This is a genomic window from Actinoplanes sp. NPDC051388 (assembly GCF_055586225.1).
Genome location: NZ_JBVJIP010000007.1, coordinates 1 through 55,947 on the forward strand (window position 1 = coordinate 1; position 55,947 = coordinate 55,947).

Sequence of the window (55,947 nt, forward strand, 5' to 3'; positions counted from 1 at the left end):
CCTCTCCCGCCTAGGGGGGGGGGGCCTCTTTTGCTTTTTTTTCGCTTCTTTTTTTTTTTTTTTTGTGGGGCGTTTCTGCTTTTGGTGTGGTTGCCCGCCCCCCCCCCCCCCCCCCCCGCGACCACCCTGAAGTCGCTGGCCGACGCGCAGGGCCGAGACATCGGCTTCGCGCTCGACCCGAACCGCCTGTCCGAGGCGCCCTACCAGGCGATCGCGGACGGCGAGTTCAACCTCGTCGTGCCCGAGAACGCGATGAAGTGGGACGCCACCGAACCCACCCAGGGCAGCTTCCGGTTCACCTCCGCCGATGCGGTCGCGTCCTATGCCGCGTCCACCGGCAAGAAGCTCTACGGGCACACCCTGGTCTGGCACAGCCAGCTGCCGAGCTGGGTCTCCGCCCTGCCGGCCGACCAGCTGCGCGCGGCGATGACCAACCACATCACCCAGGTGGCCGGCCGCTACCGGGGACAGATCACCGCGTGGGACGTGGTGAACGAGGCGTTCGCGGACGGCGGCGCCGGCGCCCGGCGGGACTCGGTCTTCCAGCAGAAGCTCGGTGACGGCTACATCGCCGAGGCGTTCCGGGCGGCCCGCGCCGCGGACCCGGCCGCCAAGCTGTGCATCAACGACTACAGCACCGACGGCGTCAACGCGAAGAGCACCGCGATCTACAACCTGGTGCGGGACTTCAAGGCCCAGGGCGTGCCGATCGACTGCGTGGGCTTCCAGGGCCACCTGATCATCGGCCAGGTGCCCGGCGACCTGCAGCAGAACCTGCAGCGCTTCGCCGATCTGGGCGTCGACGTGCGGATCACCGAGCTGGACATCCGGATGGCCACGCCGTCCGACAGCGGCAAGCTCGCCCAGCAGGCGAGCGACTACCGCGCGGTGGTCCGGGCCTGTCTGGCGGTCACTCGATGCCGCGGGGTCACCGCCTGGGGCATCACCGACAAGTACTCGTGGATCCCTGGCGTCTTCCCCGGTCAGGGCGCGGCGCTGATCTGGGACGACAACTACGTGGCCAAGCCCGCATATCAAGCGGTGTCCGAGGCGCTGGGCGGCACTACCGTCCCGCCCAGCGATCCCCCGCCGTCCAGCGCGTCGTGCCGGGTCGCCTATGCGGTGCCGAGCCAGTGGAACACCGGCTTCACCGCCTCGGTGTCCATCACGAACACCGGCACCAGCCCGATCAACGGCTGGGCGCTGGCCTTCGGCTTCGCCGACGGACAGACGATCACCCAGGCCTGGAACGCGGTCGCGACCCAGTCCGGCGCCCAGGTGATGTTGCGCAACGCCGGTTACAACGCCGAGCTCGCTCCCGGCGCCACCGTCACCGCGGGTTTCAACGGGACGCACTCCGGCGTCAACCGCGTGCCGGGTTCCTTCGCCCTCAACGGTTCCGCCTGCACGGGAGGAAGCACCTCATGAAGTCCACAATGGTCCGGATCCTGGCGGTCCTGGCCGTGCTGATCGGCGGCGTCGCGATCGCCGCGCAGTCGGCACAGGCGGCGACCGGCATCAAGGTCAGCGGCGGCCGGATCCTGGAGGCCACCGGCGACCCGTTCGTGATGCGCGGGGTGAACCACGCGCACACCTGGTACACGAGTCAGACCACCGCGCTCGCGGACATCAAGTCGCTCGGCGCGAACACCGTGCGGGTCGTGCTGAGCAGCGGCAACCGGTGGACCCGCAACGACGCGGCCGACGTCGCCAACCAGATCGCCACATGCAAGGCCAACCGGCTGATCTGCGTGCTCGAGGTGCACGACACCACGGGGTACGGCGAGGACGCCGCCGCGGCGACCCTGGCGCAGGCCGTGGACTATTGGATCAGCATCAAGAGCGCGCTGGACGGCCAGGAGGCGTACGTCGTCCTGAACATCGGCAACGAGCCGTACGGCAACACGAACGCATCGGCGTGGACCAGTGCCACCACCACCGCGATCGGCCGGCTGCGCACCGCCGGATTCCAGCACGCGATCATGGTGGACGCCCCGAACTGGGGCCAGGACTGGCAGTTCGTGATGCGCGACAACGCCGCCGCGGTCTTCGCCTCCGACCCGCAGCGCAACACCATCTTCTCGATCCACATGTACGGCGTGTTCGACACCGCCGCCGAGATCACCGACTACCTGGGCCGGTTCCAGTCGGCCGGGCTGCCGATCGTGGTCGGCGAGTTCGGGCACAACCACTCCGACGGCAACCCGGACGAGGACACCATCCTGGCCACCGCCCAGTCCCGCGGGATCGGATATCTGGGCTGGTCGTGGAGCGGCAACGGCGGCGGGGTGGAGTACCTCGACCTGGTCACCGCGTTCGACAAGACCCGGCTGACCAGCTGGGGCGAGCGGCTCTTCAACGGCGCCAACGGCATCAAGGCGACCTCGCGGGAGGCGCGCATCTACGGCGGCGCCGTGCCGAGCGACCCGCCGCCCAGCGACCCCACCGACCCGCCCGAGCCGCCGGCCGGCGCCTGCACCGCGACCTACTCGCTCGGTGGCCAGTGGGGCGGCGGCTTCCAGGGCGCGGTCACCGTGACCGCCGGATCGGCCGCGATCACCTCGTGGACGGTCACCTGGACCTGGCCCTCCGGCCAGCGCTTCACCAACTACTGGAACGCGCAGGTGACCGGCTCCGACGCCGTCACCGCACGGAACATGCCCTACAACGGCTCTCTCGCCGCCGGCGCCTCCACCCAGTGGGGCTTCATCGCCAGTGGCAGCCCCGGCACGGCGCCCACCCCGGTCTGCACGGCCGCCTAGTTCCCTTCCCGGGCGCCCCATGCCCGCGAAGTCATCCGATCCGTCCTCGAGGAGCACCTCTGCGATGAATCCCCACCCCACAACCACCACCCGAAGGCGACCGTTGATCCGTGTCGCCACCGTGGCGGCGGCCGCCGTCCTCACCACCGGTCTCGGCCTGGTCGCCGCCCACCAGGCGAACGCCGCGGCAGGCTGCCGGGTCACCTACACCACCAACCAATGGGCCACCGGCTTCACCGCGAACGTGACGGTCACCAACCTGGGCGACCCGATCACCGGCGGCTGGCACCTGGACTGGGCCTTCGCCGGCAACCAGCGGATCACCCAGGGCTGGAGCGCCACGGTCACCCAAACCGGGCAGAACGTAGTCGCGCAGAACCCGTCCTGGGCGACCGGACTGGCCACCAACGCCTCGGCGAACTTCGGCTTCAACGCGGACTACTCGGGCACCAACGCCACGCCCGCGTCGTTCTCGCTGAACGGCACGGTCTGCACCGGCGGCACCACCACCCCGCCGACCACGCCCACCCCCAGCGATCCGCCCACCTCCAATCCCCCGCCGCCCGGAAACAAGGTCGACAACCCCTACGCCGGGGTGCAGGGCTACCGCAACCCGGAGTGGCAGGCCAAGGCCAACGCCGAGCCGGGCGGCAGCCGGGTCTCCAACAACCCGACAGCGGTCTGGCTGGACCGGATCGCGGCCATCGAGGGCACCTCGGGCAGCAGCTCGAACGGCAGCATGGGCGTCGAGGACCACCTGGACGCGGCGCTCGCCCAGGGCGCCGGCTACATCCAGTTCGTCATCTACAACCTGCCCGGCCGGGACTGCTCGGCGCTCGCCTCCAACGGCGAGCTCGGTGTCAACGACCTGCCGCGCTACAAGGCCGAGTACATCGACCCGATCGCCGCGATCATGTCGCAGTCCAAGTACGCGAACCTGCGCATCATCAACGTGATCGAGATCGACTCGCTGCCCAACCTGGTGACCAACACCAACGTGGCCACCTGCGCCACGATGAAGGCCAACGGCGGCTACGTGCAGGGTGTCGGCTACGCGCTGAACAAGCTCGGGGCGCTGCCGAACACGTACAACTACATCGACGCCGCGCACCACGGGTGGATCGGCTGGGACTCGAACTTCGGGCCCTCGGCGACCGTCATGAAGGAGGCCGCGGTGGCCTCCGGCAACATCAACAACGTGCACGGGTTCATCACCAACACGGCCAACTACTCGGCCCTGACCGAGCCGTACTTCACGGTCAACGGCACGGTGAACGGCCAGCAGATCCGGCAGTCGAAGTGGGTGGACTGGAACTACTACATCGACGAGCTGAGCTTCGCCCAGGCGTTCCGGACGCACCTGGTCTCGATCGGCTTCAACAGCGGGATCGGCATGCTGATCGACACCTCCCGCAACGGCTGGGGCGGTTCCGCCCGGCCGGCCGGCGCGAGCTCGTCGACCGACCTCAACACCTTTGTGAACGGGTCGCGGATCGACCGCCGCATCCACCCCGGCAACTGGTGCAACCAGTCCGGTGCGGGCCTCGGCGAGCGGCCGCGGGCCAACCCGGCCACGGGCATCGACGCGTACGTCTGGGTCAAGCCGCCGGGTGAGTCCGACGGCTCCAGCGAGCTGATCCCGAACGACGAGGGCAAGGGCTTCGACCGGATGTGCGACCCCACGTACACCGGCAACGAGCGCAACGGCAACAGCATGACCGGCGCACTGCCCAACGCGCCGATCTCGGGCGCCTGGTTCTCCGCTCAGTTCCAGCAACTGATGGCGAACGCGTACCCCGCCCTCTCCTGACCCCATCCCATCCCCAAGATCCCGGGGCCGGTTCTTTCCCACGAGGCCGGCCCCGGGTCCCCCCTTCCCCCGAAGGAGATCCCCATGTCCCGACTCGGACGGCTGTTGATGGCCGTCGCCCTGGGCGTGCTCGCGGTGGCGTTCGTCCCCGCCGGACCGGCCTCGGCACACGGCAACATCACCAGTCCGGCGTCCCGCAACTACGGCTGCTGGGAACGCTGGGGCAGCCGGTTCCAGGATCCGGTGATGGCCACCGAGGACCCCATGTGCTGGCAGGCCTGGCAGGCCGACACGAACGCGATGTGGAACTGGAACGGCCTCTACCGCGAGGGTGCGGCCGGCAACCACCAGGGCGTCATCCCGGACGGCCAGCTGTGCAGCGCGGGCCACACGTCGGCCGGGCGGTACAACGCGATGGACGCGGTCGGCAACTGGAAGGCCACGTCGGTCGGCAACAACTTCAACGTGCGGCTCTTCGACCAGGCCGGGCACGGCGCCGATTACGTGCGGGTGTACCTGACGAAAGCGTCCTACAACCCACTGACCACGCCGCTGAAGTGGTCCGACCTGGAGCTGGTGTCGCAGATCGGCAACAAGCCGGCGTCGCAGTGGACCCCGGTCACCGGCGGCCAGGTCGTCGACCTGCCGGTGTCGGCGAGCGGCCGCAGCGGCCGGGCGATGACCTACACGATCTGGCAGGCCAGCCACTCGGACCAGTCGTACTACTTCTGCAGCGACATCACCTTCGGCGGCACCAGCACGCCGCCGCCGTCCGAGGAGCCGACTGACCCGCCGACCACGCCGCCGACCACGCCGCCGGCGAGCGGGGCGTGCAGCGCGACGTACGCGGTGACGTCGTCCTGGCAGGGCGCCTTCCAGACCGAGGTGACCGTGCGGGCCGGCAGCGCGGCGATCCGGAACTGGACGGTGACCCTGAACTACCCGGGCGCCCAGTCCATTCAGCAGGGCTGGAACGCGGCGATGAGTGCCTCCGGCGCGACCGTGACGGCGGCCAACATGACCTACAACGGCGCCCTCAACGCGGGACAGGGCACATCCTTCGGGTTCATCGGCGGCGGCGCGAGCACCGCCCCGACGCTGAGCTGCTCGGCGACTCTCGCCTGAGCCGCACCCGATAAGCAGGGGCCGGGGCGCCGCGTGGGCCGCCCCGGCCCCTCTGTGCGCGGCGCATCTACCGATCGGTGGATGCGGGCATCTGCCGGGGCCGCACGAACGGTGGCAGCGCAGTGGATATGGCCCGGCCCGCCCCGGCGGCAGGCTGCCGGCATGGCAATCATCGAGGTGGACGACCTCCGCAAACGCTACGGCGACCACACCGCCGTCGACGGCGTCGGCTTCGCCGTCGAGCCCGGCGAGATCTTCGGCATCCTGGGGCCCAACGGGGCCGGCAAGACCACCACCGTCGAGTGCATCGAGGGTCTGCGCATCCCGGACGGCGGCACGATCCGGGTCTGCGGCCTCGACCCGCGGCGCGACGGCGACGAACTGCGGCAGCTGCTCGGCGCGCAACTCCAGCAGAGCGAGCTGCCGGACAAGCTCCGGGTCGGCGAGGCGATGGAGCTCTACAGCTCCTTCTATCGCGACCCGGCCGACTGGCGCGAGCTGATCGAGACGCTGCACCTCACCGACAAGCTCGGCACCCAGTTCCGGCGCCTCTCCGGCGGGCAGAAGCAGCGGCTCTCGGTCGCGCTGGCGCTGGTCGGCAACCCGCGGGTGGCGGTGCTCGACGAGGTCACCACCGGCCTCGACCCGCAGGCCCGCCGGGACGCCTGGGATCTGATCGAGCGGATCCGCGACCGGGGCGTGACGATCCTGCTGGTCACCCACTTCATGGCGGAGGCCGAGCGGCTCTGCGACCGGCTGGCCGTGATCGACGCCGGCCGCCTGGTCGCGCTGGACACCCCGGCCGGGCTGGTCGCCCGGGTCGACGACCGGCAGCGGATCCGCTTCCGCCCGTCCGCCCCGCTGGAGCCGGCCGTGCTGCTGGCGCTGCCCGAGGTCGAGTCCGTCGAGCCGGCCGGCGGCCAGGTCGTGGTGACCGGGCGCGGCGACCTGCTGCTCGCGGTGACCACCGTGCTGGCCCGCCTGCGGATCACCGCGGCCGGCCTGCGGGTCGACCAGACCACCCTCGATGACGCCTTCGTCGAGCTCACCGGCCGCCGCATCGACTCCTAGGAGAAGCCATGTCCGCCCTGTTCCGGCTCACCGCCACCGAGACCAAGCTGTTCCTCCGTGAGCCGATCGTGGTGTTCTTCGCGGTCGCGTTCGCCCCGATCCTGCTCGTCATCCTCGGCCTCGTCCCGTCGATGCGGGAACCGCTCGCGGAGCTCGGCGGCCTGCGGCTGATCGACGTCTACGTGCCGATCATCGTCGCGATGGGGATCGCCCTGTTCGCGCTCAGTGGGCTGTCCCAGCTGTTCGCCTCGTACCGCGAGAAGGGCGTGCTCCGCCGCCTGCGCACCACGCCGGTCAAGCCGATCCTGATGATCGGCGCGCAGCTCCTGATGGCCACCGTGATGTCCGCGGTCACGCTGCTGGTCATGTTGGTCATCGCCCGGGTCGCCTTCGACGTCCAGCTGCCCGGGCGGTTGCCCGCCTTCCTGATCAGCTATCTGCTCGTGGCCCTGGCGATGTTCGCGGTCGGGCTGCTCGTCGGCGCGCTCGCGCCCAGCGCCACGAGCGCCGGCGCGATCGGATCCCTGGTGTTCTTCCCGCTCATCTTCTTCGCCGGGCTTTGGGTGCCCCGCGACACCATGACCGGCGTGCTCCGGGCGATCAGCGACTTCACCCCGCTCGGGGCCGGCGTGCAATCCTTGCAGGACGCCTCGGCCGGGCACTGGCCGCAGCTGCTGCACCTGGGCGTCATGCTGGGCTGGACGATCGTGGCCGGTGCGCTGGCCGCGCGCTACTTCCGCTGGGAGTGAGGGTGGGCATCGAGGCAGAGCTGCGCGCCGAGTTCGACCGCTGGGAGCGCAAGGAGACCGCGGTGAACAGGGTTCTGCCCTATGTGTTGCTGGCGGTCAGCGCGGCCCTCACCGCGCTGCAACCGCTCTGGGGCCTGCCGGTGAACGTGCCGGCGGTCCTCGGCTTCACGGTCGCGGTCACCGCCTGGATCGTCTGGTTCCACACCCTCCACCCGCAGTGGCACGACAACCGCGCGCTGATGGGCGTGTATTACGCGGGCCTGCTGGTGCTCGTGGCCGGGCTCGTGGCGATCGCGCCCTTCTACGGTTTCTTCGCCTACATCGGATACCCGCAGGCGTTCACCTATCTGCGCGGCCGCTGGCGCTATGCCGGCGTGACCGCCACCGCCTTCATCGCGGCGATCGCGTTCCTCGGTGGGCTGGCCAACCTCCGGGCCGAGAGCCTGGAGTGGATCTGGCTGGCCGTCGGCGCGCTCTCCACCGTGCTCGCCGGGGCGATGTTCTACTTCGCCGAGATGAGCGAGCACCGCAACGACAAGCAGAAGCAGGCGCTCGTCGAGCTGGAGGCCGCGCTGGCCGAGAACGCGGGGCTGCACGCCCAGCTGGTGGTGCAGGCCCGCGAGGCCGGCGTGCAGGACGAGCGGCAGCGGATGGCCCGGGAGATTCACGACACGCTCGCCCAGGGCCTGACCGGCATCGTCACCCAGCTGCAGGCCGCCGAGGAGACCCTGGACGAGCGGCCGGTGATGCGCCGGCACCTGACGAACGCGATGACCCTGGCCCGGGAGAGCCTGACCGAGGCCCGCCGGTCGGTGCTCGCGGAGCGTCCGGCGGCGCTCGCCGAGGCGCGGCTGCCCGACGCGATCGGCGACGTCGCCCGCCGCTGGTCGGCGGTCAACGGCATCGACGCGGTGCTGACCACCACCGGCGCGGCCCGGCCGATGCACACCGACGTCGAGGTGGCGCTGCTGCGGACCGCGCAGGAGGCGCTGGCCAACGTGGCCAAGCACGCGGGGGCCGGCCGGGTCGGCCTGACCTTGTCCTACATGGAGGATCTGGTGACCCTGGACGTGGTCGACGACGGGGTGGGCTTCGAGCCGGCCGCGACCGGGCGCGGCTCGGCCGACGGCGGGTTCGGCCTGGCCGGCATGCGTCAGCGGGTGGAACTGCTGGACGGCAGGCTGGAGATCGAGTCGGAGCCGGGTGAGGGCACGGCCGTCACCGCGACCGTGCCGGCCGTCCCGGCGGGAGGTCGCGCGTGATCTCGCTGTTGATCGTCGACGACCACCCGGTGGTGCGCGACGGGCTGCGCGGCATGTTCAGCGCGGACCCGCGTTTCGAGGTATTGGGCGAGGCCGCGGACGGCGCCGAGGCGATCACCGCCGGCGAGCGGCTGAGCCCGGACGTGATCTTGATGGACCTGCGGATGCCGCGGACCGACGGCGTGACCGCCATCAAGGAGCTCGCGAAACGCGGGGTGCCGGCCCGGATCCTGGTGCTCACCACCTATGACACCGACGGCGACGTGCTGCACGCCATCGAGGCGGGCGCCACCGGATACCTGCTCAAGGACGCGCCGAAAGAGGAACTGTTCCGCGCCGTCGAGGCCGCCGCCCGGTCGCAGGCGGTGCTCTCCCCCTCGGTCGCGACCCGGTTGATGGGTCAGATGCGGCGGCCCGCGTCCGAGCCGCTGTCGCAGCGTGAGCTGGAGGTCCTCGAGCTGATCGCGCAGGGCTCGTCGAACCGTGAGGCGGCCCGGCGGCTGTTCATCAGCGAGGGCACGGTGAAGACCCACCTGCTGCACGTCTACGCCAAGCTCGGTGTCAACGACCGCGCGGCCGCCGTCGCCACCGCGTTCTCCCGGGGCTATCTCAAACCCCAGCGCCCGGGCCTCGACTGAGACCCGGGCGCCGTCAATGGAGGATCAGCCGTTCGGGAAGAGGTGTGCGTAGTCGGCGTAGGCCATCGCCACGTCCGACTGCGCCCAGAAGCGGTGGTAGTTGAAGATCGGGGCCGCTCCCCCGTCGAGATAGGCCTGCACCTTGGGCCAGTCCTTGTCCTGCTTGTAGAACGACCGGATGTCCAGGAAGCTCACCCCGGGCCGGATCGCGTCGCCGTTGGGCATCGTGCCGGTCCAGCCCGGCGGGATGTAGGTGCCCTGTCCGCTCGAGGCGTTGTAGACGTCGTCGAAGCGGGAGAAGTGCCCCTGCTCCTCCGGCACCGAGACGCCCTGGCTGTCCGCGTTCGCGTTCAGCGCGTCGATCAGACCCTTCGCGGCGGTCTTGGCGGGCTGGTTGCCCGCCCGGGCGGCATACCACATCAGGGTACGGGCGTACGCCGCCGTGACACCGACGTCCTTGGTCTGGTTGGCGACCGTGACGTGCAGGTTGGTGTTCGCCGCGGGTGCGCCCGGGTTCCAGGTGGCCGGCGCGCCCGACCAGGTGAGCGTGGACGGCACCGCGTAGTTGCCGCCGGTCCCGATCGTGGTGTTGCTCAGCGCCCACGGCACCCACTTGTCCAGCAGCGCCTTGGCCTGCGCGTTGCCGGTCTGGTTGTAGAGCTCCGCGATCCGCTGCATCGACCACACCTGCATGCCGAACCAGCTGTTGCTGCCCGGGTCGTGATAGACCGGGTGCTCGGTGTACGGCATGCCGTAGAACGTCGGCGTGCCGGACGGCGGCTGGCCGTAGGACCCGTCCCAGCTGTTCGTCGCGCCGCCGGCGATGGCGCCCTCGGACGACTGCAGCCAGGTGTAGAACTCGAGCTGCCGGGTCATGCTCGCGGTCCAGTCCGCGTTCGCGGTCGAGCCCTTCATCGCGCTCGACAGCTCGGGTGTGCTGGTCAGCGCCCACGCGGCGAAGGGGTTCTGATAGCCGAAGTGGGCGTGGCTGCTGCCGATCCGCCAGGACCAGCCGGCCGCCGGGTCGGTCGCGCCGCCCCAGGCGTAGTACCAGGACATCAGGTAGTGCATGGAGTTCTTGCCGGAGCCGGCCGCGCAGGTGGACGGTCCGACGCAGTTGCCGATCTTCTTGAAGTACTTGTCGAACATCGCGTAGCGCAGGTAGTCGCCCATCTTGGCGGCCTTCGCCACGGTGGCCGCCACGTCGGCCTGCTTGTTCTGCTGCTTGGCCCAGGTCAGCGCCCAGTAGGCGGCCTGCACCGCGCGGGCGTCGGCGTCCGGCGCGTTGGTGTACTTCCACTGCTTCGCCGGGGTGCCGCTGTCCTTGATGGAGATGTCCAGATAGCCGTACTGGCCACCGTGCGCGAAGGTGTCGCAGGACGGCTGCGGCACGGTCTCCCAGACCGACTCCTGCGGCCCGCGCTGGAAGGTGTTGATGTACGCCGGCCGGGTGGTCTCGTCACCGCAGCGGCCGAAGCCGTAGGTGTTGTCGACGTCGAGCAGCCAGTGCATGCCGTAGATGTCGCCGGTGCCGTAGGCCGACTGCAGCTCGCTGCGCAGCGGGTCCTGGCCGACCGGCACGTTCGGCTGCAGCGCCGACGGGTACTGGTCGGGCCGGTTGTACTCGGCGGCGTACTGCGGGGTGCCGGCCACGCCCGCGGTGGGCTGGTCCGCGTGCGACGGGATGATGTACTTCTCCATCGTCGTCCACGCGTTGTTGAACGGCGCCCAGTCCTGCGTGACCCGGCCGTATTGGGCCTCCAGCCAGATCCAGAAGCTGAACGCCTCGGACGTGGTCTCGTGGCCGTGGTCCGGCGCCTCCACGATCAGCGTCTCGATCGAGTGGTAGGGCACGCCCTCGATGCTGAAGTATCCGGAGCCCTTGATCTTCTGGTACTGGGCCAGGAACCTCGCGTTGTACTCCCCGCCGCCGGACGGCGCGTCGTCGTCCAGCTCGGTCGCGGTGACCGCGAGGGACGCGTAGCCGGTGGCCGACGCGGTGATCGTCGCGCTGCCGCTGACCGTGTCCGAGTCCTGCGCGGCGGCCACCGTGACGGTGACGCCGCTGTTCCAGTTGGCCGAGGTAAGCGTCGCGCTTGCCGGCGAGACGGTGACGTCGGTGTCGCCGGTGCGGGCCAGCGCGACCGCGACGTTCGAGCTGGGCGCGGCGCTCAGCTTGAGGTTGAACGTGCTGCTGCCGCCCTCCGCGACGCTCACCGACGACGGGGTGGCGACCAGCACCGGCCCGGAGGCCGCGCTTACCGTGTACGCCCGTTCGGCGGTCGCCGTGGCGTTGGCGTTGTCATAGGCCCGGGCCTGCACGGTGTAGCTGCCGGCCGGCTGATCCTCGAGCGTGTACGCGTACGGCGCGGTGGTGTCGGTGTTGATCAGCAGCCCGTTGCGGTAGAACTCGACCTTGCTGATCGTCCCGTCCGGGTCCGCCGCGGTGGCGGTCAGCGGGATGTCCGCGGGCGCCTCGAACGGCCCGGCGGGCACGCTCAGCGAGACCGTGGGCGGCTGGTTCGCGGACTGCCCGTTGCAGGCCGCGCCGTTCAGCGTGAACGCGGTCGGCGCCGGGTTGCTGCCGGTGTGCGCGCCGTTGAAGCCGAAGTTCACGGTGCCGCCGGTGGGCACGGCGCCGTTCCACCCGACGTTGGTGGCGGTGACCTGGCTGCCGCTCTGGGCGACGGTGGCCGACCAGGCCTGGGTGACGCGCTGACCCGAGTTGGCGAACGCCCAGCCCAGGTTCCAGGAGGTGAGCGGGTCGCCCAGGTTCTTGATGGTGACGTTGGCGGTGAAGCCGGTGTTCCAGTCGTTGGTGGCGTAGGTGACTTCGCAGGCGGTGGCGGCATATGCGGCCGTGGGGACGGCGGCCGCGCCGGCGATCACGAGCAGGCCGGCGGCGGCGAGCGCCGCCCGGCGTCTCGTCCGGACAGATGTCATGCGTGCTTTCTCCTCGCGGGAGGGGCGACCCGCGGCGCGCCGGAGGACGGGCGGCACGGGCTCGGCGGCGGTCTATCGAGGTCGGGTCGGCTCCCCATACGCGATATCGACACTCTTCCATGGGAGCGTTCCCACGACAAGAGATGACGTCTTGACCGTGTGTCCGAATGCGTTAGGCTGAGGCAATATTCATGGGAGCGCTCCCATGAAACGGGCGAAGCCTCACCAAACTCGCCCTGCTGCTGACCCTGACCCCAGCGATCGGAAGGAGGGCGACCGAAGCGCCGCGTGGCCGGCTCCCACGCGTGAGATATCTGAGATACGCGAGATAACGCATTTCCGCTGCAGAAACACAGCAATGCCCGCAGTCTTCGGGGGCGGAGCTTCGATGCCCCAATCTCCGCCCCCGGACCACGGGCCGCCTTTTCAAGTGCGGTTACGCCGCCTTCGGCACGAACCTGGCGATGATCACGCCGCTCTTCTGCACCTTGGTGTCCGCCAGGTCGAAGCTCGTCGAGACCGCACCCAGCGGCGCGGAGATCGACGGGCCGCCGACCAGCACCGGGTGGATCCAGAAGTGCACCTCGTCCACCAGCCCCGCCTTGATCAGAGTCTCGGTGACCTCGCCGTACCCGTACTGGACGATGTTCTTGCCGTCCTCCGCCTTGAGGGCGCGCACCGCGTCGACCAGGTCTCCCCGCAGCACCTCGCTGTTGCGCCACTCCGCGGCGTCGGTCCGGCTCCGCGAGGCGACCCACTTGCGGACGCTGTTGAAATAGGCCGCGCCGGTGCTCGGGTCGCTCTCGTCCCGGGTCGGCCAGGCGGCGGCCATCCCCTCGAAGGTCACGCGGCCCATCAGCAGCGCGTCCGCGCTCTCGGTCAGCGACCCGGCATAGGCCGCCGGCTCCTCGTCGAAGTACGGCATGGTCCACATCGGGTTGTCGATGACGCCGTCGAGGGTGATGTAGGTCGAGTTGATCAGCTTGCGCATCGGAATCTCCCGCTTTCCTGGATGTCGTCTCTCGGTGACACCCAGAACTCTGCCGGGACCCGCTTACGCTTCGCTTCAGGTTCGGTTCTTCCGCCTTACGGTCGTGGTCAAATCTCGCCGGCGCGGATCGCCGAGGCCACCGCGTGCCGGACGTTGCGCAGCCCGAGTCGACGCACCAGCTGGTCGAAGTCGGTCCGGACGGCACGCGGGGAACGGCCGACGATCAGGCCGATATCGGCCGTGGTGAGCCCCTCGGCGGTCAGCCGCAGCAGCCGCGTCTCGTGGTCGGAGAGCCGCCGGGCGCCGCGGTGCCGCTCCTCGAGGAAGCGGTAGAAGGCGACGATGTGGCCGGCGCCCGGGGTGGCCCAGGCCTGGCCGTTCGCCGCCGCCATCACCAGCTCGGCGAACCGCTCGCCGCCGGCCGCGCAGCGCGGCACGGCCATCACGGTGTTCACCCCGCAGGCGGCCAGCGCGTCCGGATCCGGCTCGCGCGGCAGGACCAGCACGCTGGGCCGGCCGGTCTGATCGATGCCGGTCGGCCAGGTGGCGTCCGGGTCGCGCTCGGGGATCGCCATCACGAGCACGTCGCCCGCCTCGCCGACCACGTCGATCCCCCGGTTCCGGAGCAGGCGAGTGAGGCCGGCCGCGTCGATCGGGTCGGCGGCCCGGACGGTGGCTCGGACGCGTACCTGGATCGGGGCCCGCTCGGTGATCATGGCCCGCAGCCTGACCGCCCGGGGTGACCGATTGCCAGGTCACCCGCTGCTCACCCCTAGCCGTTGACCGCCCGGCGCGCGGTGTAGTCACGGGAATCGCGGGTGCGGTGCGACGGGTACTGGATCAGGTTGTCCGGGGTGCCGTCGTTCCAGGAGCGGCGGGTGTCCAGCGGGTCCTCCTGATAGGGCGGCCGCACCTCCTCGTAGGCGGGCCGGGCACGGAACTGGTTGCCGTAGTCGACCATGCCGTCGATCAGCCGGTCGACGTCCCGCGCCGGGCGCACCACGAGGCGCATGAACTGGCTGGTCATGCCCAGCTTGTTGCCGCACTCGCGGGTGTAGACGCCGTGGTTGGCGACCAGGTAGTCGCGCAGGGCCACGCCGGACCACTCGGTCGGCAACTTGACCAGGATGAAGTTGCCCTGGGACGGGAAGACGGTCAGGCCGGGGATGCGCTGGAGCTCGCCGGCCATCAGGCGGCGGTCGCGGCTGAGCAGGCGCAGGCTGTCCTCGTACTCGTCGTCGTGCTCCTGGATCATGTAGACGACCTTCTCGGCCAGCGAGTTCAGGTTCCACTTCGGCAGCGCCTTGCCGATGCGCCCGGCGATCTGCGGGTTGGCCATCAGATAGCCGAACCGGATGCCGTGCAGGCCGAAGTTCTTGCCCAGGCTCTTGAGCACCACCGTGTTGGGCCGGATCACCGCGTCCGGTCCGACCGACGGATATTGCTCGGCGTCGGAGAAGTCGATGAACGACTCGTCGATGACCACCAGATCCAGGTCGCCGAGCGCGTCCATGAACCGGATCACGTCGCGGCGCGGCAGGTAGCAACCGTCCGGGTTGTTCACGTTGCAGATCACGGCGACCCGCGAGCCGCGGTCCCGGATGAACCGGACGTAGTCCTCGAGGTTGAGCCGGAAGCCGTCGCGCTCCTGCAGCGGGAACATGTCGACCCGCTTGCCGGTCTCCAGCGGCTGGTCGGTCCACCGCCCGAAGGTCGGGATCGGGATCGCCAGCGACTCCTTGATCATCAGGTGGTCGATCCAGGTGATCAGCTCGGTGGAGCCGTTCGCCATGGCGACCGTCTGCGGGTGCAGCCCGAGGACGCTGGCCAGCTTGTTGGTGATGGTCTGCGAGTCGCTCGGGTAGTACTTGAGGATGTTCTTCAGATCCCTGGACAGCTCGTCGAACATTTCCGGGGTGGGAAAGTACGGGTTGCAGGGGATGCAGAAGTCCACGATCTCGGCACCCTCGCCCATGCTGCGGGAAAGGTCGAAGTAGGACGCGCTGTGCGCACCTTTGTGCAGGATCGAGGTATCGATTCCGGTCGCAGCCATCGCGACTCCTTCTGCTGAGGGCGGGGGGAGCGCCCGGCAGTACGGCTGCCAGCCTGGAATCGTTCAGATTCGATCGCCTTCGCATGCCACTTGAGCTGTCAAGCAATGCACAGGAACCGGTTCACCTGCGCTTTTCGACCGCGTACCCGTGATTTGAATTCACCGCCTACAGTCTGTGCATGGAACTGCACTGGTGGTCGATCGAGGTCCTGGACGGACCCGCCGGCTCCGCGCGGGCCTGGCGGGACGGCATCGGTGCCGCGCTGACCGAAGCGGCGGTCACGCACGGCGCGTACGAATGGCAGTGGCACACGCACAGCTGGGGTGTGCTCTTCGAGATCGGCTTCGCCTCGGACGAGCGCTGGGCGGCGTTCCGCGCGCTGCCGGTGGTCACCGCGGCGCTCGACGCGGTGCCCGACCCGGCCCGCGGTCTGTTCATCCACCCGGGCCGCGGTGGCAGCACCGGCCGGTCGCAGCCGCGACGCCCGCGCCCGATCGCCGGCGCCGGCGCGGCCCCGCTGCCGGAGACCACGGAGCCGCCGGTGCACGCCCGAGCCATCGCCGACGTCGCGTAACACCGCGGTCATGGCCGGTCGGCCGGTCGGCTGACGCCCGGAGGCGCGAGCTCAGAACGCCCGGACCTGGGCGAGCCGCTCGACCGCGTGGTCGTCGTCCCAGCAGACGGCGGCCTCCCAGGCGGCCGACGCCTGCGCGGCGACGTCGTGCGCGGCGTCGTCGAGGCCGGCCGCGTTGCCCGGCAGCACGAGGTCGAGGTCGGGCACGTCGACGTGCGACTCGTCCCAATCGATCAGCGCCACCCGGTCAGCGGTCATCCGGATGTTGCCGGGGTTGTTCGGGTTGCCGTGCACGACGCAGGTCGGCCGTCCGGTCAGCCGGGCCCACGCCGCCCGGCAGCGGGCGACGCCTTCCGCTGGCATCGCGCCGAGGTCGACCTTCGTGCCGGTCTCGGCGTGCAGCAGGTCGGTCGACGACCGCCAGCCCGGACGCTGCGGCCAGTCCCGCGTCAGCCGATGCACCTCGCGCAGCGTTTCGGCCACGCGACGCCAGTCGTCCGGCGTCTCCGGCGGTCCGCCCCCCAGATAGGTCATCACCACCAGACCGTCGGCGAACAGCCGGCCGTCCGCGGTCGGGATCGGCGCCGGCACGATCAGGCCGGCCCGGTCGAGATGCCGCATGAGCGCCGTCCCCCAGGCGAGATCGGCGTCGCTGCGGCGGCCGAGGCGACCGACCGCGAGGCGCCCGCCGAGGCGCACACGCCACACGTCGTTGGCGACCCCGCCGGCGAGCGGTGCGACCCGCGCGACGTCGTCACCCCACTGCCCGAGCGCCTCCCACCCCACGGGCGAGATCTTAATCCGGGGACCCGCGGCCGCGGTGGGCTAGCTCGGCTTGATCCAGTCGAAGGTGCGCTCGACCGCGCGCTTCCAGTTGGCGTACTCGGCATCCCGGACCGACGACTCCATGGCCGGCAGCCACTGGCCCGCACGGTGCCAGTTGTGCCGCAGATCCTCCAGATCGGGCCAGTGGCCGACGGCCAGCCCGGCGGCGTAGGCCGCGCCCAGCGACACCGTCTCGGCCGCCATCGGCCGGACCACCGGCACGTCCAGCACGTCGGCGATGGTCTGCATCAGCAGGTTGTCCGCGGTCATCCCGCCGTCCACCTTGAGGGTCTTCAGGGTCAGGCCGGAGTCGGCGTTCATCGCGTCCACCACCTCGCGGGTCTGCCAGGCGGTCGCCTCCAGCACCGCCCGGGCCAGGTGACCCTTCGTGATGTACGAGGTCAGCCCCACGATCACGCCGCGCGCCTCGCTGCGCCAGTGCGGGGCGTAGAGCCCGGAGAACGCCGGGACGATGTAGCACCCGCCGTTGTCCGCGACCGTGCGGGCGAGCGTCTCGATCTCCGGCGCGCTGGCGATCAGCTCCAACTGGTCGCGGAACCACTGCACCAGCGACCCGGTGATCGCGATCGACCCCTCCAAGGCATAGGCCGCGGGCTGCCCGGCGATCTGGTAGGCCACCGTGCTCAGCAGCCCGTGGCTGGAGCGCACCAGTTCGGTTCCGGTGTTCAGCAGCAGGAAACTGCCGGTGCCGTACGTGCACTTGGCCTCGCCCGGGGTGAAGCAGGTCTGCCCGAACAACGCCGCCTGCTGATCGCCGAGCGCCGCGCCGATGCGTACGCCGGGGAAGGCCGACGCGGCCTTGCCGAAGACCCCGATCGACGGCCGCACCTCGGGCAGCATGGCCCGCGGGATGCCGAAGAAGGCCAGCGCGTCCGCCGACCAGTCCAGCGTGCGCACGTCCATCAGCATCGTGCGGCTGGCGTTGGTCACGTCGGTGACGTGCAGCCCGCCGGTCAGGTTCCAGATCAGCCAGGTCTCCATCGTGCCGAACAGCACCTCGCCCCGTTCGGCGCGGTCCTGCAGGCCGGGCGTGTGGTCGAGCATCCAGCGCAGGCGCGGCGCGGAGAAGTACGTGGCCAGCGGCAGCCCGCAGCGCTTCTCGAGCGCGGCGGCGCCGGGCCGGGCGGCCATCCGCTGCACCAGCCCGTCGGTGCGGGTGTCCTGCCAGACCAGGGCCCGCCCGATCGGCACGCCGGTGGCCTTGTCCCAGATCACCGTCGTCTCGCGCTGGTTGGCGATGCCGACCGCGGCGACCTGGTCGAGCCGGATGCCGGCCCGGCTCAGCACCCGCGGGGCGAGCCGTTCCAGGTTGCGCCAGATCTCCATCGCGTCGTGCTCGACCCAGCCGGGCTTCGGGAAGTGCTGCTTGTGCTCCTGCTGGGCCAGGGAGACGAGTTGGCCGCGACGGTCGAACACGATGCACCGCGTCGAGGTGGTGCCCTGATCGATCGCGACTACGTAGCGCTCAGTCACCAGGAGGCCTCCAGATCACGCGAGACCGCACGCGCGGCGTCCCGGACATAGGCGACCAGGTGCCGGTGCGGGCGGTAGTGGCTGTCACAGATGCGATCGACCTGTCCGGAGACGCCGATCGCGCCGACCACCAGGCCGCCGTACCCCCGGATCGGCGCGGCCACCGCGGCCTGGCCCAGGGTGAGCTCCTCGATCTCGTCGGCCCACCCGACCTCGCGGACGCCCTCGAGCACGGCGCCCAGTTCCTTCGCGGTGGTCACCGTGCGGCGGGTGTAGACCTCGAGCTCGTCGGCCGGCGCCGAGCCACCCGCGCGGTAGGCGAGCAGCACCTTGCCCAGCGCGGTGGCGTGCAGCGGCAGCAGCGTGCCGCTGTCCAGCGTCTGGAAGGTGTCGTCGGGGCGGAAGACGTGGTGCACGACGAGCACCCGGCCCTCGAGCACGGTGCCGATCCGGACCGCCTCGCCGGTGCGCGCCGCCAGCGGGTCGGCCCAGTTGATCGACCGCGACCGCAGATCGTTGACGTCGAGGTAGCTGGTGCCCAGGTGCAGCAATGCGGCACCGAGCTGGTAACGACCGGATACCCGGTCCTGCTCCACGAATCCGACATGGATCAGCGTACGCAGAATGCCATGGGTTGTGCCTTTTGCGAGATCGAGCGAGTGCGAGATCTCGCCCAGAGCCAGCCAGCGCGGCCCACCGGCGAGCAGCCGCAGGATGGCTGCGGCCCGCTCAATCGACTGAACCGTTCCAGGCATGTTTCGGACTGTATTCCTCTTGCTACATGCTGGGTACCTGCTGAGGTTCGGCAATGTCGAACGCCGGTCATTGCCCGCTCCTTACCGCCTCCCTAGCGTCCGTCACATCGCACCCCAGGGAGGGCACATGGCAGCACGAGCGAAAATTCCCGGCCTGGTCGGCGAACTCGCGGCCGAGTTCGCCGGGACCATGATTCTGATCTTGTTCGGAGTGGGCGTGGTCGCCCAGGTGGCCGGTGGCGGCATCGGCGACCACGACAGCATCGCCTGGTCGTGGGGGCTGGGCGTCATGCTCGGCATCTACGTCGCCGGGCGGATCAGCGGAGCACACCTCAACCCCGCGGTGACCATCGCGCTGGCGGTCTTCAAGGGCTTCGAATGGCGCAAGGTCCTGCCCTACTCGCTGGCCCAGACGCTCGGCGCCTTCGTCGCCGCGCTGCTGGTCCGCTGGAACTACACCGAGGTTCTGCACGCCGCGGACCCCGGTCTCACGATCAAGACGCAGGGCGTCTTCTCCACCCTGCCCGGCAACGGGACTTTGCCGGTCGGCGAGTGGGGCGCGTTCCGCGACCAGGTGATCGGCACCGCGATCCTGCTGTTCCTGATCCTGGCCATCACGGACGCGGCCGGCACTCCCCCGGCGGCCAACCTGGCGCCGTTCGTGATCGGCCTGCTCGTGGTCGGCATCGGCATGGCCTGGGGCACGGACGCCGGCTATGCGATCAACCCCGCGCGTGACTTCGGACCCCGCCTGGCGAGTTTCTTCACCGGATACGGTGGCGCGTTCCGAGATCAGACGGGTTATCTGTACTTCTGGATTCCCATCGTGGGACCCATCGTCGGCGGTTTGGCCGGCGCTGGGCTGTACCAGGTGCTGATCGGGCGGTTCCTGCCGTCGGCGGCGCCGCAGGAGCCGGGAGAGCTCCCGGACACCGATCGCGTGGAGGCGAACCGTGGCTGACTTCGTCGGAGCAGTTGACCAGGGCACCACCAGCACCCGATTCATGATCTTCGATCACGGCGGCAACGAGGTGGCCCGGCATCAGCTGGAGCACGAGCAGATCCTGCCGCAGGCCGGCTGGGTCGAGCACAACCCGAACGAGATCTGGGACCGCACCCAGACGGTGATCAGCACCGCCATGGGCAAGGCCAACCTGCAGCCCTCCGACCTGGCCGCGCTGGGCATCACCAACCAGCGCGAGACGGCCGTGGTGTGGGACCGCAGGACCGGCCGGCCCTATTACAACGCGATCGTCTGGCAGGACACCCGCACCGACCGGATCGCCTCGGCGCTGGACCGCGACGACCGCGGCCAGGTCATCCGGCGCAAGGCCGGGCTGCCGCCGGCCACGTACTTCTCCGGCGGCAAGGTGCAATGGATCCTGGAGAACGTCGACGGGGTACGCGAGGCGGCGGAGCGCGGCGACGCGATCTTCGGCAACACGGACACCTGGCTGATCTGGAACCTGACCGGCGGCGTGAACGGTGGCAACCACCTCACCGACGTCACCAACGCCAGCCGCACCATGCTGATGAACCTCGAGACCCTGGACTGGGACGACGAACTGCTCGGGTTCTTCAACATCCCGCGCTCGATGCTGCCGGAGATCCGGCCGTCGTCGGACCCGAACACGTACGGCAACGCGGGCCCGCTCGGCGGCACCGTGCCGCTGACCGGCGACCTCGGCGACCAGCAGGCGGCCATGTTCGGCCAGGTCTGCTTCGCGCCGGGCGAGGCCAAGAACACCTACGGCACCGGCAACTTCATGCTGCTGAACACCGGCACCGAGCTGGTCCGCTCGGAGAACGGCCTGCTCACCACCGTCTGCTACAAGTTCGGTGACGCGGCGCCGGTCTACGCGCTGGAGGGCTCCATCGCGGTCACCGGCTCGGCGGTGCAGTGGCTGCGCGACCAGTTGCACATCATCAACAACGCCGCGGAGAGCGAGACGCTGGCCCGGTCGGTGCCGGACAACGGCGGCGTGTACTTCGTGCCGGCGTTCTCCGGGCTGTTCGCGCCGTACTGGCGGTCGGACGCGCGCGGCGCGATCGTCGGCCTGTCCCGCTTCAACACCGACGCGCACATCGCCCGGGCCACCCTCGAGGCGATCTGCTACCAGAGCCGCGACGTGGTCGACGCGATGGCCAAGGACTCCGGCGTCACGCTGGACATCCTCAAGGTCGACGGCGGCATCACGGTGAACAACCTGGCCATGCAGATCCAGGCGGACGTGCTCGGGGTGCCGGTCAGCCGGCCGGTGGTGGCCGAGACCACCGCGCTCGGCGCCGCCTATGCCGCGGGTCTGGCGGTCGGCTTCTGGAAGAACACCGACGAGTTGCGGGAGAACTGGAACGAGTCGCAGCGCTGGCAGCCGGAGTGGTCTTCGGAGCAGCGCGAGGAAGGCTACGGGCGGTGGAAGAAAGCCGTCGAACGCACCCTCGACTGGGTGGACGTGGACTGACATGACGGCTCTGTCCCCCAGCTACCGGGACGGCGCCCTGGCCGCGCTCGCCGCCGATGAGGTCGACGTACTCGTCATCGGCGGCGGGGTGGTCGGCGCGGGCTGCGCGCTCGACGCGGCCACCCGCGGCCTGTCCGTCGGCCTGGTCGAGGCACGCGACCTCGCGTCCGGCACCTCCAGCCGGTCCAGCAAGCTGATCCACGGCGGGCTGCGCTACCTGGAGATGCTCGACTTCGCGCTGGTCAAGGAGGCGTTGCGGGAACGGGGCCTGATCCTCTCGGTGCTCGCCCCGCACCTCGCCCGGCCGGTCCGGTTCCTCTATCCGCTGCAGCACCGAGGCTGGGAGCGCCTCTACGCCGGGGCCGGAGTCACGCTCTACGACACCATGGCCTGGTCGCACAGCCTGCCGCGGCACCGGCACCTGACCCGCCGCGGCGCGCTGCGGGTCTGCCCGGCGCTGCGCAAGGAGTCGCTGATCGGCGCGTTGCAGTACTACGACGCGCAGCTCGACGACGCCCGGCACACGATGTTCCTGGCCCGCACCGCCGCGTCCTACGGCGCCCACGTGGTCTCCCGCACGCGGGTCACCGAGTTCCTCCGGGAAGGCGGCCGGGTCACCGGCGTCAAGATCCAGGACCTCGAACACGACCAGACCTTCGAGGTACGCGCGAAGCAGGTAATCAACGCGACCGGCGTGTGGACGGACGACACGCAGGCGCTGGTCGGCGAGCGCGGCCAGTTCCACGTGCGCGCCTCGAAGGGCATCCACCTGGTCGTCCCGCGGGATCGCATCCAGTCGTCCACCGGGCTGATCCTGCGCACCGAGAAGAGCGTGCTCTTCGTCATCCCGTGGGGCCGGCACTGGATCGTCGGCACCACGGACACCGACTGGGCGCTGGACAAGGCGCATCCGGCCGCGTCCAGCACGGACATCGACTATCTGCTCGAAGAGGTCAACAAGGTGCTGGTCATGCCGCTGTCCCGCGGCGACGTGCAGGGGGTCTACGCGGGACTGCGGCCACTGTTGAGCGGCGAGTCGGAGTCCACCTCGAAGTTGTCCCGGGAGCACACCGTCGCCAGCCCGGTGCCGGGGCTGGTCGTGGTGGCGGGCGGGAAGTACACGACGTACCGGGTGATGGCCCGCGACGCCGTGGACGCCTGCGTGCACGCGCTCGACCGGGCGGTGCCGAAGTCCTGCACCGAGCGGGTTCCGCTGCTCGGGGCCGAGGGCTACCCGGCGTTCTGGAACCGGCGTGCCGTGCTGGCCCGCGACTCCGGCCTGCACGTGGAACGCATCGAGCACTTGCTGCAGCGGTACGGCACGCTGATCGACGAGGTGCTCGAGCTGATCAAGCAGGATCCGGCGCTCGGCCACCCGGTGGACGGCGCCGACGACTACCTGCGGGCGGAGTTCGTCTATGCGGCGGCCAACGAGGGCGCCCGGCACCTGGAGGACGTGCTCACCCGCCGCACCCGGATCTCGATCGAGACCTTCGACCGGGGCGTGGGTGCGGCGCCGGACGCGGCGAAGCTGATCGGCGGCGTGCTGGGCTGGACCGACGACCAGATCGAGCGGGAGGTGGAGCACTACCGGCTGCGGGTCGAAGCGGAACGCGCGTCGCAGGAGCAGCCGGACGACGCGACGGCGGACGCGGCCCGGCTGGGCGCGCCCGACATCGCGCCGGTGCACGTGCCCTAGGCGGGCCGCTCACGGTCGCCCTGGGCAACCGCCCGCGGCGACCGTGAGTCACCGCCGCCGTTCTGGGGCACGATGACTAGCTATGCGACGTGGACATCCTGATCAACAACCTGGGCATCTTCGGCGCGCAGCCGGCCATGGAGATCACCGACGACGACTGGCGGCGGTACTTCGAGGTCAACGTGCTGGCCGCGATCCGGCTCACCCGGGCCTATCTGCCGGGCATGCGCGAGCGGGGCTGGGGCCGGATCCAGTACATCGCCAGCGACTCGGCGGTGGTCACCCCGGCCGAGATGATCCACTACGGCATGTCGAAGACCGCGCTGCTCGCCGTCTCCCGCGGCTTCGCCAAGGAGGCGGCCGGCTCGGGCGTCACGGTGAACAGCGTGATCGCCGGCCCGACCCACACCGAGGGCGTCGAAACCTTCGTCCGCGAGCTGGTCGGCGACGACCTGCCGTGGGACGAGGCCCAGCGCGAGTTCATGCGCAGGCACCGCCCGCAGTCGCTGCTGCAACGCCTGATCGAGCCGCCGGAGATCGCCCACATGGTCGTCTACCTGTCGTCGCCACTGGCCTCGGCCACGACCGGCGGCGCGCTCCGGGTCGACGGCGGCTACGTCGACGCCATCCTGCCCTGACCCTCGACCACCCCGATCAGCTCGTCCGGGCGGGACTTCGCGGACCGCCACGGCCGGCCGGTGTTCGAGGCCGAACCGATGGCCCGGGATCCGGATCCGCCGCATCCGCCGCGCCCGGCGATGTTCTGACCAGCGCCGCCACCACGACGACGAGCGCGGCCGGCAGGATCGCCGGGCCGCCGAAGGCCAGCACGACGACCACCGCGACGGCCGCGACCAGCGAGATCGCGCGCGGCACGCCGCCCAGCACCCGCCACGCCGAGATCATGCAGCCGAGATAGACGATCAGGAAGAACGACGTCGAGACGGTGAGCGCGCCGCCGACCGAGAGCCGGCCGGCGCCGACCAGGGCGAGGATCACCGCGGACGAACCGGTGATGGCCAGCAGGAACCAGCGCGGGAACTTGGCGCCCGGCCGGCCGCGCAGCGACCGGGCCAGGGCCGCGCCGCCGGTCAGGTAGGCGTTCACCGTGCTCAGGGTGAGCACCAGTGCGCTCGCGGCGGCCACCGCCGGGCCGGCCGGGCCGAGCCCGAGAGTGAGCAGCGCGGCCATCGGGACCTCGGTGCCGGCGCCGCTGCCGAGCGCGGCCACGGTCACCCCGGCCAGCGCGAGATAGATGACGGCGGTGATGGCGAACGCGGTGCCGATCACCCGGGGCAGCTGCCGTCGCGGGTCGGCGAAGCGGTCGGTCAGCGGCGCGATCGCCTCCCAGCCGACGAACGACATCATCAGGACGGTCGACGCCGAGCCGATCGCGGCCCAGCCGTGCGGGGCGAACGGCGTCCAGTTGCGCGCGTCGGCGGCCGGCAGCGCGCCGCCGATCGCCACCACGACCACCACCAGCAACACCGCGACCAGGCCGAGCTGCATGGCGGTCGAGGTGCGCACCCCGCGCAGCGTGACCGCGAGGACGATCAGCAGCAGCACGCCGCCGGCCACCGCGGTGAGCGTGCGGCCGGCGCCGAGCAGCTGGGCCAGGTATCCGGCGCCCAGGTAGCAGACGATCGGGGCACCGGTGATGATCCCGGCCAGGAAGCACCAGCCGACCGCCCGGCCGGCGCGCTCGCCGAGGCCGAGCCGGGCGTACCCGGCGACGCCGCCGGCCGACGGCCGCTTGACGCCGAGGACCGCGAACACGGCGGCGACCAGGCCGGAGAGGAACAGCAGGCCGATCCAGGCCAGGATGGACGCCGGGCCGGCCTCGGCGGCGGCCAGGCCGGGCAGGACCAGCAGGCCTGGTCCGAGCAGCGCGCCGACATAGAGGGCGACGCCGCGGGCGGTGGTGATGGGCATGACGCAATCATCGCGAAGTCGGCGCCGCACGCGATGGCAAAGGTGAGCGTGCAGAGAGTTCATGACGCAACTTCGTGCGGTGAAACTAGGATGTGGTGATGGATTCCACCGATCGCGCGATTCTCGACCGGCTGCAGGCCGACGGCCGGCTCGCGAACATCGATCTCGCCGCCGCCGTCTCCCTCTCGCCGTCCGCGTGCCTGCGCCGGCTGCGGGCGCTGGAGCAGTCCGGGGTGATCGCGGGCTACCGCGCCGAACTCGACCGGGCCCGCCTCGGGCTCGACCTCACGGTGTTCATCGAGCTCAAGGTCTCCGGGCACTCGCACGAGACGTCGGGCCGGATCGAGGCGGCGCTGACCGCGATCCCGTCGGTGGTGGCCTGCCACATCATCTCGGGGAACGCGGACTTCCTGGTCGAGGTGGCGGCGCCGTCGCTCGCGGCCTACGAGCGGATTCTGCTGGACGAGATCCTGGTCATCCCGTCAGTGGTGGAGTCCCGCAGCACGTTCGCGATCCGCACCGTCAAGACCCGCGGCCCGATGCCCCTCGACCACCTCACCGGCGCAACGTCGCGGCACCCGAGCTGAACCCGTCCCTGCTCCCGGCCTGGGCGATCGTGAACCGGTGAAGAGTATGCAGCGGCTTGGCTGGCCGATCGCGGTCGCGGTGGTGCTGGGCGGCTATCTGCTGCTCCCGGCCGGCTCGATCGCGAGCGCCGTCGTCTATCACTGCGTCGGGATCGCCGCCACGGTGATGATGGTGCTCGGCGTGCGGCGCCGGCGGCCGGCCCGGCCTGGTCCGTGGTGGTGGATGGCGGGTGGCCAGGCCTCCTGGGTGGTCGGCGACGTCATCTACACCATCTACGACCTGGTGCTGCACCAGAGCCCCTTCCCCTCGATCGCGGACGTGTTCTACCTGGCCTCGTACCCGATGATCTTGATTGGTCTGGCTCTGGTGGTGCGGTCCCGGGGCCGCGGCTTCGACCTGGCCGGCGCCCTGGACGCGGGCATCGTGGCGACCGGCCTGGGTGTGCTCTCCTGGACCTTCCTGATCCGGCCGATCGCCACCGACGGCGAGACCGCGATGCTCGACCGGGTGGTGTCCACCGGCTACCCGGTGGCCGACATCCTGCTGCTGGCGATGCTTTCCTGGCTGGTCGCGACCGGCGGCACGCGCACCGCGAGCTATCGCTACCTGGCCACCGCCGTGCTGCTGCTGCTCGCGTCGGACGTCGCGTTCAGCGTGCTGACCAGCTTCTTCTCCTACGACGGCGGGATCGTCGACGAGGGCTGGCTGCTGTCCTACGTGCTGTGGGCGACCGCCGCGTGGCATCCGTCGATGCGGCGGCTGGGCGAGCCCGGCCCGGTGCGGCTCGGTTCCCGCCCGCGGCTGCTGGCGCTGGGCGTCACCATGCTGATCACCCCGGGCGTGCTGCTCGTCCAGGGCGTCACCGGCGAGGGCGACGTCGACTGGGCGGCCGCGTCGATCGGCGGGGCGGTCCTCTGCGTGCTCTCGCTGGCGCGCTTCACCGGTCTGGTCGGGCAGCTGCGGCGGCAGACCGAACAGCTGGCCGGCATGGCGCTGCGCGACGAGGTGACCGGTCTGGGCAACCGCCGGGCCCTGGAGCAGCGACTTGCCGCCGACCTCACCGATCCGCGCCGGCCGGCCTGTCTGGTGCTGATCGACCTGGACAACTTCCACGAGGTCAACGACCGCTACGGCCGGGCGGCCGGCGACACGCTGCTGGCCGCGGTGGCCGACCGGCTGCGGCCGCTGGGCCCGGACGGCGCGCTGACCCGGGTCGGCGGCGACGAGTTCGCCCTGCTGTTGCATCCGTCGGGCGAGACCACGATCGGCGACGCGGCGGACCCGATCCGGCGGCTGCTCAGCCGGCCCATCGCGGCCGCCGGGCGCGAGCTGCTGGTGCAGGCGAGCATCGGGATCGCCGATGCCGGAGACGTCACCGAACCCGCCGAGCTGCTGCGCCGCGCCGACGTGGCGGCGCACGCCGCGCGCCAGACCGGCGCCGGCACCGCGGTGCGCTACCACGCCGCCCTCGACGAGCGGGCTGACGAGCAGGCCCGGATCGGCGCGGCCCTGCGGACGGCCCTGGACGCCGGCGACTTCCGGGTGTACTACCAGCCGATCGTCCACCTCGCCGACGAGCGCCTGGCCGCGGTCGAGGCGCTGGTCCGCTGGCAGCATCCGTCGTTCGGCACGATCGGCCCGGACGGGTTCATCCCGGTCGCCGAGGGCACCGGCCTGATCGTGGAACTCGGCGCCTGGGTGATGCGCGAGGCGTGCGCCCAGGTCGTGCGCTGGGACGGCGAGCTCGGCGCGGCCGCGCCGGGCCGGGTCAGCGTGAACGTGTCGCCCCGCCAGCTGGCCGAGCCGGGCTTCGTGGACACGGTGGCCGCGATCCTGGCCGGGACCGGACTGGCGCCCACCCGGCTCACCATCGAGGTGACCGAGAGCGCGGTCATCGGTGGCGGCGCCGCGCTGGACAACCTGTGGGCGGTGCACGCCCTGGGGGTCCGGGTCGCGCTGGACGACTTCGGCACCGGGCAGTCCTCGCTGGGGCTGCTGCGCGACTGCCCGGTGGACGTCGTCAAGGTCGACCGGAGCTTCGTCGCGGCGCTGGGCGAGGGCGGCCGGGACAGCGCGATCGTGGCCGGCCTGATCGGCATCATCGACGGCCTCGGCGCGGACGCGGTGGCCGAGGGCATCGAGGATCCCGACCAGGCCGAGCACCTGCGGCGCCTCGGCTACGGATACGGCCAGGGTTACCTCTTCGGCCGCGCGGCGCTGCCCGCCGACCTGGCCGTCTCCGGCCGCAGCCGAGCGCGAGTTTGACCTAGGTCCGCCATATTGTGCTCCGCCGGTCACCGTCCTACGTTCGAGGGACCGACCACTGTGGAGGACTCATGCCCGGCGACGAGAGCACCGCCACCGAGGCGGTGCGGGACTACCCGTTCACGCCACCCGCCGCGCTCGACCCGCCGCCCGAGTGGGCCGAGCTGCGCGACGGGTGCCCGGTCGCCCGGATCCGGCTGGCCAGCGGCGACGAGGCCCTGCTGGTGACGCGTTACGACGACGTGAAGGGACTGCTCGCCGACCCCCGGTTCACGCACCGCCTCGATCGGCCGGATGCGGCGAAGATCGCGCGGTCGGAGAGCGGCGGCGTCTTCAACGAAGCCGGCGCCGTGGGCGACATGACCAGCGGCGAGGGCCATCTGCGGTGGCGGCGGCTGATGAGCCGCTCGTTCACCGCGAAACGGGTGAACGCGTTGCGGCCGCGGATCGCCGAGATCGCCGGCGGGCTGGTCGACGACCTGGTGGCCGGTGGCGCGCCGGGCGACCTGAACGCCGCGGTCGGCTTCCCGCTGCCGGTCCTCGTGATCTGCGAACTGCTCGGCATCTCCCCGGACCACCGCGACAAGTTCTCCTACTGGTCCGACACGATGCTCAACCTGACCCGCTACCCGCAGGCCGAACTGGACCGGGCGGCGCGCGAGTTCCACGTGTTCATGGCCACGCACGTGCAGACCAAGCGCGAGAAGCCGGGCGACGACCTGCTCAGCGAGCTCGCCGCGGTGGTCGACGCGCAGGACGGGCGGCTGAGCGAGGCGGAGCTGGTGGCCACCGCGCAGGGGCTGCTGGTCGCCGGGCACGAGACCACCGCCAACATGATCGGCAAGATGGTCGGCCTGCTGCTCAGCGATCGTGGCCGCTGGGAGCGGCTGCGGGCCGAGCGGGCGCTGATCCCGGCGGCGGTCGAGGAGTCGCTGCGCTTCGACGCCAACCCCGGCTTCGGCATCCCGCGCTACATCTCCGAGGAGACGACCGTCGGCGGGCGCCCGATCCCGGCCGGCAGCACGGTGATCACCAGCATCGCCGCCGCCAACCGCGACGGCGGGGCGTTCGACGACGCGGGCTCGATGGTGCTGGACCGCCGGCCCAACCCGCATCTGGCCTTCGGCGCCGGGCCGCACTCCTGCCTCGGCCAGGCGCTCGCCCGGGTGGAGCTGCAGACCACGCTCGAGGTGCTGCTCGACCGGCTGCCCGGGCTGCGGCTCGCCGTCGGCGCCGGCGAGCTGCGGCGCAAGGAGGGTCTGATCGTCGGCGGGCTGCGCGAGCTCCCGGTCGAGTGGTGACGGGACGGCACATGCGGATCAGCGTGGACCAGGAGAAGTGCTGCGGCGCCGGTCAGTGCGTGATGCTGGCGCCGGAGGTCTTCGACCAGAACGACGAGGACGGCGTCGTCATCCTGCTCGACCCCTCCCCCGGCGAGGCCGAGCGCGAGGGCGTGCTCAATGCCGCGGCGGTCTGTCCGGCGGCGGCCATCGAGGTTCGGGATTAGGTCCGTGGTGCCGTCCGCTGCCGCCCGGTCACTGGTCGCCGGTGCCTATGACACGCATGTGCACGTCGCGCCGGACGTCATGGAGCGGCGCATCGACGACCTGAGCCTCGCCCGGCGGTGCGCGGAGGTCGGACTGGCCGGCTTCGTGCTGAAGTCGCACTACGTGACGACGGCCGAGCGCGCGGCGGTGGTCCGCGCGGCCGTGCCCGGCGTCGACGTGCTCGGCGCGATCACCCTGAACGGCTCGATGGGCGGCATGAACCCGGCGGCCGTCGAGATCGCCGGGCGGCTGGGCGCCCGGATCGTCTGGATGCCCACCGTGGACTCCCGCAACCAGCGCACCAGCACGGCCGGCGACCTGCCCGGCGCGAAGCCGGCGATGTGGGGCGCGCTGCAGGCCGATCTGCACGCGCAGGGCATCGTGCCGGACGTCGTCGAGGTGCTGGACGACGCCGGCCGGGTGCGCGACGACGTGCGGCGGGTGCTGCGGGTGGTGGCGCGGCACGACATGGTGCTGGCCACCGGGCATCTCGCGGCCGCGGAGATCGTGGCGGTGGTGCGGGCCGCGCGCGCCGAGGGCGTACGCCGCATCGTGGTCACCCACCCGGAGTTCACCTCCCAGCGCCTCCCGGTCGACGTCCAGTGCCGGCTCGCCGGCCTGGGCGCGCTGCTGGAACGCTGCTTCACCACGCCACACACCGGCAAGGTCGCCTGGGCGGACCTGTTCGCGAACATCCGCGCGGCCGGCCCGGAGCACTCGATCCTCTCCAGCGACCTGGGCCAGCCCTTCAACCCGCCGGTCGAGGACGGCCTCGCGCTGTTCGCCGACCGGCTGCTCGCCGCCGGGTTCACCGAGGACGAGGTACGTGTGATGGCGGTTACCAACACCCGCCACATCGCAGCCTAAAGTGATCCGATGCGGCATCAGATGTTCGTGGACGGCGGCTGGACCGACGCCCGCTCCGGCGCCACCACCACGGCGACCAGCCCGGCCACCGGCGACGAGATCGGCTCGGTTCCCGCCGGCGACCGCGGGGACGCGCTGGCGGCGATCGAGGCCGCCCGGCGGGCCGCCCCGGGCTGGGCGCGGCTGTCCGCGTTCGATCGGGCCGCGGCGCTGCACCGGGTGGCCGGCGTGATCGAGGCCCGGCGCGACGAGCTGGCCCGCACGCTCACCCTGGACCAGGGCAAACCGCTGCGTGCGGAGGCCTATGACGAGGTGGACGAGCTGGTCGTCTATTGGCGGATGGCGGCCGAGGACGGCAAGCGGCTGGGCGGGCTGCTGCCCAACTCGGCGAGCACCGGCAAGCGGGCGATGCTGATCCGGCGGCCGCGCGGCGTGGTCGGGGTGATCACGCCGTGGAACTGGCCGTACACGATGCCCGCCGAGCTGATCGCGCCGGCGCTGGCCGGCGGCAACACGGTGGTCTGGACCCCGGCGCCGACGACCGCGGTCTCCGCCGTCGCGCTGGCCGGCTGCCTGGCCGAGGCCGACCTGCCGCCCGGCGTGGTCAACCTGGTGACCGGCCCGGGTCCGGTGGTCGGCGACGAGATCGCCCGCAACCCCGGCACCGACGCGGTGGCCTTCATCGGGTCCACCGCCACCGGCCGGCTGGTGGCGAGCGCCGCGGCCGGCAAGGCGGCGCTGCTCGAGATGGGCGGCAACGGCCCGCTCGTGGTGCTGGCCGACGCCGACCTGGACCGAGCCGTCGAGGGCGCCCTGATGGCGTGCTTCCTGTGCGCCGGGCAGAGCTGCACGGCCGGCGAGCGGCTGCTGGTGCACGAGTCGGTGCGCGACGAGTTCGCCGACCGGCTGGCGCGGGCGGTCAACGAGCAGGTGCGGCTGGGTGACCCGTTCGACGACGCCACCACGATGGGCCCGCTGAACAACGCGGCGGTAGCCGCGAAGATGGACGAGCACGTGGCGGACGCGCTGCGCCGCGGCGCCAAGGCGCTGACCGGCGGCACCCGGGCCACCGGCTTCGCCACCGACCTCTACTGGCCGGCCACCGTGCTGACCGGGGTGCCGGCGGACGCCGCCGCGGCCACCGAGGAGACCTTCGGGCCGATCGCGCCGATCGTCGCGATCGGCTCCCTGGAGGAGGCGATCGAGCTCACCAACGCCTCGCGTTATGGGTTGCTGGCTGCGGTCTACACCGCCGACGTGGGCGCCGGGCTCGCGTTCGCGGAGGCGGTCCGCACCGGCTGGGTGAACATCAACGAGTCCACCAACTACTGGGAGAGCCACCTGCCGTTCGGCGGGCGGGCCGGCTCGGACAGCGGGCTGGGCCGGGTCGGCGGGGCGCATCCGATGGAGATGTTCACCGAACTGCAGACCGTGATCATCGGCTGACGTGATTGTCTGATGGGGGAACATGTCATGAAACCGGAACCGACCTCGCTCGAGGCCGTCTTCGCGAGCTTCGACCAGCTGTGGAGCCCGCGCATCGTGACCACGGTCAACGACTACGACGTGCGGGTCGCCAAGGTGCAGGGCGAGCACGTCTGGCACACGCACGACCACACCGACGAGTTCTTCCTGGTGGTGGAGGGCACGCTGCGCATCGGGCTGCGCGAGGCGGCCGGCGAACGCGAGGTGGTGCTGCCGGCCGGGTCGGTGTTCACCGTGCCGCGCGGCGTCGAGCACAAGCCCAGCTCGGCGGACGGCGCGCGGATCCTGATGCTGGAGCCGTCCGGCACGGTCACCACCGGGGACCGGCACGACGACATCCCCGGGCACGTCGACAGCACCGCCGGCCACACGTACCAGGGCTGAACCGGCATGGCGGACGCGGAGGACGTGCGGCGGCTCGCGCTGGGCCTGGCCGACGTCGTGGAGATCGACAGCGACGGGTTCGACTTCCGGGTGGCCGGCAAGGGGTTCGTGTGGTCATATCCGGAGCGGCTGCCGGGCAAGCCGCGGGTGATCCGCACCGACGTCGCGGTGCTGTTCGTCGGGGACGAGTCCGAGAAGCAGGCGTTGCTGCTGGGCGAGCCGGACCTGTTCTTCACCACGCCGGGCTACGACGGGCTGCCGCTGGTGATGCTGCGCCTGCCCGCCGTGTCGGTCGAACGGCTCACCGAGCTGGTCACCGACGCGTGGCGGATGCGCGCGCCGGCGTCCCCCACGGTGCCGTGAGGGACGCCGGTTCAGTGCCGGTCAGGTGATCAGCCGAACGGGATGTGCGGGTCCCCGCTTCCGCACTCGCCGCCCCAGCGGTGTGACGATCCCAGGTTGGCCGCGTTGCGGGTGACCTGGGCGCTGTTGTAGTCGATCCACTGCCCGCGGTGGACGCACAGCGTCACGCCGCCGGTGCCGCTGTTGCCGTTGTAGACCCGGACGTGGTCACAGCCGCCACAGGTGGTGCCGTTGTTCGCCCACGACATGTCGTCGTTGTCGATGTCCCCGTTCGAGCTGGAGCCCATCCCGTTGGACCAGGCGTCGTCGTTGTTGATATCGGTCCACTTCGGCGTGTTGTAGCCGGACCAGAACCAGACGCAGAAGTAACCCGAGGAACAGGAGCGGTCGACCGCGGTCGTGCTCATGCCCGACGGGCCGGGCTTCGCCGCCGCCGCCGGCTGGGCGATGGCGATCAGGAACGCGCCGGCCACCAGGAGTACTCCCAGCGTGGCACGCATGGTCTTGAACAACATGCTGCATTTCCCTTCGGTGGGTTGGCGCCGTGCCGTGGCGGTCATCGCCCGGCTCCGGCAATCTGCTCCGCCACGCCGAGCGCGTGCACGGACAGCCTCTGGTATTGCTCGATCACCTCCCGGTTCTCGGCGTATGCCTGGTCGGCGTGGACCCGCTCGACGGCACGAGCGGCACGGACCAGTCCGGTTCGGGTGACGCAGGCGGCCTCGGCGACCGCGGCGCGCAGTTCCGCGGGGCCCGGTTCACCTCTGGTCGCGGGTGTCACGCGTGCCCGGAGCCGGTCCGGGTCGGGCACGGGATAGCCGCGGCCGGCCATGCACCCGGCCCAGTCCCGCAGGGCGGACCGGTAGCCGGGGTCGGCGGCGACCTCGGGCAGGTAGCCCTCGGGCAGCGCCTCGACGAGCGTCCGGCTGCGCAGCCATCCGGCGAAGTCGCCGTAGAGCCGGGACTGAGCCTCGGCGACACACCCCCGGCTGCTCTGTTTCAGGGTCTTGCCGCCGGGCATGGGCACGGCGACCGCGTCCCGTCGGTCGCCGTCCAGGGCCGCCTGGAAGGCCTCCTGCCGTTCGGCGGGCAGGCCGCGCACGTATTGGAAGTTGGCGTCCGCCGCCCGGGCCGCGTCGAGGGCCTCCTGGGCGTAGGCGACGCCGAAGCCGTGCGCCGCGGCGAACGCCGGGTCATCGATGCCGTAGGGAAAGTCCGGCGGGTCGGCGGCCGGCTCGACCACCGCATAGGGAAAGCCCAGCCGGTGCATGCAGTCGGAGGTCAGTTGCGCCTCGGCCCGGTCGAGCACCGATCGCTCGGCCGCGGTGAGCGGCCGCGGCGCCTCCCCCTCCGCACCGCCGTCGCATCCGGCCGCAATCGCCGCCATCGCAACGACTATGGCCATGGTCAATCCCTTGTGGACCATTGTCGCCTCCCCCGCTCAACGCCACTGCGTCAGATCCTGCGGGAGGACGCCCGGGGGTGGCGATGCCATTCGTCGTGGATCGAAAGGCACGCCCATCCGGGTTGCGCGGATCGCACCCGGCTGCGAGAGTGATACCCCATACCCCTAGGGGGTACCAATTCGAGGCAAGGAGTTGTCATGCGAACTCTCACCTGGCTCGGCAAGCGCTGGCCGACCTGGCTGGCCATCGTGGTCGGCGCGCTCACCGCCTACGGCCTGGCCGAGGGCGCCGACCTGGCGCCGGTCCTCACCCTCTCCGGCCTGATCTATCTCGGCGCCGCCGCGCTGGAGCGAAAATCCGCGGCCTGGCCGCTGTTCGGCATCACGTTCGTCGTGCTGACCGTGGCGAAGGTGCTGGACCTGCCCGATCCGACCTGGATCTTCCTCGGCGCGGCCGTGCTGGTCCTCGCCTACGGCCTGGTCCGCGGCATCACCCGGCCACCGAGCGGCTTTCCGCTGCAGGCGGCCGGCATGGTCGTCTTCGGCGGCCTGGCGGCGATCACCGTGCTGGCCGGCGGCACCCTCGGCGCGGTGCTGGTGGCGCTCGGCCTGCTCGGCCACGCCGCCTGGGACGTCCATCACCACCGGGCGAACCGGGTCGTCACCCGCTCTCTGGCCGAGTTCTGCCTGGTCATCGACACCCTGGTCGGCGTCGCCATGCTCGTCGTGGTCGCGGCCTAATTGCGGTTGAAGATGCGGGTCAGCGCGGCGGCCACGGCGGTGAACAGGATCCAGCCCATCGCGGTCAGCACGTAGGCCAGCCACTCGGCCGGGCCGCCGATGCCGAAGTCCTTCTGCTGACCGAAGTCGATGATCGGGATCAGCACGTCCAGGCTGTAGACCAGCGGGTGGAAGGTGCGGCCGGCCGGCGCCGGGCCCGGCGGGTGAACCGCGAAGACGACCGCGCCCAGCACGCTCAGCGCCAGCAGCCAGACAGCGGCCAGGGCCGGGCGGTAGCCGTAACCCACCAGGACGTCCTGCAACACGCCCCAGGCCTTGCCCGCCGGGGAGAGCCGCTGCCGCCGCCGGCGCTGCTTGGCCAGCGACACGGTGCGCGCGGCGGCCTCGGCACCCGCCTGCCGGTAGAGCGCGGCCAAATGCTCGTAGGGCTGTGGGCGGTAACCGTCCGGGTCGCGGGCGAGCCACTCCAGCCGCTCGTCCGGTGTGCCGACCCGTTCGAGCGCGGCATAGCGGAAGTTGTCCAGGCGCAGCCGGGCCGGCCATCGGTCCCGCTGGTCACGGAACACCTCGACCCGGGCCTGCCGCAGGTCGACGGTGCCCTCGATGGTCTCCGCCAGCATGGACAGCCGGCCCGCGCGCAGGCCCTTCGCATCGAGTGCGTTGCCCTCGGGGTTGCGCAGAGTCGCGTCGGTCAGCGTGATGTCCCCGGTCACCTCCGCCCGGCGCAGCCGCAACTCGCCGTCGATGCGCAACTGGCGGCGGCCGTGGATCGTGCCACCGACCTTGGCGCCGGTCAGCTCCACGTCGCCGTCGATGGTGGTGCCCTGCAGATAGACGTTGCGGCCGATCTGGGCGGCGTCGCCGTGGAGCGCGGCCACCCGGTTGAAGACCCCCACCGCACGGCCGTCGGCCGCCAGGCGGGCGTCGTCGAGGTCGAGGTCGCCGCTGACCTGGACGCCATAGATCACCACCGCGCCGGTGACCGTGCAATGTCCCAGATTGAAGGTGCCCTGCACGGCGGCCCCGAACGCCTCGAGGCCGGGCAGGGTGCTGCCCTGGAAGGAGACGCCGCGCATCCGGGCGAACCAGAACTCCGGCACCTCGTCGAACGTGCTGCCGGTGATCTCCAGGGCACTGTCCACATCGGCCTGGTAGAGGTCGAGTTTGCCGGTGATGCGCGCGCCGTGCACGCGCAGCGCGGCACTCTGGCCCGGCTCGCGCTCCTGCGCGCCGAGCAGCAGCGACCGCACCACCTCGGCGCGCACGGCGGGGGTGTCGGACAGGTGCACCCTCGCGCCTCGCGGATAGGCGTCCCAGACCTGCTGCTCCGCCGGGGACAGGGCGCCGAGATCGGCCGGAATCACCATCGGCCGCGGCCCAGCTGTGCTCTGATCGTCGGATCGGTGATCTTGTCGTCGGCGGCCAGCAGGATCGCCTTGGACAGGATCACCGACAGCAGGGCGTCGTCGTCGAAGGGCAGCCGCACCTTTGCCGCGGGCCGCCGGTCGGGCACGATGCACAGATAGGCGTCATCGGGCTCCATCAGGATGTTTCCGGAGCCGAGGTGGATGCGGTAGGCGCCGAGCCTCCCCTCGACCCGCAGGAAGTGCCCGCGCACCTCGCATCGCGGCCCGATCGCCAGCCGCGGCAGCAGCCGGCCGAGCACGTCGCGGCGCAGCTCGCCGCTCGGCGTCAGGTCACCGAACACCACCCGCTCCCGGTATCCCGGGAAGCGGTCCTCGCCGCGGTCGTGCCAGGTGTCGTCCGCCGCGACCGAGGTCACGCCGACGAACAGGTCGACGTCACGCATCGCCTCGCTGAACACCAGTGGCGGCACCTCGGCGAGCGGCGCCCCCGCCCAGGCCCGGCCGTCGCGCCGCGCGAACCGCACCTGGTCGGTGGCGCAATAGGTGGTGTCGTAGACGTCGCCGTCGGTCTCCACCCGGTCGTGGAAGAAGACGGCCCGCCACTGGCCCGCCCCGAACTCCCTGGTGGCCTCGCCGTGACGCCCGCTGCTCCAGGTGCCCAGATAGTTCGCCGCCCAGCCGCGCTCGCGCATCAGCGCGTTGGCCTGGCGGTAGCGCAGGATGTGCGCGGCGAACCGGTTGGAATGGGCGCCGGTCTCGAGCTCGGCCGGGGTCAGCGGGTAGACCTCGCGGTAGGCCTGCTTGAACGGCTGTCGCAACCCACTCTCGGCCACCACGTCGCGCCAGTGGGCGACCTCGGCGGCGCCGGCCAGTGCCGGGTGCCAGAGCCGGACCCGCCAACCGGGGCCGGGCTGATCGGACAGGCCGGACAGGGTCCACGCGGCGCCGGCCCGCTCCGGGAGGCCACCGGTCCAGGTCTCGCCGTCGGGCGACGCCTGCCAGATCAGCCGCCGCGCGAAGTCGCCGGTGATCGGATGGTCCGAGTATCGCTCGGCCCAGACCGGCCAGGCCCACACCCGCTGCTCGGACATCAGCCCCTCGAGCCGGACGCGCTCCACACCGATCGTGCGGTTGATCGCGGTGACCGTGGCGCGCACGTCGGTCAGCTCGTCCTTCCACTCCGGCGGCACCGCCCGCAACGCCACGCCGTCACGGAGCGCCCGCAGCCGGGCCCGGCCGCCGGTGATCTCGACGATGCCCGCCCGGCCGTCGTCGCCGGGCAGCGGCCGGACGAGCCGGCCGTCGGCGCCGAGCCCGTGATCGTCCACGGTGAGCTCGAGGGCCTCGCCGGGCGCCCAGCCGCGCTCGTCACCGAGCCGCTCGAGGGTCGTGCGGACCCGCGCCAGGAACGACTTGCTGCGCACCGACATGCTGAGCCGGGCCAGCGCGCGCACCGGCGCGTCGCCGGGGCGCTCGGCCAGAATGTCGACCACCGCGGTCGCCGCCTTCATCGCGACCACCGCCGACCCGCCGCGCTGCCAGGGCATGCCGATCGCGGTCGCGACGTCGCAGAGCAGTGCCGTGCTCTGCGCGCCGGGGGTGCGGGACTGCATCCAGACGAGGCCACGCAGCAGCTCGTCGGTGTAGTCGTGCACCGGACCGCGCACCGAGCGGTAGGGCTCGAGGAACAGGGTGACGGCCCGCCGGGCGGGCGGCGACGCGGCCAGCAGGTCGTCGGCGGCGCGCAGCCAGGCCTTGGCCGGCACGGGCTTGGACAGCGTGGCCGCGAAGCGGAAGACGGCCTGGACCTCGGCGTCGGCGAGCAGCTTCCCCAGCTCGGCCGGTGGCTCGCCGGCGCGACTCGCCGACACCGCCAGGTCGGCGGGCACGCCACCGTGGCGGCGGCTGAGCGCGGTGCCGAACAGGCGGGCCAGGTCGGTCATCACCAGCGGCGAGATCCACTGGTGATGCAGAGCCCCGAACGCCTTGGCCACCAGCTCCTCGTGCTCGCCGAGGCCGTCCGGGCCGAGGGCGGCGGCGATCAGCGCGGGCACCCACCAGGGCGCGTCGGAGATGGTCGGCTGGTAGTCGAGCAGCCGCCGCAGCGCCCACCCGAGGTCGGCACCGGACCACGGGATGGACATCGCCTCCACCGGGCGCAACACCGGGCCGTAGACGAAGAAGGAACTGTCCTCGCGCGTGAAATAGTCGTGCATCCGCAGCACCACGTCGCGACGCACGGCCGGTGTCTGCGCACCCAGCAGGTCGGTGTGGTCGCGGAGGATCTCGTGGGTCAGCTCGGCCGCGAGGTCGGACATCAGCCGCCGACCAGCGGGATCAGGCGGATGAACGACACCGGCCGGGCGGTCGTCAGGTCGATCACCTCGTCGAGGTCCTCGATCTGCCGATCACCGACGATCATCACGAACGCGTTGCGCCCGAAGCCGGCACAGGCGACCTCGGCCTGCGCCTCCCAGTCCACCCGGGACGGCGTGGGCGAGACCGGCCGCACCAGCCCGCGGAAGGTGTCGCGTCGCACGGGCGCGGCGTTGAACCGCGCCACCTCCTCGCGCACCCGCAGCCGCACCAGCTCGCGGGCGGTGATGCTCTCCGGCAGGCCGGGCAGCACCCACTCGTCGATGGCGCGGCCGGCCATGGTCTCGTCGCGCACGATCAGATCGGTCACGCCACCCTCCCCGTTGTGGTGCGACACATGATGCCGGAGGGCTACGACAATTTCTGCCCGCCCCCGCGCTCGTCGTCCCACCGAGGTGCTCGGCGCCGGGCCGGCCGCCGACCCGGAGACCTATCCGAGGGCCGGCGGCGGGGCGGTCAGGCCGGGTCGGTCACCCAGAGGAGGTAGAGGCCCGGCGCGCTCCAGGTGGCCGGTTGGACGACCTGGCAGAAGTACGCGGACCAGGTGTGCGCCGCCACACCGGAGGCGCCGATCTCGTTGCACTGCTCGCCGCGCCCGTAGGAGCCGTAGCGGTGGTAATACGGCGACGCGGACGGCGGCGGCGTGGCGGACCCGGCGACCTCGGTGAAGTAGTTCCACGCGTCGCCGCCATAGGGGCAGGCCGACGACATCGTGATCATCTGCGTGGTCGGCGCCCAGGCCGAGGTCGCGTAGTAGTCGCCGATCGCCGGGGCGTTGCGGCAATAGAGCACGACCCGGAAACTCGTGCCCTGCGTGCCCATCGAGCACGAGCCGGTCAACGTGTTGCCCGAGACGGCGACCGTGCACGTCGGGTCGGCCGCCGCGGCGGCGGGACCGGCCGGAACCAGGGCGCCCGCGAGAATCAGGGCCAGGACCACCGCTATACGCTTCACGCGCCCGAGTCTAGAGAGTCCACAAAGGAAGGCAACCCCTGTTCCTCGACTTCACCGCGGCCCGCCACAGTGACCTGCATCCATGCGTTGCGACGGCCGAGAAATTCCCCGAGCCACGAACTGGTCGGCGAGCAATACTCGGTTGATGGGAGATTTCCTGATCACACGTCGCCGTCTGCTGATCACCGCCGGGTCCGGCGTGCTCGGCGTGACCGTGCTCAACACCGTGACGGGCTGCACCTCCGCGGATGAGACGCCGGCGGAGACCCCGACACTGCCGTCGACCGCGCCCTCGTCGAGCGCCGCCGGCGCGAGCGGGCAATGGCAGCGGGTGAACATCTCGTTCGTGTCGGCCTACCTGCTGATCCGCGGCGGCGACGCGGCCATCGTCGACCTCGGCACCGCGGGCTCGGAGACCGCGATCGAGGCCGGGCTGAAGGCGGCCGGCAGCGGCTGGGACGCCGTGCGGCACGTCATCCTCACCCACCAGCACGGCGACCACGCCGGCGGCCTGTCGGGGGTCGCGCCGCGGGTGAACGGCAAGATATATGCGGGCGAGGCGGACGTCTCCGGGATCAACTCCGCCAAGGAGCTGACGCCGGTCACGGACGGCGACGAGGTCTTCAGCCTGCAGGTGATCGGCACGCCGGGGCACACTGCCGGGCACATCTCGATCTTCGACCCGGCGACCGGCACGCTGGTGGCCGGCGATGCGCTGCGCACCACGGACGGCCTGGCCGCGTCGGACCCGCAGTACACCGCGGACCAGGCGCAGGCGGCCGCCTCGGTGCGCAAGCTGGCCGGCCTGCCGATCAAGACCATTCTGCCGGGCCATGGAGACCCGCTGACCGACGGCGCGGCCGAGGAACTGCGCAAGCTCGCCGACTCACTGCCCGGCTAGCCGAATGTCGTTGGACGGATTCCGCCGGTCCGCGCGAGAATTCGCTGGACATGAGCGGACAAGATCAGCAGAGCCTGGTGCGGCTCAGCAAGAAGATGTCCCTGGCGCTGCGGCACGCCCCCGAGCGGTTCGGGCTGACGCTCGACCCGGCGGGCTGGGTGCCGGTCGACGATCTCCTCGGCGCGCTGCGGGTCAGCCGGGCGCGGCTCGACGAGGTCGTGGCCGGCAACGACAAGCAGCGTTTCGCGATCGAGCGCGGGCCGGACGACGTCGAGCGGATCCGCGCCCAGCAGGGCCACTCCGTCGAGGTCGAGCTCGATCTGCCGGCTCTGACCCCGCCGGACGAGCTGTTCCACGGCACGAACGCCGCCGCCCTGCCCTCGATCCGGTCCACCGGCCTCCATCGCGGCCGCCGGCACCATGTGCATCTCTCCCCGGACACGGCCACCGCCCAGCGGGTCGGCGCCCGCCGCGGCGGCCCGGTCGTGATCCTGACCGTCGACGCCGCGGCGATGTCCCGGGACGGGCACCTGTTCTACCGCAGCGGCAACGGCGTCTGGCTGACCGACGCCGTGCCGCCGCGATATCTGAGCAACTAGATCAACTTGCGGTGAAGACGTAGCTGCCGGCGGGCAGGGCGTAGGACGTCGACCCGTTCGCGTGGGACAGCAGCACCGCCTCGGGCGGCGCGGTCACCGCGGCCGCCGAGGCCGACGGCACCCGCACGGTGGCCGACGCGTTCGGTGGCACCACCACGGTCAGCCGCAGCGCCGAGCCGGTCTTGGTCCAGGCGCTGCTCGCCGGACCGTAAACCGTGTTCAGGCTCGACGACGCCGAGGTGAGCGTGCCACCGGGCCGCGGTGCGATCAGCAGCTTCTGATAGCCCGGCGCGGCCGGTCCGACGCCGCCGACGCTGCGGTAGAGCCAGTCGCCGACCGAGCCGAGCCCGTAGTGGTTGAAGGAGTTCATCCCCGGGTCCTGCAGCGAGCCGTCCGGCCGGATGCCGTCCCAGCGCTCCCAGATCGTGGTGGCGCCGCGCGAGTTCATGTAACCCCAGCCGGGATAGTCCGGCTGCTGCAGGATCTGATAGGCCGTGGCCAGGTGCCCGTGCTCGGCGAGCACCGGCAGCAGGTTCTCCACGCCCATGAACCCGACCGACAGGTGGCCGTTGCGACTCGCCACCTTGGCCGCCAGCTTGTCCGCCACCGACTGCACCCGGTTCGCCGGGATCAGGCCGAACGCGAGCGGCAGCACGTACCCGGTCTGGGTGTTGCCGGCGACGGTGCCGTCGGCCGCGACGAACCGCGCGGTGAACGCGGCCCCGATCTGGTCCGCCATCGTGCCGTAACGGGTGGCCTCGGCGTCGTGCCCGGTGGCCGCCGCCATCCGCGACAGCAGCCGCGCCGACCAGCCGAAGAACGCCGTGCTGGTCAGGTCCTGGGCGGTGTTGTCGTCGACGTTGAGCCAGTCGCCGAAGGTCTCCTGGTTGCGGATCAGGTCGGCGCCCGAGGTGCTGCGCAGGAACTCGACCCAGCGGACCATCGACGCGAAGTGCTCGTCGATCACCGAGGTGTCGCCGTAGCGCTGCCACACCGTGTACGGCACGATCACGCCCGCGTCACCCCAGCCGGCCTTGCCCGCTCCCCCGGTGACGTCCGGCGCCACGTCGGTGTACGCGCCGTTGTCGTGCTGCGCGTCGGTCAGGTCGTCGGCGAACTTGTCCAGCAGCCCGTACGTGTCGAAGTTGAACGTCGACGTGGCGGCGAAGGACGCGATGTCCCCGGTCCAGCCGAGCCGCTCGTCCCGCTGCGGGCAGTCCGTCGGCACTGACAGCATGTTCGACCGGGCGCCCCACAGGATGTTGTGGTGCAACTGGTTGACCAGCGGGTCGGAGGTGCTGAAGGTGCCGGTGGCCGGCCCGTCCGTCCAGGCCGCGAGCCCGGTCACAGCGGCCGCGGTCGGCGTGCCGGGGAAGCCGGTCACCTCGACGTAGCGGTAGCCGTGCACCGTGAACCGCGGCTCGAACACCTCGTCCGCGCCGGTGCCGGCCAGCGTGAACGTGTCGGTGGCCTGGGCCGCCCGCAAATTGGTGGTGTAGAGCGTGCCGTCCGCGTTCAGGATCTCGGCGTGCCGCACGGTCACCTTGGCGCCGGCCGCGCCCCGCACCCGCAGCCGGTTCCAGCCGGTGAAGTTCTGCCCGAGGTCGAACACCCAGACGCCGGGTCGCGGCTGGGTGATCGCCTTCGGCGCCAACTCCTGCTGCACGGTGACGCCCGGGTCGACCTGCGGCACCAGGGTGGGCTTGGGCTCGGTCCGCACGGTCGCGGCGGCCCAGCCGGAGTCGTTGAACCCGGCCGCGTTCCAGCCGGCCCTGACCAGGCGCGCGTCCTGGTCCTCACCGGCGTAGAGGTCGTCGGAGGTGATGTTGCTCGGCGCGGTCTTCCAGGACCCGTCGGTGCGGATCGTGTCCGCGGTGCCGTCCGTGTACTGCACGATCAACTGCGCCGAATACCAGGGCGAGGTGCCCCAGAGCCGACTGCCGGCGAAGCCGACGTTGCCGGAGAACCAGCCGTTGCCGACCATCGCGCCGAGCGCGTTGGCGCCCTGCCGGATCGATCCGGTGACGTCGTAGCCGCGATACTGCAGCCGCTTGTCGTAGTCGGTCCAGCCCGGCGCGAGCCGCTCGGCGCCGACCTTGGCGCCGTTCAGATAGGTGTCGTGCAGCCCGAGCGCGGTGGTGAAGAGCCGGGCGCGGGACACCGTCTTGGCGACGGTGAAACCCTTCCTGAGGTACGGCGCCGGCGCGGGCACCAGCACCTGATTCCCCCACGGGCCGGCGCCATGGGTGGCCAGGCTCCGGGCGGCGGGCCAGGACGCGTCGTCGAAGCCGGGCTGCTCCCAGCCGGCCGGCCCGGTCTGCGATGCCTTCCAGGTGGCGTCGGTGACGATCGAGCCCAGCTTGGCGATCAGGCCGGCCGGGCTGACGGTGGTGTTCGTGGTGGCGATCGCGATCGTGTTCGATCCGGCGCGCAGCCACGACGTCACGTCCACAGTGGTCGCCCGCTTCCACGAGTCGGCCACCCGGCGTGACGAGCTCACCTTGTTGCCGTTGACCCAGACGTCGGCGGTGTCGTCACCGGTCACCACGAGCGTGGCCGGCGTGACCGAGGCGAGCGTGAAGGTCTTCCGCAGGTAGCGGGTGGCGGCCGGGGCGGTGACCGCCGGATCGCCCTCCGGGTACCAGATCCAGGACGCGCCGGTGAGGTTCGCGGTGCCCGGCGCCCCGATGAAGTCGGGTTGCCAGGCGTCGAACAGCGCGGTGTCGAAGCGGGCGGCGGCACTCCACTCGCCGGCCCGGCCCTGGGCGTCCCAGACCATCACCCGCCAGTAGTAGGTGGTGTTTCCGGCCAGCGCCGGGCCGCCGTACGCGACGTCCACCGATCGGGCGGACGCCACCTTGCCCGAGTCCCAGACGTCGGCGGCGCCCGCGGCGCGGCCGACCTGGATCCGGTAGCGGCCCTGGGCCTGGGCGGATGTGCCGGAGCGCAACGTCCAGCCGAAGCGTGGCTTGGCGACCACGCCGACCGGGTTGGAGCGCCGCTCGACGGTCAGGCCGGTCGCCGAGACCGGCGACGCCCCGGTGGGGTCGGGCGTGCTGACGTCGCCGTTCCACGGCGCCATGCCGAACGCGCCGAGATCCCGCGCCGCGGGCCAGGCCGCGTCGCTCGCCGCCGGGTCGGCCCAGTTCTCCGGTACGGAGGTGGCCGCCTTCCAGCCCGCGTCGGTGATCAGATCGACGGCGCCCGCGGCGGAGGCCACCCGCAGCCGGCCGAGCACTCCCGCGGCCCCGCCGGAGTTGCGGGCGGCCAGCGCGATGGTGTTGGCGCCCGGCTTGAGCCGGCCGGCCAGGTCCACATAGGTGCCCGTGCGCCACGAGTCGGCGACCCGGGCCGAAGCGGCCAGGAAGGTGCCGTTGAGCCAGACGTCGACCGTGTCGTCGCCGGTGACGACGAGCTGCGCGTTCGTGTAGGGGCCGGCCGGCGCGGTGAAGGTGCGGCGCAGATAGCGGGTGGCGACCGGGGCGTCCTGGGCGGGACTGCCTTCCGGATACCAGATCCAGTGGGCGCCGGAGACGTCGAGGGGCGCGGGCGCGGCGACGGCCGGTTCGGGGGCGGCGAGCGGGATGAGGACGAGTGCCGCGAGCACGGCGAAGACAGATCTGACACGTGTCATGCGATATCTCCCGGTGGAAGGAGGATCCTCTGAAGCGTCTGATTTGAACGTTTCAAAGTGACGTAGATCGATGCTATTGCTTCTCACCGGAAAGTTTCAAGAGCGATGGCCGGCCGAGTAACCGGCCGGCCATCCATCGTGGTCGGTTCTAGGTCAGCAGCTCGCCCGGTTCGCCGGCCTCGACGTGCTCGCGCAGGTGCCGGTTGTGCCGAGGCTCCTGCTTGGTCTTCTGGTCGTCCAGCTTGCGGCGCATGTCGTCCCGCACGTCGTGCAGGGCCGCCTTGAGGTCTTCCTCGGCCGAGGTGGTGACGATCTTCTGGCGGCCGGCGATCCAGCACTCCAGCGTGACCTTCTGCCCCCGGGCCGCGCGGTCCTTCACCGAGACCTCGAGCTCCGTGGCATCGGCGTGGAAGGCGGCCAGCCGGCCGTCGAGGGTGACGAACTCCTCGGCGATCCAGTTCAGGTCACCCTGCGAGAACCCGGCGCCGACGCGCAGGCACTCCCCGACGCTGGCGGGATTGGCCACAGCACTCATCGACAACTCCTCAATTCGGCGGAAACTGACGAAGATGGCCTACCCATGCCGCCCTTCGGTCGAAACCGAACGGCCCCTACCTGGGAATATGCTGACCGCATGGAACGACCGGACTGGAAGACGCCACTGGGTGCGGCCCTCGACCACGCGCTGACGTACCTGGATGGCCTGCCGGTCCGGCCGGTGGCCCCGGCCGCGACGCTCGCCGAACTCCGCGCCGCGCTCGGCGGGCCGGTGCCGGAGCGGCCGCGACCGGACGCCGAAGTGGTCGCGGCCCTCGCCGCGGCCGCCGAGCCCGGCGTGATCGCCTCCACCAGCGGGCGGTTCTTCGGCTTCGTGATCGGTGGCGGCACCCCGGCCGCGCTGGCCGCCGACTGGCTCACCTCGGTCTGGGACCAGAACGCCGGGCTGTTCGTGATCGGCCCGTCCGCGAGCGTGGTCGAGGAGACCGCCGCGAACTGGGTGGTCGACCTGCTCGGCCTGCCGCCGCAGACCACCGCCGGCTTCGTGACCGGCGCCCAGATGGCCAACTTCACCGGGCTGGCGATCGGCCTGCGGGTGGTGCTCGGCCGGGCCGGCTGGGACGTCGACGCCGACGGGCTCTGGGGCGCGCCCCGGGTGCGGGTGATCGTCGGCGGCGAGTCGCACGGCACGGTCGACCGGGCGTTGCGCTTCCTCGGGATGGGCACCTCCGCGGTGGTCCGGGTGGCCTCCGACGACCAGGGCCGGATGGACCCCGCGGCGCTGCGGGCGGAACTGGCCGGCGAGCCCCGGCCGACCATCGTGTGCGCGCAGGCGGGCAATGTGAACAGCGGCGCGACCGACCCGATCGGCGAGATCTCCGACCTGGCTCACGAGGCTGGCGCCTGGGTGCACGTGGACGGCGCGTTCGGGCTGTGGGCGGCGGCCAGCCCGGAGCTGCGTCCGTCGGTGGCCGGGATCGAGCGGGCGGACTCGTGGGCCACCGACGCGCACAAGTGGCTCAACGTCCCGTACGACTCGGGCCTGGTGCTCTGCGCCCATCCCGAGGCGCACCGGGCGGCGATGGGCGCCCGGGCCAGCTATCTGATGCATGCCGAGGAGGGCGAGCGGGACGCGCTGGACTACGTGCCCGAGCACTCCCGCCGGGCCCGCGGCTTCGCGGTCTACGCGGCGATCCAGGCGCTCGGCCGCGAGGGCGTGGCCGCCCTGGTGGACCGCTCGTGCGCGCTGGCCCGCCGGTTCGCCGAGCGGCTGACCGCGGGCGGCGCCGAGGTCCTCAACGACGTCGTGCTCAACCAGGTGCTGGTGCGCTTCCCCGCGCCGGACGGCGACCACGACGCGCACACCCGGCGGATCGTGCAGGAGCTCCAGCGGGACGGCACCTGCTGGATGAGCGGCACCACCTGGCACGGCGTGTTCGCGATCCGCATCTCGGTGTCGAACTGGTCGACCGACGAGGAAGATGTGGACCGCTCGGTCGCCGCGATGCTGGCGCTGCACCGATGAACTTCACCGAGAAAGACTCGGCGGATCTCGTCGCGGCCAGCTTCGGCGACGCCGACCCGCGCCTGCGGGAGCTGCTCCAGGGGCTGGTCGGGCACCTCCACGACTACCTGCGCGAGGCCCGCCCGACGGTGGCCGAGTGGGAACGCGCGATCGACTTCCTGACCCGCACCGGTAAGGCGTGCACCGACACCCGGCAGGAGTTCATCCTGCTCTCCGACCTGCTCGGCGTGTCCATGCTGGTGGAGACCATGAACGGCGCCGACGCGCACAGCGCCGACGCCACCGCCTCCACCGTCGTCGGCCCGTTCCACCAGGCCGAGAGCCCGGTCCGCGCGCTCGGCGACGGCCTCTACCCCGGCCGGGAGCTGTCCTGCGTGGTCCGGGGCCGGGTCACCGACACGGCCGGCGAGCCGATCGCGGGCGCCACGGTGGACGTGTGGCAGGCCGACGACGCCGGGCTCTACGACGTTTCCCACCCCGGGCGGGCCGGCACCGGCCGCGGCCTCTTCACCACCGACGACGAGGGACGTTACTGGCTGCGGACGGTCACGCCGCTGGACTACCCGGTGCCGATCGACGGCCCGCCGGGCGAGATGCTGCTCGCCACCCGGCGGCCGATCGTGCGGCCGGCGCACGTGCACTTCATGGTCACCGCGCCCGGCCACACACCGCTCACCACGCACGTCTTCGTGGCCGGCAGCGAGCATCTGGGGAGCGATCCGGTGTTCGCGGTCAAGCAATCCCTGGTTCGCGACTTCACCCCGGTGGACTCGCCCGCCGAGGCGGCCGAGCTCGGCGTCGTCTCGCCGTTCGCGCTGGCGGTCTGCGACTTCGTGCTGGCGCCGGCTACAGCCGGGTGATCGCCGCCGCCGGATTCTCGATGGCGTCGGCCACGCTGCGCATGAACCCCGCGGCGGTGCCGCCGTCGCACACCCGGTGGTCGAAGACGAAGGACATCTGAACGATCTTCCGAATGCAGATCCGGCCGTCGACCACCCACGGCCGGTCCAGGATCCGCCCGAATCCGAGGATCGCGACCTGCGGGTGGTTGATGATCGCGGCGCTGCCGTCCACGTTGAAGCCGCCGTAGTTGTTGAGCGTGAACGTACCGGCCTCGGGCGCGACCCGGCCCTCGCGGGCGCTCGCCGTCACCCGGCGGATCTCGGTGTCCAGCTGCGACGTGGTCATCCGCTCGGCGCCGGCCACCGCGGGCACCATCAGCCCGCGCGGGGTCTGCACGGCCAGTCCCAGGTTGATCGCGTCGGACTCGACGATCTCCTGCCGCTCGACGTCGAGCCGGCTGTTCAGCACCGGGAACTCCCGCAGACCGGCCACCACGAACCGCGCGATGTAGGCGAGCAGGCCGGGGCCGGGACGGATGCTCTCGCGCAGCTCCCAGAGCGGGGTCGCGTCGACGTCGACCCAGACGGTCGCCTCGGGGATCTCCGACCGGCTGCGGGTCAGCTGCGCCGAGACGGCCTTGCGGAAACCGTTGAGCGGGGTGCGCCGCTCCCCGGGCGGCTTCGTCCGGGCTTGCGTCACGTCGTTGCGGGTCACCACGCCGCCCGCGCCCGTGCCGGTGAGCGCGGCGACGTCGATCCCGGCGTCCCGCGCGAGCTTGCGGACCAGCGGCGAGACGACCCGGGCCACCGGTCGCGCGGCCGCGGTCACGGGCCGGCGCGGCCTCCGCCGGCGGCCTCGGGCGTCCGTCGCGGCCGTGCCGTACCCGATCAGGACGTTGCCGGAACCGGCCTTCTCCTCCTCGCGGTAGGCCTCGGCCGCTTTGCTCTGCTTCCCCAGAGGAAGCGCTGCCGCAGAGGCCGCAGAGCGCTCTGCGGCCTCTGGGGAAGCGGCGATCTTTGCTTCCTCTCGGGAAGCAGAGCGCTCTGCGGCCGCAGAGGAAGCGGCGATCTTTGCTTCCTCAGGGGAAGCAGAGCGCTCTGCGGCCGCAGAGGAAGCGGCCGGCTCGATCGTGATCAGCGGCTTGCCGACGTCGACCGCCTCGCCCTCGGCGCCGTGCAGCACCGCGACCCGCCCGGCATACGGGCTGGGCACCTCGACCACCGACTTCGCCGTCTCCACCTCGACGATCGGCTGGTCCACCGCGACCACGTCGCCGGCCGCCACCAGCCACCGCACGATCTCCGCCTCGGACAACCCCTCGCCCAGGTCCGGCAGCAGGAAGGTCTTGCTCACGACTCCTCCCACTGCAGGTCGTCGACGGCGTCCAGGATCCGGTCCACCCCGGGCAGCTGGAAGTGTTCGAGCTTGGGCGGCGGGAACGGGATGTCGAACCCGGTGACCCGCCGGATCGGTGCGGCCAGCGAGTGGAAGCACCGCTCGGTGACCCGCGCGACGATCTCCGCGGACACCCCGGCGAACCCGGCCGACTCGGCCACCACCACGGCCCGCCCGGTGCCCCGGACCGCCGCGCACACCGTCTCGTCGTCGAACGGCACGATCGAGCGCAGATCCACCACCTGCAGGCTGCGACCCTCCTGGGCGGCGGCCTCGGCGGCCTCCAGAGCGACCGGCACCGAGGGGCCGTAGGCGATCAGCGTCGCGTCGGTGCCCGGCCGGCGGACCACCGCCCGGCCGATCGGCGGCTGCGGCTCGGCGAGATCCACCTCCTCCTTGGCGAAGTAGAGCTTCTTCGGCTCGAGGAACACCACCGGGTCCGGCGAGGCGATCGCCTCCCGCAGCAATGCGTACGCATCCGCGGGATTCGCCGGCGCCACCACGTGCAGCCCCGGCGTGTGCGCGTAATAGGCCTCGGAGGAGTCGCAGTGGTGCTCGACCCCGCCGATGCCGCCCGCATAGGGCACCCGGATCACCATCGGCAGGCTCACCTTGCCGCGCGTCCGGTTCCGCATCTTCGCCACATGACTGACGATCTGCTCGAACGCCGGATAGGCGAACGCGTCGAACTGCATCTCCACGACCGGCCGCATCCCGTTCATGGCCAGCCCGACCGCCATCCCGACGATCCCGGACTCGGCCAGCGGGGTGTCGAAGCACCGATCCTCGCCGAAGTCGGCGGTGAGCCCGTCGGTGATCCGGAAGACCCCGCCCAGCGGCCCGACGTCCTCGCCGAACATCAGCACCGACGGGTCGGCGGTCATCGCGTCCCGCAGCGCCCGGTTGAGCGCCTGCGCCATGGTCAGCTTCTCGTGGGTCACCGCGCGTCCTCCCGGCTCAGCTCGTCGGCCACCAGCGCCATCTGCTCGCGCAGCTGCGGCGTCGGCGTCGCGTACACGTATTGGAAGAGGTCGGCCGGATCCGGCCGCACGTCGCGGTTGAGCCCGTCCCGGGTGTGCGTGGCGACCCGCTCGGCCTCGGCGGTGATGTCGGCCCGCAACGCGTCGTCGAGGACGCCGCGACCGGCCAGGTAGGTCTCCAGCCGGGTCAGCGGGTCGCGTGCGACCCAGGCGGCCACCTCGGCGTCCGCGCGGTAGCGGGTGGCGTCGTCCGCGTTGGTGTGCGCCTGCATCCGGTAGGTGTGCGCCTCGACCAGCTGCGGCCCCTCGCCGGCCCGGGCCCGGGCCACGGCCGCGCCGAGCACGGCGAGCAGCGCGGCGGCGTCGTTGCCGTCCACCCGTTCGCCGGGCAGGCCGTACCCGACGCCCTTGTGGGCCAGCGACGGCGCCACGGTCTGCCGCGCGAGGGGCACCGAGATCGCGTACTCGTTGTTCTGCACGAAGAACACCACCGGCGCGCGGAAGACTGCGGCGAAGTTGAGCGCCTCGTGGAAGTCGCCCTCGCTGGTCGCGCCGTCCCCGCAGAGCGCCATCACCACGGTCGGCTCGTGGCGCAGCCGGGCGGCGTGCGCGACCCCGACGGCGTGCGGCAGCTGGGTCGCGAGCGGGGTGGCCTGCGGCGCCACGTGGTGCTCGTAGGGGTCGTAGCCCGCGTGCCAGTCCCCCTTGAGCAGGGTGAGCGTCTCGATCGGGTCGACGCCCCGGGTCACCGCGGCCACCGTGTCGCGATAGGTCGGGAACATCCAGTCGCCGTCCGCGAGCACCTGCGCGGCGGCCACCTGGCACGCCTCCTGCCCGTGCGAGGACGGGTAGACCGCCAGCCGCCCCTGGCGGACGAGGGCGTTGGCCTGGTCGTTCAGGCGCCGGCCGACAACCATCGACCGGTACGCCCGCAGCAGCGCGTCGTCCGCCGGCAGGTCGTGGGCGGCGTGCCCGGTCGGTGTTCCGGTGGCGTCGATGAGCATCACCGGCTCGTCGGAGGGCAACAGGTGAGCGGCGTCACGTGTCATATCGACATCCTCACCGGCGTACCATTTGAGTGCCATAACCTGCGGAAACACGAGATAATGTCGTCGGCTGCCCGGCATTGGCGGGCCAATCGTCCAGCTGCCGCCCGACGTCCGAAGGAGCCGTGAGACAGATGGCCACCGACCTCGACGACATCGATCTGCGGATCCTCGACGAGCTGACCGCGGACGGCCGCCTGTCGATGCGCACGCTGGCCGAGCGGCTGCACATCTCGCGGGCGAACGCCTACGCCCGGGTCGAGCGGCTGCGCGCCACCGGGGTGATCCGGCGGTTCACCGCGGACATCGACCCGGTGGCGAGCGGGCTGGGCACGTCGGCCTATCTGACGCTGACCGTGCGGCAGGCCGACTGGCGGGAGATCCGGGCCCAGCTGCAGGCGCTGCCCGGGGTGGCGCACATCGGCCTGGTCGGCGGCGAGTTCGACGTGATCCTGCTGGTGCGTGCCCGGGACAACGGCGACCTGCGCCGGCTGGTGCTGGACGAGATCCAGGGCATGGCGGATGTGCTCAACACCCGCACCCTGCTGGTTTTCGAGGAGCCCGAGGTCGAGCTCAGTCCTCGTCAGCGATCGGGGTCTCCATCCGCACGAGGCCGGTGATCTCCATCCGCACGACGTCGCCGCCGCCGCGGGCGCGCGACGAACGGCGGGCGCGCGAACTCACCCTGGAGCACCTCAACGAGGTGGCCGGCACCCTGGTCAGGGGTTTCACCGGCGGGTGAGTCGCGCGCCCGGTGCCTTACGCCGCCGGGAAGGGCGCCACGTCCTGCGCGCATCTGGTGCCGACCGGCGGGATCTCGCCGTCCAGCAGATAGCGCGTGTACCAGTCGGTGATGCAGGCGCTGAACCGCGTGGTGTGGCCGAAGCCGTCCAGCGTCAGCAGGCGGGCGTTGCCCAGCTCCCGGGTCATCCGCACGGCGAAGTCGTACCGAGTCGCCGGGTCCTTGGTCGGGTTGACCACCAGCACGGTGTTGGAGGTCTTCTTGCCCCACGGCCCGTTGTAGCGCTCAGTGATCCGCGGCCAGTTCGCGCAGCCGACCTCACCGAACGCCTCGGCCCGGCCGAAGTTCGGGTGCGCGGCCTCGAAGGCCTGGGCGATGCCGGGATAGAGCGCCAGGTTCCGCGGCAGCGGCGCGTCCGCGCAGTTCACCGCATAGAACGCGTCGTTGCTGCTGAACGAGTACGCGTCCGGCATCCAGCCGCGGGCGGGTGGCGCCTTGGGGAACGCGCCGGCCCGCAGCGTGCTCTTGGTGCCGGTGGCCGCGCCGCCGCTGATCGCCTCGTGCACCACCTGCAGGATCTCCGCCGTCTCCGGGAAGCTCAACACGTTGTACATGGTCTGCGAGACCAGCCCGGTCAGGTCGTCGAGGTTGACCGTGCCGAACGGCGGGACGTCCACCGGGCCCTGCCGGAACCGGGCGCGAATGGCCGCATATTTCGATTTGGCGTGCCCGGCGAAGGCGCACGCCGAGCGACCGGCCTTGTCGCACTCGGCGAGGAAGCCGGCGAAGGCGATCTCGAAGCCGCCGGCCCGGCCGAACTTGTTCTCCAGCCGGTGGTCGGCGCGCTGCTCGGGGTCGACGTTGCCGTCCAGGACGACCGCCCGCACCTTCTTCGGGAACAGGTTCACATAGGTCGCGCCGATCATCGTGCCGTAGGAGAAGCCGATGTAGGTGAGCTGATCGTCGCGCACGGCCTTGCGGAGCAGGTCGAGGTCCTTCGCGACGTTGAGCGTGCTCATGTGGGTGAGCAGCGGCCCGGCGTTGCGCTTGCAGCCCTCGGTGTATTCGTGGTTGGCCTCGAGGGTGTTCGCGATCTGCTCGGGCGTGATCGGCACGGCGGTCATCTGCGAGAGCAGCTCGATGGCCTCCTCGTCGGTCGGGAAGCACTGCAGCGGGTCGCTCGCGCCGATGCCGCGCGGGTCGAAGCCGACGAAGTCGAACCGGGCCAGCACCTCGGGCGTGACGACCTGCTCGGCGACGGTGACCATGCCGCGGCCGGCGCCACCCGGGCCGCCGGGGTTCACGAAGATGGTGCCGATCTTGTGGGCCGGGTCGTCGGCGGGCCGGCGGGCCAGCGCGATGGTGGTGGTCGCGCCGCCCGGCTCGTCGTGGTCGAGTGGCACCTCGGTGGTCGCGCAGTCGAAGCCGAGCAGCTCCTCCTCGGTGCAGGCCGACCAGGCGACCCTGGCGACGGCGGGCGCGGCGGAGGCCACTGTGGGCACAGCGACGGCGATGGGCAGGATGGCCAGGACGGCGGCGGCTCGGACGGCGAGCCGACGATTGACGGTCATGATGCGCCTCTCCGGTCGGAAGCAGGACCAGCGGCCATCGTTCCATGCATTGAGGAAGATCGTTGCCCCGGTCTCATTCCCTTGGGTGCAACCACGCCAGCAACTCCGGCGGGGCCATGCGGGCGACCCGCTCGTGATAACCGGCCAGCTCGGTGGCGGTGAGAAGCTCGCGCCCGGCGCCGGACGTGCCGCGCCGGAAGAACGAGGCGGTGTCCTTGAAGATGCCCTGCTGCGCCGGGACCAGCCGGTCGGCCCGGCCACGCATCCGCTCGAAGGTCGCCGCCGCGACCAGCGCCGGCCAGGCCTCCTCGGGCACCCCGACGCCCAGCCGCCAGGCGATCCCGCGCATCTGCCCCTCGAGGTCCGCGCGCAGATCGTCGTAGTGGATCAACAGCACGTTGGGCTCGGTGCGCCGCGCCCAGGCGCCGGCCAGGTGGGCCAGGACCCCGGCGAGAGATTCCGGGTACGCGCCACCGAGGTCGTCGCCCTCGATCCAGCGCAGCAGGCTGTCGTGCAGCGACGCTCCCGTGCCGGCCGGGGCGTGCTCGCCGGTCAGTTGCCGCACCCGAGCCTCGTCGATGTTGGCGATCTGGTGGTGCAGCGACACGAACAGGTCGAGCGGGTGCCGGGCGCTGACCAGATAGGACACCGCCGGGTCGGCCGGGATGCCGTCGAGCGGCGTGTGCGTCTTGATGAACCGGCGGTGCCGCTGGGCCGCCAGCCGGGCGTGCACCGCGCCGGGCGGCATGATCGTGTGGTCCAGCCACGGCGACAGGTGATAGAGCGGCGCCGGCGGATCGGGGCGCTGAAAGATCAACAATGCGCAGATCATCTGCAGCCAGGTGGTGCCGCTGCGGCGCCGGGTGCTGATCACGATGTCGCCGCGGCGGAAACGGAACCCCAGCCAGCGTGCGCTGTCCTCGTCGTGCGATCGATAACGCACCGGCGCCGTGGCCATGCGAAGGAGGGTAACAGAGCACATTGGTCCGATATGGGCCTCATGTGCGCACGGTCAGACGCATTAGCGGGCGAGCGGTAGCCTGATTCCCGAATCCGTGGCCCGGCGATCGGGGGTGGCCTCTTGATTCGCGATCGTGCGGCAATCGCGGCCGTCGGCAGTGCATTTCCGGACACTTCCTATGCACAGCACGAAATCGGGGCAATGCTCGGCCTGGACAACCGGGTCGCCCGGCGCCTGCTGGACGCGCCACACATCCGCAAGCGGCATCTCTACCTGCCGCCGCCCGACCCTCGCACCGGCCGCATCCCACCGGAGTCCACTGCGGATCTGCACGCGAAGTTCCGGGCCGGCGCGCTGGAGATCGGCTCCCGAGCAGTGCAAAACGCGCTCAAGGCCGCGAGGCTGTCCACAACGGACATCGATCAGCTGGTCTGTGTCACGTCGACCGGCTTCCTGGTGCCGGGCCTCAGCGCGCTGCTCTCGCGGGAGCTCGGATTCGACCGCCGCATCGTGCGCGCGGACATCGTGGGAATGGGCTGCAACGCCGGCCTGAACGGCCTCAATCCCCTCGTTCAATGGGTCGAGAACCACCCCGGAAAAGTGGCTTTGCTGCTCTGCTGCGAGATCAACTCCGCGATGTACGTGCCCGGCGACACCGCCCGCATCGGCATCGTGAACAGCCTTTTCGGCGACGGCGCGGCAGCCGCGGTGGTGACCGCCGGCGGCCCCGGCCCGCGGATCCTCGATTTCGAGAGCCTCTGCATTCCCGAGGAATGGGCCGCCATGCGATTCGACTGGGACGCCGAGGCCGGGAAATGGAGCTTCTTTCTCGACCGCGACATTCCCTATGTGATCGGATTCAACGTGCGCGAGCCGCTGGTCCGGCTGCTCGAGCGCAACGGGCTCGACTTCGCCGCGATCAAGCACTGGGTGCTGCACACCGGCGGCGGCGCGGTGATCGACTCGATCAAGCTCAGCCTCGGCCTCGAGGAGCACGACGTGCGGCACACCCGGTCCGTGCTGCGCGACTTCGGCAACATCTCCAGCGGCAGTTTCCTGGTCAGCCTGGAGCGGCTGCTGGCCGAGGGGGTTGCGGAGCCGGGTGACCGCGGGGTGCTGGTGACGATGGGGCCGGGCGCGCAGATCGAGACCGCCCTGTTCGAGATGGGCCCAGCTGAAGTCGGACCGGCCTCCTGATGTGGACCGTGCGCATTGACGAGGCGGCGATGGATTCGTCGGTGCTGGGCGGACTCGACCGGGTGCTGACCGAGGTGGAGCGCGGCGGGATCGAGCATCTGGTGCTGCGGTTCGGCGATCGGTCCGGGGAGTTCCCGTCGTGGCCGGCCGGCACGTCGCGGCCCGACATGCGGTACTTCGCGCGGTGGGACGAGACGCTCGCCCGGATCGCCCGGCTCAGTGCCAAGACGATCGCCGCGTTCGACGGGCGGGTGGGCGCGGCGGCGGTCCAGGTCGGCCTGGTCACGGATCTGCGGCTGGCGTCGGCGGCGGCGCGGCTGTGCCTGCCCGGGGGCGAGTTTCCGGGCATGGCCGCGTACCGGATGACGAAGTTCGTCGGTCTTGGAGTGGCGCGGCGGCTCCTGCTGCTGGGCGGTGACCTGCCGGCCGACGAGGCCTTCCGGCTCGGGTTGGTGGACGTGGTGGAGGGCTCGGTCGACGCCGCCGTGGAGGCCACCGTCAAGGCGCTGCGCCCGGTCAGCCCGGAGGGGGCGCGGCTGATCCGCCGCCTGCTCGACGACAGCTATG

General features: G+C 71.5%; 51 protein-coding genes (1 of these 51 only partly in view). 30 read left to right on the forward strand and 21 right to left on the reverse strand.

Annotated elements, in window-relative coordinates:
* Positions 1–90 precede the first annotated feature (90 nt).
* The 8 genes from ACZ6TI_RS18715 (at position 91) to ACZ6TI_RS18750 (ending at position 9,417) form a co-directional block, all read left to right on the forward strand.
* Positions 91–1,428, forward strand: a complete 1,338-nt coding sequence (locus ACZ6TI_RS18715) for a glycoside hydrolase family 10 protein (protein WP_465346338.1) — start codon at positions 91–93, stop codon at positions 1,426–1,428.
* Positions 1,425–2,762 carry a cellulase family glycosylhydrolase gene (locus tag ACZ6TI_RS18720; RefSeq protein ID WP_465346339.1) on the forward strand — a complete coding sequence of 446 codons (1,338 nt, stop codon included), beginning with the start codon at positions 1,425–1,427 and terminating at the stop codon, positions 2,760–2,762. The genes ACZ6TI_RS18715 and ACZ6TI_RS18720 overlap by 4 nt, the downstream gene beginning before the upstream one ends.
* A 64-nt stretch (positions 2,763–2,826) precedes the next feature.
* A complete protein-coding gene (locus ACZ6TI_RS18725; RefSeq protein WP_465346340.1) occupies positions 2,827–4,572 on the forward strand; it encodes a glycoside hydrolase family 6 protein in 1,746 nt (581 codons plus the stop codon).
* A gap of 84 nt (positions 4,573–4,656) precedes the next feature.
* Positions 4,657–5,697 (forward strand): lytic polysaccharide monooxygenase auxiliary activity family 9 protein, encoded by a 1,041-nt coding sequence (locus ACZ6TI_RS18730; protein ID WP_465346341.1) that lies wholly within the window; start codon positions 4,657–4,659, stop codon positions 5,695–5,697.
* A 162-nt stretch (positions 5,698–5,859) separates the two neighbouring features.
* The gene (locus ACZ6TI_RS18735; RefSeq protein WP_465346342.1) at positions 5,860–6,768 is read left to right on the forward strand and encodes an ABC transporter ATP-binding protein; all 909 of its coding nucleotides are present in this window, start codon (positions 5,860–5,862) and stop codon (positions 6,766–6,768) included.
* A gap of 8 nt (positions 6,769–6,776) precedes the next feature.
* On the forward strand, positions 6,777–7,517 hold the full coding sequence (locus ACZ6TI_RS18740) for an ABC transporter permease (RefSeq protein ID WP_465346343.1): 741 nt from the start codon (positions 6,777–6,779) through the stop codon (positions 7,515–7,517).
* A gap of 2 nt (positions 7,518–7,519) precedes the next feature.
* Entirely contained in the window at positions 7,520–8,779 is a 1,260-nt protein-coding gene (locus ACZ6TI_RS18745; protein WP_465346344.1) for a sensor histidine kinase, read from the forward strand.
* Positions 8,776–9,417 carry a response regulator gene (locus ACZ6TI_RS18750; RefSeq protein ID WP_465346345.1) on the forward strand — a complete coding sequence of 214 codons (642 nt, stop codon included), beginning with the start codon at positions 8,776–8,778 and terminating at the stop codon, positions 9,415–9,417. The genes ACZ6TI_RS18745 and ACZ6TI_RS18750 overlap by 4 nt, the downstream gene beginning before the upstream one ends.
* 24 nt (positions 9,418–9,441) lie before the next feature.
* On the opposite strand, the gene ACZ6TI_RS18755 is transcribed toward ACZ6TI_RS18750, so the two are convergent.
* The 4 genes from ACZ6TI_RS18755 to ACZ6TI_RS18770 form a co-directional block, all read right to left on the reverse strand.
* Entirely contained in the window at positions 9,442–12,360 is a 2,919-nt protein-coding gene (locus ACZ6TI_RS18755) for a glycoside hydrolase family 48 protein (protein ID WP_465346346.1), read from the reverse strand.
* Between the two features lie 436 nt (positions 12,361–12,796).
* Entirely contained in the window at positions 12,797–13,351 is a 555-nt protein-coding gene (locus ACZ6TI_RS18760) for a dihydrofolate reductase family protein (RefSeq protein ID WP_465346347.1), read from the reverse strand.
* A 107-nt stretch (positions 13,352–13,458) separates the two neighbouring features.
* Positions 13,459–14,067 (reverse strand): helix-turn-helix domain-containing protein, encoded by a 609-nt coding sequence (locus ACZ6TI_RS18765; RefSeq protein WP_465346348.1) that lies wholly within the window; start codon positions 14,065–14,067, stop codon positions 13,459–13,461.
* Positions 14,068–14,123: 56 nt separating this feature from the next.
* Positions 14,124–15,404: a pyridoxal phosphate-dependent aminotransferase gene (locus ACZ6TI_RS18770; protein ID WP_465346349.1), complete on the reverse strand. Its 1,281-nt coding sequence runs from the start codon at positions 15,402–15,404 to the stop codon at positions 14,124–14,126.
* Between the two features lie 179 nt (positions 15,405–15,583).
* Here ACZ6TI_RS18770 and ACZ6TI_RS18775 point away from each other — a divergent pair, with 179 nt between their 5' ends.
* On the forward strand, positions 15,584–15,979 hold the full coding sequence (locus ACZ6TI_RS18775; RefSeq protein WP_465346350.1) for a hypothetical protein: 396 nt from the start codon (positions 15,584–15,586) through the stop codon (positions 15,977–15,979).
* Between the two features lie 51 nt (positions 15,980–16,030).
* Here the strand turns inward: ACZ6TI_RS18775 and ACZ6TI_RS18780 are convergent, their stop codons facing one another.
* Genes ACZ6TI_RS18780 through ACZ6TI_RS18790 form a run of 3 tightly spaced genes read right to left on the reverse strand, consistent with a single transcriptional unit; the run spans position 16,031 to position 19,053 of the window.
* Complete coding sequence (locus ACZ6TI_RS18780; RefSeq protein ID WP_465346351.1) at positions 16,031–16,765, reverse strand: phosphotransferase enzyme family protein; 735 nt, start codon at positions 16,763–16,765, stop codon at positions 16,031–16,033.
* 39 nt (positions 16,766–16,804) lie between these two features.
* Positions 16,805–18,298, reverse strand: coding sequence for a glycerol kinase GlpK (gene glpK / locus ACZ6TI_RS18785; protein WP_465346352.1), 1,494 nt, complete (start codon positions 18,296–18,298; stop codon positions 16,805–16,807).
* Positions 18,295–19,053 carry an IclR family transcriptional regulator gene (locus ACZ6TI_RS18790; protein WP_465346353.1) on the reverse strand — a complete coding sequence of 253 codons (759 nt, stop codon included), beginning with the start codon at positions 19,051–19,053 and terminating at the stop codon, positions 18,295–18,297. The genes glpK (ACZ6TI_RS18785) and ACZ6TI_RS18790 overlap by 4 nt, the downstream gene beginning before the upstream one ends.
* A 127-nt stretch (positions 19,054–19,180) precedes the next feature.
* Between ACZ6TI_RS18790 and ACZ6TI_RS18795 the strand changes: the two genes are divergently transcribed.
* From ACZ6TI_RS18795 to ACZ6TI_RS18810, 4 genes are all read left to right on the forward strand, one after another.
* A complete protein-coding gene (locus ACZ6TI_RS18795) occupies positions 19,181–20,014 on the forward strand; it encodes an MIP/aquaporin family protein (protein ID WP_465346354.1) in 834 nt (277 codons plus the stop codon).
* Complete coding sequence (gene glpK, locus ACZ6TI_RS18800; RefSeq protein ID WP_465346355.1) at positions 20,007–21,515, forward strand: glycerol kinase GlpK; 1,509 nt, start codon at positions 20,007–20,009, stop codon at positions 21,513–21,515. Before ACZ6TI_RS18795 ends, glpK (ACZ6TI_RS18800) begins: the two co-directional genes overlap by 8 nt.
* 1 nt (position 21,516) lies before the next feature.
* The gene (locus ACZ6TI_RS18805; RefSeq protein WP_465346356.1) at positions 21,517–23,214 is read left to right on the forward strand and encodes a glycerol-3-phosphate dehydrogenase/oxidase; all 1,698 of its coding nucleotides are present in this window, start codon (positions 21,517–21,519) and stop codon (positions 23,212–23,214) included.
* Between the two features lie 89 nt (positions 23,215–23,303).
* Entirely contained in the window at positions 23,304–23,852 is a 549-nt protein-coding gene (locus tag ACZ6TI_RS18810) for an SDR family NAD(P)-dependent oxidoreductase (protein ID WP_465346357.1), read from the forward strand.
* Positions 23,853–23,868: 16 nt separating this feature from the next.
* Here ACZ6TI_RS18810 and ACZ6TI_RS18815 read toward each other — a convergent pair whose 3' ends face one another.
* On the reverse strand, positions 23,869–25,146 hold the full coding sequence (locus ACZ6TI_RS18815; protein ID WP_465346358.1) for an APC family permease: 1,278 nt from the start codon (positions 25,144–25,146) through the stop codon (positions 23,869–23,871).
* Between the two features lie 98 nt (positions 25,147–25,244).
* Here ACZ6TI_RS18815 and ACZ6TI_RS18820 point away from each other — a divergent pair, with 98 nt between their 5' ends.
* From ACZ6TI_RS18820 to ACZ6TI_RS18855, 8 genes are all read left to right on the forward strand, one after another.
* Positions 25,245–25,733 carry an Lrp/AsnC family transcriptional regulator gene (locus tag ACZ6TI_RS18820; protein WP_465346359.1) on the forward strand — a complete coding sequence of 163 codons (489 nt, stop codon included), beginning with the start codon at positions 25,245–25,247 and terminating at the stop codon, positions 25,731–25,733.
* Positions 25,734–25,779: 46 nt separating this feature from the next.
* Complete coding sequence (locus tag ACZ6TI_RS18825) at positions 25,780–27,999, forward strand: putative bifunctional diguanylate cyclase/phosphodiesterase (protein ID WP_465346720.1); 2,220 nt, start codon at positions 25,780–25,782, stop codon at positions 27,997–27,999.
* A gap of 71 nt (positions 28,000–28,070) precedes the next feature.
* Positions 28,071–29,300, forward strand: a complete 1,230-nt coding sequence (locus ACZ6TI_RS18830) for a cytochrome P450 (protein ID WP_465346360.1) — start codon at positions 28,071–28,073, stop codon at positions 29,298–29,300.
* 11 nt (positions 29,301–29,311) lie between these two features.
* Positions 29,312–29,506: a ferredoxin gene (locus ACZ6TI_RS18835; protein WP_465346361.1), complete on the forward strand. Its 195-nt coding sequence runs from the start codon at positions 29,312–29,314 to the stop codon at positions 29,504–29,506.
* 4 nt (positions 29,507–29,510) lie between these two features.
* On the forward strand, positions 29,511–30,413 hold the full coding sequence (locus tag ACZ6TI_RS18840) for a DUF6282 family protein (protein ID WP_465346362.1): 903 nt from the start codon (positions 29,511–29,513) through the stop codon (positions 30,411–30,413).
* A gap of 9 nt (positions 30,414–30,422) precedes the next feature.
* Complete coding sequence (locus ACZ6TI_RS18845; RefSeq protein WP_465346363.1) at positions 30,423–31,859, forward strand: aldehyde dehydrogenase family protein; 1,437 nt, start codon at positions 30,423–30,425, stop codon at positions 31,857–31,859.
* Between the two features lie 27 nt (positions 31,860–31,886).
* Entirely contained in the window at positions 31,887–32,282 is a 396-nt protein-coding gene (locus ACZ6TI_RS18850) for a cupin domain-containing protein (RefSeq protein WP_465346364.1), read from the forward strand.
* 6 nt (positions 32,283–32,288) lie between these two features.
* Positions 32,289–32,645: an MmcQ/YjbR family DNA-binding protein gene (locus ACZ6TI_RS18855; RefSeq protein ID WP_465346365.1), complete on the forward strand. Its 357-nt coding sequence runs from the start codon at positions 32,289–32,291 to the stop codon at positions 32,643–32,645.
* A 29-nt stretch (positions 32,646–32,674) separates the two neighbouring features.
* On the opposite strand, the gene ACZ6TI_RS18860 is transcribed toward ACZ6TI_RS18855, so the two are convergent.
* Together ACZ6TI_RS18860 and ACZ6TI_RS18865 are read right to left on the reverse strand one after the other, a co-directional pair.
* Positions 32,675–33,160, reverse strand: coding sequence for a hypothetical protein (locus tag ACZ6TI_RS18860; RefSeq protein ID WP_465346366.1), 486 nt, complete (start codon positions 33,158–33,160; stop codon positions 32,675–32,677).
* Positions 33,161–33,201: 41 nt separating this feature from the next.
* Positions 33,202–34,050 (reverse strand): hypothetical protein, encoded by an 849-nt coding sequence (locus ACZ6TI_RS18865; protein ID WP_465346367.1) that lies wholly within the window; start codon positions 34,048–34,050, stop codon positions 33,202–33,204.
* Between the two features lie 198 nt (positions 34,051–34,248).
* Between ACZ6TI_RS18865 and ACZ6TI_RS18870 the strand changes: the two genes are divergently transcribed.
* The gene (locus tag ACZ6TI_RS18870; RefSeq protein ID WP_465346368.1) at positions 34,249–34,791 is read left to right on the forward strand and encodes a hypothetical protein; all 543 of its coding nucleotides are present in this window, start codon (positions 34,249–34,251) and stop codon (positions 34,789–34,791) included.
* Here the strand turns inward: ACZ6TI_RS18870 and ACZ6TI_RS18875 are convergent.
* The 4 genes from ACZ6TI_RS18875 to ACZ6TI_RS18890 form a co-directional block, all read right to left on the reverse strand.
* Complete coding sequence (locus tag ACZ6TI_RS18875) at positions 34,788–36,158, reverse strand: hypothetical protein (protein WP_465346369.1); 1,371 nt, start codon at positions 36,156–36,158, stop codon at positions 34,788–34,790. The two genes, ACZ6TI_RS18870 and ACZ6TI_RS18875, sit on opposite strands and share 4 nt — an antisense overlap.
* Positions 36,152–38,476 (reverse strand): DUF4132 domain-containing protein, encoded by a 2,325-nt coding sequence (locus ACZ6TI_RS18880; protein ID WP_465346370.1) that lies wholly within the window; start codon positions 38,474–38,476, stop codon positions 36,152–36,154. The genes ACZ6TI_RS18875 and ACZ6TI_RS18880 overlap by 7 nt, the downstream gene beginning before the upstream one ends.
* Positions 38,476–38,844, reverse strand: a complete 369-nt coding sequence (locus ACZ6TI_RS18885) for a hypothetical protein (protein WP_465346371.1) — start codon at positions 38,842–38,844, stop codon at positions 38,476–38,478. The genes ACZ6TI_RS18880 and ACZ6TI_RS18885 overlap by 1 nt, the downstream gene beginning before the upstream one ends.
* Positions 38,845–38,990: 146 nt before the next feature.
* Positions 38,991–39,488, reverse strand: a complete 498-nt coding sequence (locus ACZ6TI_RS18890) for a hypothetical protein (RefSeq protein ID WP_465346372.1) — start codon at positions 39,486–39,488, stop codon at positions 38,991–38,993.
* A gap of 145 nt (positions 39,489–39,633) precedes the next feature.
* Between ACZ6TI_RS18890 and ACZ6TI_RS18895 the strand changes: the two genes are divergently transcribed.
* A complete protein-coding gene (locus ACZ6TI_RS18895) occupies positions 39,634–40,389 on the forward strand; it encodes an MBL fold metallo-hydrolase (RefSeq protein ID WP_465346373.1) in 756 nt (251 codons plus the stop codon).
* A gap of 50 nt (positions 40,390–40,439) precedes the next feature.
* Positions 40,440–40,988, forward strand: coding sequence for an RNA 2'-phosphotransferase (locus tag ACZ6TI_RS18900; protein WP_465346374.1), 549 nt, complete (start codon positions 40,440–40,442; stop codon positions 40,986–40,988).
* A gap of 1 nt (position 40,989) precedes the next feature.
* Here ACZ6TI_RS18900 and ACZ6TI_RS18905 read toward each other — a convergent pair whose 3' ends face one another.
* Both ACZ6TI_RS18905 and ACZ6TI_RS18910 read right to left on the reverse strand, forming a co-directional pair.
* Positions 40,990–44,622, reverse strand: coding sequence for a family 78 glycoside hydrolase catalytic domain (locus tag ACZ6TI_RS18905; protein ID WP_465346375.1), 3,633 nt, complete (start codon positions 44,620–44,622; stop codon positions 40,990–40,992).
* 148 nt (positions 44,623–44,770) lie between these two features.
* On the reverse strand, positions 44,771–45,157 hold the full coding sequence (locus ACZ6TI_RS18910; protein WP_465346376.1) for an HPF/RaiA family ribosome-associated protein: 387 nt from the start codon (positions 45,155–45,157) through the stop codon (positions 44,771–44,773).
* Between the two features lie 99 nt (positions 45,158–45,256).
* On the opposite strand from ACZ6TI_RS18910, the gene ACZ6TI_RS18915 reads away from it, so the two are divergent.
* The gene (locus ACZ6TI_RS18915) at positions 45,257–46,645 is read left to right on the forward strand and encodes a pyridoxal phosphate-dependent decarboxylase family protein (protein WP_465346377.1); all 1,389 of its coding nucleotides are present in this window, start codon (positions 45,257–45,259) and stop codon (positions 46,643–46,645) included.
* Positions 46,642–47,505, forward strand: a complete 864-nt coding sequence (locus ACZ6TI_RS18920; protein ID WP_465346378.1) for a dioxygenase family protein — start codon at positions 46,642–46,644, stop codon at positions 47,503–47,505. The genes ACZ6TI_RS18915 and ACZ6TI_RS18920 overlap by 4 nt, the downstream gene beginning before the upstream one ends.
* On the opposite strand, the gene ACZ6TI_RS18925 is transcribed toward ACZ6TI_RS18920, so the two are convergent.
* The 3 genes from ACZ6TI_RS18925 to pdhA are packed head-to-tail and all read right to left on the reverse strand — an operon-like array spanning position 47,492 to position 50,912.
* Positions 47,492–48,841, reverse strand: coding sequence for a dihydrolipoamide acetyltransferase family protein (locus tag ACZ6TI_RS18925; protein ID WP_465346379.1), 1,350 nt, complete (start codon positions 48,839–48,841; stop codon positions 47,492–47,494). The two genes, ACZ6TI_RS18920 and ACZ6TI_RS18925, sit on opposite strands and share 14 nt — an antisense overlap.
* Positions 48,838–49,803, reverse strand: coding sequence for an alpha-ketoacid dehydrogenase subunit beta (locus ACZ6TI_RS18930; protein ID WP_465346721.1), 966 nt, complete (start codon positions 49,801–49,803; stop codon positions 48,838–48,840). The genes ACZ6TI_RS18925 and ACZ6TI_RS18930 overlap by 4 nt, the downstream gene beginning before the upstream one ends.
* Before the next feature lie 17 nt (positions 49,804–49,820).
* Positions 49,821–50,912: a pyruvate dehydrogenase (acetyl-transferring) E1 component subunit alpha gene (gene pdhA, locus ACZ6TI_RS18935; protein WP_465346380.1), complete on the reverse strand. Its 1,092-nt coding sequence runs from the start codon at positions 50,910–50,912 to the stop codon at positions 49,821–49,823.
* Between the two features lie 131 nt (positions 50,913–51,043).
* On the opposite strand from pdhA, the gene ACZ6TI_RS18940 reads away from it, so the two are divergent.
* Complete coding sequence (locus ACZ6TI_RS18940; RefSeq protein WP_465346381.1) at positions 51,044–51,529, forward strand: Lrp/AsnC family transcriptional regulator; 486 nt, start codon at positions 51,044–51,046, stop codon at positions 51,527–51,529.
* Positions 51,526–51,651: a hypothetical protein gene (locus ACZ6TI_RS18945; protein WP_465346382.1), complete on the forward strand. Its 126-nt coding sequence runs from the start codon at positions 51,526–51,528 to the stop codon at positions 51,649–51,651. Before ACZ6TI_RS18940 ends, ACZ6TI_RS18945 begins: the two co-directional genes overlap by 4 nt.
* A gap of 17 nt (positions 51,652–51,668) precedes the next feature.
* On the opposite strand, the gene ACZ6TI_RS18950 is transcribed toward ACZ6TI_RS18945, so the two are convergent.
* Together ACZ6TI_RS18950 and ACZ6TI_RS18955 are read right to left on the reverse strand one after the other, a co-directional pair.
* The gene (locus ACZ6TI_RS18950; RefSeq protein WP_465346383.1) at positions 51,669–53,222 is read right to left on the reverse strand and encodes an alpha/beta hydrolase; all 1,554 of its coding nucleotides are present in this window, start codon (positions 53,220–53,222) and stop codon (positions 51,669–51,671) included.
* Positions 53,223–53,295: 73 nt separating this feature from the next.
* Positions 53,296–54,180 carry a sulfotransferase domain-containing protein gene (locus ACZ6TI_RS18955; RefSeq protein ID WP_465346384.1) on the reverse strand — a complete coding sequence of 295 codons (885 nt, stop codon included), beginning with the start codon at positions 54,178–54,180 and terminating at the stop codon, positions 53,296–53,298.
* Between the two features lie 204 nt (positions 54,181–54,384).
* Here ACZ6TI_RS18955 and ACZ6TI_RS18960 point away from each other — a divergent pair, with 204 nt between their 5' ends.
* Both ACZ6TI_RS18960 and ACZ6TI_RS18965 read left to right on the forward strand, forming a co-directional pair.
* Positions 54,385–55,380, forward strand: a complete 996-nt coding sequence (locus ACZ6TI_RS18960; protein ID WP_465346385.1) for a type III polyketide synthase — start codon at positions 54,385–54,387, stop codon at positions 55,378–55,380.
* Between the two features lie 8 nt (positions 55,381–55,388).
* Positions 55,389–55,947, forward strand: the 5' portion of a protein-coding gene (locus ACZ6TI_RS18965; RefSeq protein WP_465346386.1) for an enoyl-CoA hydratase-related protein. The gene runs 74 nt beyond the window's last position; only the first 559 of its 633 coding nucleotides appear in the window; it begins with the start codon at positions 55,389–55,391; its stop codon lies off the right edge, out of view.

Excerpts from the sequence above, each read along its gene's own strand:
- ACZ6TI_RS18720 (WP_465346339.1), top strand. The coding sequence starts at position 1,425 with ATGAAGTCCACAATGGTCCGGATCCTGGCGGTCCTGGCCGTGCTGATC.
- ACZ6TI_RS18725 (WP_465346340.1), top strand. The coding sequence starts at position 2,827 with ATGAATCCCCACCCCACAACCACCACCCGAAGGCGACCGTTGATCCGT.
- ACZ6TI_RS18730 (WP_465346341.1), top strand. The coding sequence starts at position 4,657 with ATGTCCCGACTCGGACGGCTGTTGATGGCCGTCGCCCTGGGCGTGCTC.
- ACZ6TI_RS18735 (WP_465346342.1), top strand. The coding sequence starts at position 5,860 with ATGGCAATCATCGAGGTGGACGACCTCCGCAAACGCTACGGCGACCAC.
- ACZ6TI_RS18740 (WP_465346343.1), top strand. The coding sequence starts at position 6,777 with ATGTCCGCCCTGTTCCGGCTCACCGCCACCGAGACCAAGCTGTTCCTC.
- ACZ6TI_RS18755 (WP_465346346.1), bottom strand. The coding sequence starts at position 12,360 with ATGACATCTGTCCGGACGAGACGCCGGGCGGCGCTCGCCGCCGCCGGC.
- ACZ6TI_RS18760 (WP_465346347.1), bottom strand. The coding sequence starts at position 13,351 with ATGCGCAAGCTGATCAACTCGACCTACATCACCCTCGACGGCGTCATC.
- ACZ6TI_RS18765 (WP_465346348.1), bottom strand. The coding sequence starts at position 14,067 with ATGATCACCGAGCGGGCCCCGATCCAGGTACGCGTCCGAGCCACCGTC.
- ACZ6TI_RS18770 (WP_465346349.1), bottom strand. The coding sequence starts at position 15,404 with ATGGCTGCGACCGGAATCGATACCTCGATCCTGCACAAAGGTGCGCAC.
- ACZ6TI_RS18775 (WP_465346350.1), top strand. The coding sequence starts at position 15,584 with ATGGAACTGCACTGGTGGTCGATCGAGGTCCTGGACGGACCCGCCGGC.
- ACZ6TI_RS18790 (WP_465346353.1), bottom strand. The coding sequence starts at position 19,053 with ATGCCTGGAACGGTTCAGTCGATTGAGCGGGCCGCAGCCATCCTGCGG.
- ACZ6TI_RS18795 (WP_465346354.1), top strand. The coding sequence starts at position 19,181 with ATGGCAGCACGAGCGAAAATTCCCGGCCTGGTCGGCGAACTCGCGGCC.
- ACZ6TI_RS18805 (WP_465346356.1), top strand. The coding sequence starts at position 21,517 with ATGACGGCTCTGTCCCCCAGCTACCGGGACGGCGCCCTGGCCGCGCTC.
- ACZ6TI_RS18815 (WP_465346358.1), bottom strand. The coding sequence starts at position 25,146 with ATGCCCATCACCACCGCCCGCGGCGTCGCCCTCTATGTCGGCGCGCTG.
- ACZ6TI_RS18820 (WP_465346359.1), top strand. The coding sequence starts at position 25,245 with ATGGATTCCACCGATCGCGCGATTCTCGACCGGCTGCAGGCCGACGGC.
- ACZ6TI_RS18825 (WP_465346720.1), top strand. The coding sequence starts at position 25,780 with ATGCAGCGGCTTGGCTGGCCGATCGCGGTCGCGGTGGTGCTGGGCGGC.
- ACZ6TI_RS18830 (WP_465346360.1), top strand. The coding sequence starts at position 28,071 with ATGCCCGGCGACGAGAGCACCGCCACCGAGGCGGTGCGGGACTACCCG.
- ACZ6TI_RS18835 (WP_465346361.1), top strand. The coding sequence starts at position 29,312 with ATGCGGATCAGCGTGGACCAGGAGAAGTGCTGCGGCGCCGGTCAGTGC.
- ACZ6TI_RS18845 (WP_465346363.1), top strand. The coding sequence starts at position 30,423 with ATGCGGCATCAGATGTTCGTGGACGGCGGCTGGACCGACGCCCGCTCC.
- ACZ6TI_RS18850 (WP_465346364.1), top strand. The coding sequence starts at position 31,887 with ATGAAACCGGAACCGACCTCGCTCGAGGCCGTCTTCGCGAGCTTCGAC.
- ACZ6TI_RS18855 (WP_465346365.1), top strand. The coding sequence starts at position 32,289 with ATGGCGGACGCGGAGGACGTGCGGCGGCTCGCGCTGGGCCTGGCCGAC.
- ACZ6TI_RS18860 (WP_465346366.1), bottom strand. The coding sequence starts at position 33,160 with ATGTTGTTCAAGACCATGCGTGCCACGCTGGGAGTACTCCTGGTGGCC.
- ACZ6TI_RS18865 (WP_465346367.1), bottom strand. The coding sequence starts at position 34,050 with ATGGCCATAGTCGTTGCGATGGCGGCGATTGCGGCCGGATGCGACGGC.
- ACZ6TI_RS18870 (WP_465346368.1), top strand. The coding sequence starts at position 34,249 with ATGCGAACTCTCACCTGGCTCGGCAAGCGCTGGCCGACCTGGCTGGCC.
- ACZ6TI_RS18875 (WP_465346369.1), bottom strand. The coding sequence starts at position 36,158 with ATGGTGATTCCGGCCGATCTCGGCGCCCTGTCCCCGGCGGAGCAGCAG.
- ACZ6TI_RS18880 (WP_465346370.1), bottom strand. The coding sequence starts at position 38,476 with ATGTCCGACCTCGCGGCCGAGCTGACCCACGAGATCCTCCGCGACCAC.
- ACZ6TI_RS18895 (WP_465346373.1), top strand. The coding sequence starts at position 39,634 with ATGGGAGATTTCCTGATCACACGTCGCCGTCTGCTGATCACCGCCGGG.
- ACZ6TI_RS18900 (WP_465346374.1), top strand. The coding sequence starts at position 40,440 with ATGAGCGGACAAGATCAGCAGAGCCTGGTGCGGCTCAGCAAGAAGATG.
- ACZ6TI_RS18905 (WP_465346375.1), bottom strand. The coding sequence starts at position 44,622 with ATGACACGTGTCAGATCTGTCTTCGCCGTGCTCGCGGCACTCGTCCTC.
- ACZ6TI_RS18910 (WP_465346376.1), bottom strand. The coding sequence starts at position 45,157 with ATGAGTGCTGTGGCCAATCCCGCCAGCGTCGGGGAGTGCCTGCGCGTC.
- ACZ6TI_RS18915 (WP_465346377.1), top strand. The coding sequence starts at position 45,257 with ATGGAACGACCGGACTGGAAGACGCCACTGGGTGCGGCCCTCGACCAC.
- ACZ6TI_RS18920 (WP_465346378.1), top strand. The coding sequence starts at position 46,642 with ATGAACTTCACCGAGAAAGACTCGGCGGATCTCGTCGCGGCCAGCTTC.
- ACZ6TI_RS18930 (WP_465346721.1), bottom strand. The coding sequence starts at position 49,803 with ATGGCGCAGGCGCTCAACCGGGCGCTGCGGGACGCGATGACCGCCGAC.
- pdhA (WP_465346380.1), bottom strand. The coding sequence starts at position 50,912 with ATGACACGTGACGCCGCTCACCTGTTGCCCTCCGACGAGCCGGTGATG.
- ACZ6TI_RS18940 (WP_465346381.1), top strand. The coding sequence starts at position 51,044 with ATGGCCACCGACCTCGACGACATCGATCTGCGGATCCTCGACGAGCTG.
- ACZ6TI_RS18950 (WP_465346383.1), bottom strand. The coding sequence starts at position 53,222 with ATGACCGTCAATCGTCGGCTCGCCGTCCGAGCCGCCGCCGTCCTGGCC.
- ACZ6TI_RS18955 (WP_465346384.1), bottom strand. The coding sequence starts at position 54,180 with ATGGCCACGGCGCCGGTGCGTTATCGATCGCACGACGAGGACAGCGCA.
- ACZ6TI_RS18960 (WP_465346385.1), top strand. The coding sequence starts at position 54,385 with ATGCTCGGCCTGGACAACCGGGTCGCCCGGCGCCTGCTGGACGCGCCA.